We start from the raw sequence: 57,391 nt of genomic DNA, 5'->3' as shown, positions 1-57,391 counted from the left end.
TGCTGATCGCTGAGTTCATAGTAGAAGAACGTGTGATAGAAGTTTTTCAGTTCCTGCGCAATGTCAAAATCTTCAAACAACTCCGGATACAGCAGCTTTGCACACCACTGGGGCTGCAGTGCAGACTCCACGCCATAACGATCCCATGCGAAAACTCCCTTGGGATTGGAATACACCCGTCCGTTCTTCACCGCTTTAAGATTTGCCCATGCAGGATCGGACATAACCTGCTCCACCTGTTTCTTGGGTTTTCCGGTAATCAGAACATCGGGATCCCACTGCAGCACCTGCTCCATAGAAATGGTTTGCAGATTACCTGTCATCCCTTCGGCAGCTGCGTTGATACCGCCGGCATATTTGATCCACTCATCGATGATGGTGTTGGCGCCGTCGAAATTCAGCTCATAGATAGAATTGCCGTGCGCTACCGTTGTGCGGTTTTCTTCGGGGATATCTCCTACGCGTTTTGCAACCCAGTCCAGCCGCTCTTTAAGATAAGCCGTATAACGGTTAGCAATATCAACAGCTTCTCCTCCGAAAACTTCGGCGGTAAGCTGTACGGATCGTATCATCTCGTTATATGTTTTGAACGAACAGTTGATAAAGGGAATGCCGACCGCGGTGAACATCTCACGGTATTTTTCGTTGGAACCGAACACTACATCGGGCTTGGCAGCTATAATCTCTTCCAGATTCATATCTGCGGAGAAGTTAGTCGAAACAGCCTTGTAGAAATTCGGACATACGATATACATCCACGGCTGCGAATTCTTGTTGACACAGGTAACCAGCATACCCTCAGCCTTATTCAGCATCAGATCAACAGCGTTGTGGGCGAACCAGCTCTCTACATACGTGTTGACCTGAGCGGGGATCGTAACCTCAGTTCCGGACATATCCACAACAGTACGAGTGGCAGGAGTCTCTTTTTTAGCGGTACACGCCGTAAACAGCATCAATGCCATCATCACGGATAACAGCAATGCGAGCATCTTTTTCATCATTTTCCTCCTCAATAATTCCCTGATACAGGTAAACTGAATCTACAGAAAACCTCTAACAACAGTCAAGGTTTTCTTCTATATAAATCAGACTGAAAAACAGTCCGGTTCATAACAGCGGAACGCAGCTTCGAATCTTTTCTCCGGCCTCCGTAACTGTTGTGGTGATCCGAACCTCTACGCCATAAGCTTTGCGCAGGTTTTCTTCAGTAACGATTTCGTCAACGGTTCCTTCCAGCACCTGCTTGTCTTTTGTCAGCAAAATAACCCTATGGCAGCACAAAAAGGCATGATCAGGATTGTGAGTTGTCATCAAAACTCCTAAGCCGGAGGCGGTGAGCTTTTTAATACTCTGCAATACATGAATCTGATTGCCGAAGTCCAGATTGGCAGTAGGCTCATCCATAACCAATAGACTGGAGTTTTGCGCCAATGCACGGGCAATGAGAACCATCTGCCGCTCGCCGCCGGAAATCTGGGTATACGTTTTTTCCCGCAGGTAGGAAATCTCCAGCATGTTCAGAACCTGATCGGCGATGCGGTATTCTTCAAATCCCGGAGCCTCGAAGGGACGCAGGTGCGCGGCACGCCCCATAACCACAACATCCGGCACGGAGTAGGGAAAGGGAGGCTCATGGCTTTGCGGAACATACCCCACGCATTTGGCAAAGTCTCTTGCGCGTATTCGGTCTCTGGGAACCCCATCCAGCAACACTTCTCCATCCAGCAATTTTAAAAATCCCAATACCGAACGAAAAACCGTAGTCTTTCCAATTCCGTTCGGGCCGAGAATGCACACAATTTCTCCTTGCCGAAGGGTCAGCGATACATCTTTCAGAATCGGCGTTGTCCCGTAACCGCAGGTAACATGTTTGAGCGTCAATTCCATTATGCAGCTCCTCTTCTTTTATAGAGAATAAAGATAAAGAACGGCGCCCCTAAAAGCGACGTCAGCACACCGAGCGGAATCTCATAGGCCATAAGCGACCTGCAAAAATTATCGATAATCAGCATGAAAAGTCCGCCGGTCAGCAATGACAGGGGAATCAATGTTTTATTGTTCGGCCCCACCAAAAAACGTACCAGATGAGGAATCATCAGCCCCACCCAGCCGATTGTACCTGCAACGGAAACAACCGCCGCCGTGAGTAAGGTCGCGCAGATAATGCAAACCACGCGCACGGCGCCTACATTAACGCCCATCGCTTTTGCTTCATCCTCTCCAAAGGATAAAACATTCAGCTTCCATCTCAGTGTAACGATCGGTACAATCCCGACGGCAAACGGAATAATAAAAAACAGTAAATCGCGATAGCTCACTTTAGCGATGCTGCCCATAAGCCAGTAGGTCATCTCCGGCAGTTGAGATTCCGTATCGGCAAGGTATTTGATGATGGATACCACTGCTTGAAACAGGGTGTTGACGGTCATACCGCACAGCACCAAAAGCAGGATCATATTACTGCCTCGGCCTATAGCCTTGCTGAGAAAATAGGACAGCGTAACCGCTATAATGCCCGTTGCGAAAGCTCCCGCTTGAATCATAGCAGAACTTTGATTCATCAGCATCATAAAACACGCGCCGACACTCGCGCCGGCCGAGGCTCCCAGAATATCCGGAGAAACCATCGGGTTACGAAACAGACCTTGATACGTCGCGCCGGCCGCCGCCAGAGCAGCCCCCACCAGAATAGCCGCACAGATACGCGGCATCCGCACCAGCCAAACAACCGTATCCTCCGCCGTTCCCCATTTTGAAAATTCACCGGCGCCGTTTTTGATCCCGTCCCCGATACTTTGTAACACTCGTGCAGGACTAATCGAGTACCGTCCGATACAAAACGAAGCAATGAACACCAAAGTCAACAGCGCAATCACCGCAATAAAGGCAATCAGCCCTTTTCGCTTGGATTGTTTGTATTCGCGGAGGAAACGTTCGTCTTCCGTATGGCTCACGCTCCCGGCTTTTTCGGGAATACGCGAGCCGATATCAAGATGTACAGTCTCCGTCCGGTTTTGGCTGTCCATATTCTCTCCTTTCGTTTGCCTCACGACAAAAGTTTTCAAGCAGCATTATTTAAGCCGTATTGGGTATCTTTATCCTAATGATGCGAAACAAGAGTAATACCTATTTACGCGCCCTGCGTCTTCCGCATATCCTGAATAACCATTTGAGGTACCGTATTGCCGTTAAAGGTATTCCGGCTTAGTGTGAATACGGCATCGATATTGTCGCCGATCTTAAATTCAACATTCAATTTATCCGCTGCCTGCCAATACACCGCTGTCCATTTATATGTTCCGCAATCGAACGTAAGACGCAAATGCTGCGGTTGGGTTTTCCCCATAATTGAGGCGGCGGTTAGTTTGATTCCTTTAGCGGCAAATTGCAGCGCCGGAAACCCTTCGCCGTAGGGTTCAAAGGTGTCGAGCACGGTTAAAAGATCAGGCGTTAAATAATCATGAGGGAGTTCCGCATCGATGGAAAGCGGAGGATTTTCGGAGTTTTCGTCAAATTCGATAGCCGCGGTAAATTCCTGAACTTTCTTTAAAAACGGCGCAAGTTTTTCCTGCATTAAGCTGAATCCTGCCGCAAATGAATGTCCGCCATAGTCGAGGAAAAAAATCGGGATATGCTTCCGGCAAAGAAAGCACCCGATAGCCGCGGGCGGAACGAAGCGAACCGACTGCGGTTCCGTCTTCCATAAGACAGATAACCATACTCGGCACGTTAAACTTATCCGCAAGCCTATTTGAAAGAATACCGGTAATGCCGCGGTGGATTTTATCGCTTACGACAACGGTAAGCTTTTCGCGGTATTTTGCAAGACTTTCCCGCGCAATCGGTTCGGCAATTGCCCAGCCGGTCTTTCCGAGTTCTTTCCGCTCCTCGTTCATTGCAATAACTGCATCTGCAAGTTCATTGCGTACCGCTGCGTTTTGCTCAAGGAAGAGCCGGATCGCCGTTTCCGGTTTACCCATCCGTCCGGTTGCATTGATAACGGGCGTAATATTCCACGCAATATCGTTGGTTCCGATGTGCTTACCGATAAGCCCCTGTTTTATCATCAATTCGGAAAGACCGGCACGCGGCGCGGCATTGATAGCTGCTAAGCCTTGCTTTACCAATATCCGGTTTTCTCCGGTCAGCTGCATCAAGTCTGCAAGCAGCGAAAGCGCAACGAGCTGTAATTCACGCTTTTCTTTTTCACCGTACATATTATGCGCTTGTTGAACAAGCGTAATAAAGATATTGAAAAAGCCGTCGAGTTCGGACATCGGCGTGTCGTTGTACTTGCCAATCCGCGATAAATTCTTTAACCGCAAAAGGCTTAACTCGGCAAGCTGAGGCGCAATCTTTGCGCATTCAAGTCTAAAATCACTCACATAAAACTCAACCGACTTACCGAACACTTTTTCCAGCTGCTTGAGCTGCAACTCTTTATCCCAGACAAAAATCTGCTGCCCCTGCAAAAATCTGCCGAGCCGAGTATCTGAAAACGGAACCATACCGGGGATAATCGTTTCGGTGATTCGAGCCGTTTCAACTAAATTGACCGTATGGATAGCTTCCACTGCGAATGCATCGTTGACGGGGCGGACATTTAACAGGCAAATCTGCTGTTTATAAATGTCGAGAAGTCCGAAGCGCAGGGCAGTAACAACCTTCCACGCCGTAGCGCATCCGGAAAGATGTTCGTTGGGATACCCTGAGTCCGGCACCTTACAGTTAATGATTACTGCGGCATCGGGAAGCGTATCCTGCGGGGTGTGATGATCGATGACGATAACATCAATTCCTTTCTCCGCAGCGTAGGCGACTTCTTGAATATTGGAAATACCGCAGTCTACGGTAATGATGAGGGTACCGCCGTCGGTTTCATGCGCATCCACTGCGTCGCAGGAAAGTCCGTACGGTTCGTCGCCGGTGGGAATACGCCATGTCGTCGGGATGCCTAAATCGGTAAGCGCTTCGTAGAGCACGGTAACGGCGGTGATCCCGTCCACATCGCGGTCTCCAAAAATAAGTACCCGCTCACCTTCTTCCTTTGCATCGAGGATCCGGTCAACGGCATCCTCCATATTTACAAAAAGAAAGGGATTATGCACATAGCGCAGATCGTTTTCAAGGTGAAAAAACGCCTCGCTCCCTTCGGCAATGCCGCGCCGCAGCAAAATCGATGCAACAAGCGGAGTGCAGCCGTATTGCTGCGCCATGGAGCGGACAACACTCGGGTCTATATCTTTTTTTTCCCAATTCACTGTATGGTACCGGCTGCGCGGCTATAAGTCGGCCGCAGAAATTTCTTTAAATACCAGCGGACGCATTTGCGGCTTCTCCGCTGCATACCGTATCGCTGTTTTGATCATATCGGAAGCAGCCGGAAGGCACTCCGCATCCTTACCGTACACGTCCATGATGAGGTCGCCTTTTTTTACGGCATCGCCTGCGTGCTTATGCAGAATCATACCGGCATCAGGACACACCGCATCGGTGGTTTTATTACGGCCGACCCCAAGATTGACTCCGGCAATACCGATTTTGAACGCATCGATATCCACGATAAAGCCGTCTTGCTCCGCCCTAATGCGGCAAGCGTGCGGGCTGCGACGCTTGCCGCATTCGGCAACAAACTGCTGCGCATTGCCGCCTTGCAACGTAATGTTTTCTAAAAACAGCTCAAGCGCTTTGCCGCTGCGAAGCGCCTCTTGCGCTTTTTGAATTCCTTCTTCCTTGGTTCCGGCTTTACCGCCAAGTATGAGCATCCAACTTGCAAGTTGTAAGGTTAAGTCGGTTACATCCTGCGGTCCTGTGCCTTTCAGAACATTGTAGGTTTCTTCCATTTCCAAGAAGTTACCGACTGCATTTCCTAAGGGTTCATACATATTGGTTATCATCGCGATAACTTTTTTACCCATCGCGGTGCCGGTACCGACAAGGCTCTTTGCGAGCGCTTCAGCTTCGGGCAGCGTTTTCATAAAGGCGCCGCTTCCGCATTTGACATCGAATACCAGCGCTTCGGCGCCTTCGGCAACCTTCTTGGAGAGAATACTCGCCGTAATGAGCGGCACCGATTCGACGGTTGCGGTAACATCGCGTAAGGCATAAATCAGCCGGTCGGCAGGGACAATCTCTTTTGTCTGCCCCGTCATTGCAAAACCGGTTTTTTTAATATAATTTCGGAATTGTTCAACGGAAAGGCCGGTCTTATATCCGGTAATCGATTCAAGTTTATCGAGCGTACCACCGGTGTGCCCGAGTGCGCGACCGCTCATCATCGGAACCTTCACCCCGCAGGCAGCTACGATAGGTGCAAGCGGCAGAGAAAGCTTATCTCCGACACCGCCGGTGGAGTGTTTATCGACAAAGGGGCCTTCAATCCCCGACAAGTCCATGACTGCCCCGGAATGCAGCATTACATCGGTAAGAACGGCGGTTTCATCAAATGTCATACCGTTAAAGTAAACCGCCATCAGCCATGCGGCCATTTGATAGTCGGGAATCTCTCCGGCCACATATCCATTCACTAAAAAGGCAATTTCTTCCCGAGAGAGCGTTCCTGCGCCGGTTTCTCTAAACCCGCGCTTTTTCATAATGATATCAACTGCACGCATGTTTTTCTTCCTTACATAAAAAGGTACCGGAATCGATAAACACCGGAATATTCGCTATACAGCACAGGGCTTTTCCAAAAGGAGGTTACTTTCGGAATCGCTCCGTGTATCTTTAGGGCATCTCTAAAAACTCGGTTAGATTTGCTTCGCATCCTTTGAAATAGAGATGCCCGACGATTTTTAATTGAATGCTTTTCGCCACGCGGCGGGATTGCCCGGGCCAACCCATTTATTGAGGGCAAAACCGTTCCGTAAACTTAACGTAATAAATTTCTTTGCGCGAAGAGCGGCTTCATAGGGTTCAAGCCCGAAGCCTAAACCCGCAGTAATTGCAGCGGCAACGGTACAACCGCACCCGTGAGTCCATTCGGTTTTAATCAGCTCAGCTTCGAGATATTGGAAATCCTTACCATCGTAGAAAACATCGATGGAGGTCTCCGCATCTTTCAATTTTGAGCCGCCTTTGATGAACACATACGGTGCTCCCATATCATAAATCCGTTTTGCGGCATCTTTAATTTCTTCTAACGTTGAAGGCGTATCAACATGGGCAATCTGACCGGCCTCAAACACATTCGGCGTAATAATCTTTGCAAGCGGCAACAGTTTTTTAATCAACAACTCATTGATTTCGGGATTAAGCGGCAAATTTCCGCCTTTACAGATCATCACCGGATCAAGAACGTAGTTTTCTACCTTATATTTACCGAGATACTCGGCAGCCAGTTCGATTGCATAAGGGGTTGCCAACATTCCCGTTTTTGCCGCATCAACGCCGACGCCGGTAAAAATGGTTTCGAGCTGTGCACGCAACGAATCTTCGCCGATCGGGAACACTTCATGGCTCCAATCTTTGTGGGGATTCATGGTAGCAACCAAAGTAATCGCTGCCATACCATATCCACCGTACTCCTGAAATGTTTTTAAATCTGCCTCAAGCCCTGCTCCTCCTGATGCGTCGGAACCGGCAATCGTCGCTAATTTTACCATTTTATACTCCTCAATTATGAAAATATCTACGAGTGAGAACTATATCACATTTACCCGTTAAGTCAAGATCGTTGCGAGGCTGGGATTCTGGGCTCAGAGCACAGAGTTGCTTTTTACTGCCTGTTAGCCTATAATAATAAATACCACATTATGCCGATCCGATGTACCGCACTCCCACCGCACCAACCGCATTATCCCAAAGCGCAACTCCCAGCTTTTAAAAATAGCCTTTTGCAAAGAGGCGGTGTAGATGCTAGGAGTGTCCAGAAAGGTTTTACGATATGTCGTTGCTGCGAAAAAATTAATCCTCAACGTATCAAAACTGCCAAGGATGGCAGTGGTTTTATACAGGAGCGAGATTTGTGTTATGCACAAATCTCGTCGTTAAGCAGTTGTACACGGATGTACAACCGCTTAACAGTCTATTTCAAAAGGCTTACGGAAAGGTTTTACAGTATATGCCGCTTCTGCAAATACTCAACGTATCGGAACGAACAAGGATGTTTTTCGCTGCCCCGTTGAACTTACAATGAGGATTGCTCTGTTGACAAGTTAGTCGGTGTTGGGTTGCTTTTTCAAAACATCACTGTTTTTCTTTTTTCGATTCATTAATAAAAATGAGATTATTACCGGCAATATCGGCGCCGATAGAGCATATAGTAATTCAGCCGAAGCTAAAATTGTTTTTCCGTAGATCAAAATCGATAAGGCGGATACCGCATATAAAACGAAATGTTTTAAAATAATTTTACCGGTTCCTGTCATTGCACAAATAAAGGTTGCCACCAACGGCGCAATAAATTGTCCTAATACCTTGATATTTACTTCGGTTTGATCGATGTCCGCTTTTGCTGCAAAGGCAAATAGTATCGAAATAATAGTATAGCCGAAAAAAGAGATACATGTTGCTGCAAAGGAGTCAATAACGGCAGTTAGATATTTGGGTACTCGATAGTTTTCCGGACATAATTTTCTATGTACCAGCAGACTGAATACCAATGTTTGAAGAACAATTTCCGGCATACCAATTAAATGAAACCATAGCGGAAGTTTTGTATAGATTATTCCTTCGATTGATGCAGGTGAAGCAGCGGGAGTATTAATAATTCCAAACACCAGAAAAACCGACCAAAGCAAGAGCCAACCGTTTTTATCGGCTTTTAGAAATTGACGAAAAGGTAATAATACCAGACCGAATAGCAATCCACGAATAATTTGTATTAAAGGCCCTAAATAAACCGTTTGTGATTCAGTCGGTTTAAAATAATCGGCTATTATCGGCAGAGCGAATAATTGTTTATAATTAAAAACGCTCGATGCAATAATTCCGGCAATAAAATAAGTGATAACATGAAATGCCGTTACGGAAAGAATAAAAGGTATGATTTTTTCAGAATCGGATTTTTTCATCAGCCCCCCCCCCCCCAACACACATTTAAATTCATTCATTATATTTTAGTTAATCAACCTAACACCACACTTTGTCTGCCTTGCGAAGCAATGTCAGGTTGAAGTGGTGGTTGGATGATCTTTTTATTAGCACGTTGCGAGATTTGTGTTATGCACGAATCTCGTCGTTAAGCAGTTGTACACGGATGTACAACTGCTTAACAGTCTATTTCAAAAGGCTTACGGAAAGTTTTTTCAAAACCGTAGGGTAAACACATCAGATAGAATCGGTAAGAACGCAGAATAAATAAGCTGTGAGACCATTTGAGCCGCATAGCGGCGAAATTCTGGTTGAACAGCTTATTTATTCTGCGGGGTATTCAAAAAGTGTCTGATGTGTTTACCCTACCAATAGTCGCTATTTTGCGATGCGCGATGCGGCGCTGATAGTGCGGTGATGTTCTTCCCATGGAGAGGCAACACGGTTTACATCGGAAACGACGAGGAAGCACTGGGTTGCCTTGCCGAACCAGTCTTTATTGGTTGCATCTTTGCGGAGTACATACTGGCATTTTTTCCCATCGGTAGAGAACGAGCGGCATCCGTTTACCGGCTTGCCTGTTGCATCGATCATTGAACCTGAATCGCGATAGTATTCTTCTCCCGGTACGTCAAAATAGAAGTATGCGTTTTTAACCCGAGAATCGTTAACCGAAAAGATAATCTCTATTGTATCGGCGTCACGAGAGACGGAGCGAATAACCGGCATTGCCAGCGCTTGCTGTTCATTCTCCGCTTTTGCAGAGGGGACAATAAACGAAGTCTTTTTTGATTTCTCCTTTACTGTTTTACCCGCCGCACCTGTTACTGCTTGTCCGCCGATACCGGTTACATTTAATTCTTTTTCAAACGGCTTTTGTCCTGCAAGGGTAACCGATGCAAACCACTTTCCAAGAGCAGCTGCTCCTTCGCCTTCACCTGCAGCAAGATGCTTCAGCGTCAATAATTTATCTTTTTTATTGATCTCCAACAGCCCTTTCGCATTTTTCTCGTCAAGGCTCCACATATCAGCAGGGGACGCAAAAAACGCTTCATGGAAATCTTGAGCGGTAAGGTCTCCTTTATATTTTGCGAACATAGTAACAAACATTTTTCCGGCGCCTTTGTGCTGTTTAGAAACAAAAGAGGCATCAGCCTGTTCAATCATCCATAAAATATCCGTAATTTGAGCAGCGGCAATATGGGCAGCCGATCCTTTTGTTTCGGCTTTTTTGTTTTCCGACTGTTTTGCAGGAGCCGCTTTAGCGGCAGTGTTTTGTTTGTCAGATGCCGTTTTAGCGGTTTCTTTTTTGGCTACCTCTGCAGTCGTGCCTTTTTTCTGTGTTTTTTCCCCAACAGCTTTGGATTTTGATGTTTTTTGTTCTGTTTGTCCCTGTTTGGAAGACTTCGGTTGAGTGTTTTTTGCAGCCGATGCACCGGGTACATTTGACTTTGCTGGTTTCTGCTGCGCCGAACCCTGTTTAGCAGGCTTTGTCTGAGTATTTTTCACTTGAGAAGCTGTTTTGCTTTTAGCAGCGCTTCCCGATTGAGCTGTCGTCTTTCGAGGTGTTACCTTCTGAGCGGGCACTTGCGTTGACGTAGGCGTTTTTGCTTCAGCTTTTTGAGACTCGTTTTTTTTAGGTTCGACCTTTTCTGAATTGGAAAGCATAGCCGTAGTAGCCGAGTTTTGCATTGTTTCGGATTTGTTTTCAGTCTGTGCTGCCTGTGTATCCGAGGCAGAGGCTTTTGCAGTTTCTACGGGTGTCGGTTCGGGTTTTTTATCCTCCGGAGCAGTTTTACAACCCGCAGCAATTATTACTAAGCCGAATAAGATAAACGGTATCAATGATTTTTTCATTCGAAATCCTCCTCAGCGGTAAGGCGTATAAAAAACAAATAGTCTTATGAGATATATCGGTAATTATACCAAAAAGTCTAAGAAAATGCCAGAAGGAATCCCAGCCTCGCTCTGCGCCCATTTCTACTTGAAATATATGGGTTATCTGCTGCGTTGCTGCCAAAAACAGCCGGATACGTTTGCCATGCTTATCTTGGATACTAATCTTGACATATTCAAAGAAAATTCGATATACTTATGACCTATAACTTTATTTTATGTGCATTAAGAAAAGTGTACTGGAGGAGAATAGTTGGCGGAGAATAAAGGTTTGCGGATTAATGAACAGATCCGTGTCCGCGAGGTTCGTTTAATTGATGATGCAGGGGAGCAAAAGGGCATTGTTTCCACCCTTGAAGCTCTTAGGATGGCTCAAGACGTTAATCTTGACCTCGTTGAAGTGGCTCCGCAAGCGGATCCTCCCGTTTGCAAGATCTTAGACTATGGAAAGTATCGTTTTGAATTGGAAAAAAAGCTCCGTGATTCCAAGAAAAAACAGAAGCTGCAAGTTCTCAAAGAAATTCGTATGCAGCCTAAGATAAATGACCATGATCTATCTTTTAAAGCACGGCATATACAGGATTTTCTTGATGACGGCGATAAAGTAAAAGTAACAATCCGCTTTCGGGGGCGGGAGTTAGCCCATACCGAGCTGGGGCTGGACGTATTAAATAACGTACTGGCAAAACTCGGCGGAGATTTAACGGTAGAAAAACCTCCGGCAATGGAAGGGCGCACCATGTCAATGACATTAGCGCCTAAATCAAAGAAATAATTTACGAGGTGTACTATGCCTAAGATGAAGAGTAAGAGTGCCGCAGCAAAACGTTTTAAGCTTACCGGCAGCGGTAAAGTGAAGTACAAGCAAATGAATTTGCGTCATATTTTGACCAAGAAATCCCCGCAACGCAAACGCGATTTGCGCAAAGCCGGAATTTTAGCCGAAGCTGACAGCAAAAAAGTAAGAAAGCAGCTGCTTCCTTACGGCACCAATTAATTTTTGATTATTTAGGAGAATACAATGCCGAGATCGTTATGTTCAAATAAACGCATCCACAGACGCAAGAAGATTTTAAAGTTAGCAAAGGGATTCCGCGGACGCAGAGGTACGAACTATAAAGCTGCAAAAGACGCTGTTGTAAAAGCGCTTACTCATAGCTTTGAAGCACGCCGCGACCGCAAAGGCGATATGCGCCGCTTGTGGATCAGCAGAATAAATGCCGCTGTTCGTGCGGAAGGAATGAGCTATTCACGTTTTATCAATGGAATGGCAAAAGCGGGTATCACTTTAAACCGCAAAGCCTTATCCAATATGGCTATCGAAGATCCGGTCGCTTTTAAAAGCGTTGTCGAACAGTCAAAAAAAGCATTAGGAGCCTAACGTATGTTAAACCTCGATCAAATTAAACAGCTTGAAGCAAGAGTCTCAAAAGCGATTGAGCTGATGCAGACACTCAAAGATGAGAACGATTTATTAAAACTTGAACTGCACGATCGCCAAAAACGAATCGAAGAGTTGGAGAATATAGTACTTGTCTTTAAAAACGACCAAGCTAAGATCGAGGAAGGCATCATCAATGCGCTCAATCACTTGAGCGCATTTGAAGATACCGTGTATCAAGCGGCGAATTCCACCGCGACATCTGCCATATATGGAACGGCCCCGGCAGCAAACGAATCTTCGATAAGTGACGCTGCGGAAACACAGACAGAACCATCAGCGCCTGTTGTTACGGAACAACCGGACCCCATAGCGGATGAACCAACGGAGACTCAGGCTCCCGTTTCCACACCTGAAACAACAGTACAGTCGGCTCCGCAAGAATCTGTAAATCATTCCAATCAACTGGATATTTTTTAACGATGGCCGAACGCAAAGGGCGGTTGCAAATCGATCTGTTAGGTACGTCATTTGCGCTTGCGGCAGACCAACCCGCTGAATATTTACAGGCCATCTATAATCATTATAAAAAAGTCGTGTCGGAAGTTCAGCAAACATCCGGCGTGAACGATTCTTTGCGTGTTGCGATTATCGCCGGTATTCTGCTTTCGGATGAATTGAGCAAAGAACGGCTTAATCCGCAAGGAACACTTCCGCAAGACGAAACAGAGGTTTTAATTGAGCAGTCGGCACGAAAAATGATCGAAGATATCGATTCGATTATCTACTCGCTTGCTCCGTCAAACGATGCTCAAGCATGACCATCTTTGTCGATGCGGACTCCTGTCCGGTGCGTATCCGCGAAATTATTTGTAAAACGGCAAAGCGACTGCAAGTTAAAGCTGTCTTTGCCGCTAACCGTCTTATTCCTATTCCGAAAAATTCTTATTGTACCTCGATTATAACCGAAGCCGAAGATCAAGCAGCGGATATGTACATCCTTGCCCATGCTGTGCAAGGGGATATGGTTGTTACCCGTGATATTCCGCTTGCAAAACAACTTGTCGATGTGCATATCAGGGTTATTAACGACCGCGGTATTGTATACACGCCTGAAAATATCGGAGAACGTTTATCTATTCGGAATTTTATGTATGAATTATCGGTAAACGGACTTGCTCCCCAACGGACAAAAGCGTTCGGCAAGAAAGAAATTATGGAATTTGCTCAAGCGCTTGACCGTGAGACGCAGCGGCTTCTGAAAAATGTTCCTTGATGGCTTTAATTCTCGGTATAATTTCCAAAAAAGCATCGGTAATTTCGGGGTCGAATTTTACACCGCGCAGCCGCCGTATCTCTTCCAAAACTTTATCATCAGTCCATTCTTCTTTATAAATCCGTTTGCAGGAAAGCGCATCGTAGACATCTGCAAGTGAGGTAATACGGGCGCCAAGCGGAATTTCTTCACCAATAAGCCCCTGTGCAGCAGTGTGCGTACGGTTGTATTTTACTATTGCGCCGGTCTCTTCAGCGATATGCCCGGGATAACCGGTTCCATCCCAGTTTTCATGGTGCCGCAAGGCAATATCCCGCGACATAGTATCAACCGCCGAATTTCCCGACAAAAATAATTTTGCTCCGCGCCATGTATGGCTCTGCATAATTTGATATTCTTCCGGTGTGAGTTTACTGGGCTTTTTAAGTATCAAATCCGAAATTCCGATCTTTCCGACGTCATGCAGCATAGCAGCGATTTTAAGTGCATCTCGGAATTTTTCTCGTTCATGCCGGTTGATATTATGGTTAAACGCCCAGCGGTCATAAATTTCTACTGCATAGTTAGCAACCCGATGTACATGTAACCCCGTCTCCCGCGGATCATGCAGCTCAGCCATTTGCACCATACGAAGAATCATCTCGCGAGTTAACGATGCGTGCATAAGCGTTGCGGCAGCATTTGCTGCAAAATGAGAGAGAAACATTTCGTCGTCGGAAGTAAAGGCGCAGATATGGCCATGTACGTCTAGCGCATTGATCATTTGCAGGACGCCCAATACATTGCCGGAAATCGCAATTAACGGCATCGTCAACGTCGATACTGTTTTATAGCCTGTCGCAACATCGCTGACCGTACCGAATTTATACTGTTTATCGGGAGAAATAGCATAGACATTCGGTTCATTGATCAACTGTCTGGTCATCGCAGCCGAACCTGCAATAGTCGTGTTATTGATTGGAAACGAAAAAACATGAAACGGAAGCTTTTCTCCCGGCTTTAATCGCTTTTGTAGCGTTTCGTTTTGGGCATAATGAATAACCAGATGATTCCCATCTACCAGATAAATGGAACCTGCGTCAGCATTTAAAGCCTGCCGTGCCTCAGTTAATATCCTTTCCAATAAAATATCTTTATCGCGAATACTGTATAACCGGGATGTCGTTTGCATAATGTCAAACAGAATTTCTTCCCGTGTCCTCACTGCCGACATCGTATCCATAACATTTCCTTTCCATTTATAAATTAATAATATAGAGATTCTGATAATATCATCTAAAATACGATGTGACAATACGGACGGACACCCTGTAACATTCGTAAAATTATGATACACTGAAAGGAACTCTAAGCGATGTTTCGATGGTTTAGAGAAATCCACTATTTCCGCTCAGGAGGAACAATTATGACTATAGAAAACATTCAACCCAAAGAAGTATTCCATTGGTTTGCCGAAATATCGGCTGTACCGCGCGGTTCACACAACGAAAAAGCCATCAGCGATTTTTTGGTGCATTTTGCAAAAGAACGTTCACTTGAAGTGTATCAGGATGAGGCGCTCAACGTCATTATCAAAAAGCCCGGGACGGCAGGATATGAAAAATCCCCGACGGTGATATTGCAGGGTCACATGGATATGGTCTGCGAGAAAACGGCGGATTCTAATCACGATTTTTTGAAAGACCCGATCAAGTTGATTGTAGACGGCGACAATCTCCACGCCGACCGCACAACGCTCGGCGGAGACGACGGCATCGCGGTCGCGTATGCGTTGGCAATTCTTGATTCCAAGTCGCTTGCACATCCGCCGCTTGAGGTCTTAGTTACCACAACCGAAGAAGTCGGCATGGACGGTGCGCGAGCGTTAAAAGCCGACCATTTGCAGGGGAGGATTCTGTTCAATGTCGATTCCGAAGAGGAAGGCGTCTTTTTAGTCAGCTGTGCAGGCGGCGCCAATACCCATATCGATTTTAAGATTGAAACGGAACCGTTGAAGGGACAGGCGCTCTCCGTCAAAGTCGACGGGCTACTCGGCGGGCATTCCGGTATGGAGATTATCAAGCAGCGTGCAAACGCCATCAAACTGCTGGGGCGGATTTTGTCCGCAGTAAAGGCGGAGCAGACTGTGCATATCGTGTCCATTTCAGGCGGCTCGAAGCATAATGCCATTGCAAAAGAAGCGCAGGCAATTATCACCGTCGAGGATGCCGCCCGCGCACAAGCAGCCATCGCAAAACTTGCCGAAGCAATCAAAGCGGAATACCGCGTTGCCGACAAAGATATCCGCATCACAGCCGAAGCGGCGACGGCTCTGCCTAAGATGATGTATAACGGCACGGTCAGCGGCGGCATCATAGACTTTATGACAATGGTTCCCGACGGGGTGCAATACATGAGTATGGATATCCCCGGATTGGTACAAACCAGCTTGAATAACGGTATCCTCGCCGTCGACGGAGAAACCTTGACATTTACGATTTCGGTGCGCAGCTCGGTGAAGAGCGAACTGGATGAAATTGTGCAGGTGCTGCAGCTCTGCGCGGAGCGTACCGGCGGCGTCTTTAACAAGGTGTCGGAGTACCCCGCGTGGGAGTATTCACCGCAGTCTCGCGCCCGGGATGTTGCCGTAAAAACATACAAAGACCTTACCGGAAAAGAGCCGATTGTGTCCGCCGTTCACGCAGGGCTGGAGTGCGGTCTTATCAAAAAGACCATCCCCGACATTGACGCCGTCAGCTTCGGTCCGAATTTATACGATGTCCATACCCCAAATGAGCATTTGAGTATTTCCTCAGCCGAGCGGATGTGGAAATTTATCGTTAAACTGCTGGAAAATATGCGGTAAGAAATATAATCCAATGGAATCAACAACCCCGATGCGGATCGTCGGGGTTAAATTTTCCGCACGAATAAATTATTAATTGGGACATTCTAAAAACCTACCGATCGACAACTCTTTATAACGCTCTCTTACTTATTATTCATTTTTTAAGTTTATTAAAAATATTTATAAATAGATAAAAAAATAATTATATACTTGCGAGCACCGACAATATATGATACGATATTCAAAGATTATTAATTGGAGGTTCTATTTGTATGGAAGCGTTTTTACAAAATCTTACTAATTTAGTTGGCAGCATAAACAGCTTTGTATGGGGTCCGTATTTCCTCATTCCCCTGCTCTGCGGAACAGGGTTGTTTTTCACCCTTCGACTCAAAGGCGTACAATTTTCAAAGTTCGGCGCCGGATGGCGCAGACTTTTCAGTAATTTTTCATTAAAAGGAGAAAAAGCGGGAAAGCATGGGATGAGTTCTTTTCAAGCTGTCGCAACCGCTATTGCCGCACAGGTAGGAACCGGTAACCTAGTCGGTGCAATGACTGCGCTGATTATGGGTGGCCCGGGAGCAATCTTTTGGATGTGGCTTGCCGCATTGGCAGGTATGGCAACAAACTTTGCCGAGGCTTGTATCGCACAAGTTTACAAAACAAAAGATAATTCAGGACAGACAGTCGGCGGCCCTGCATATTACATTTCCCGCGGATTAGGAAATACGGGCTTTGCAAAATTCCTTGCGGCGTTCTTTTCCATCGCAATTATCCTCGCGCTCGGATTTATGGGTAATATGGTTCAAGCGAACTCAATTTCCGATGCGTTTTTAAATGCATTCTCCGTCCCCACATGGATAACAGGAGTTATCCTTGCCGTTATTGCCGGTATCATTTTTATGGGAGGTGTAAAGCGTATCGCTTCCGTTACCGAAAAGGTTGTTCCGTTGATGGCGATTGTTTATATTATTGTCGGAATCATCGTTATTTTGATGAATGCGTCCAATATTCCGGCAATGTTCGCGATGATCTTTAAAGGGGCATTTAACCCGAGATCTGTTTGGGGCGGAGCTTTAGGTTTCGGTATGGGACGTGCAGCCCGTTACGGTATTGCACGCGGTCTTTTCTCCAATGAAGCAGGTATGGGTTCAACGCCGCATGCGCATGCAGTTGCAACCGTAGACAGCCCCGTTGAACAGGGTGTATTGGGAATTGTCGCCGTCTTTATCGACACCTTCGTTGTTTTGAATATTACCGTTTTTACCGTACTCAGCGCAGGAATTATCAAGTTTGAAAACGGGCAGCCGGTAATGAAAGGTATTCAGCTGGTTCAAGAGGCGTTTTCACAGCATCTTTTCGGGCACACTTTCGGTTACCTTTTTATTGCAATCTGTTTATTCTTTTTTGCATTCTCCACGATTATCGGTTGGTATTATTTTGGCGAAACCAATATCCGGTATCTGTTCGGCTCAAAAGGCTTAGTACCATATCAACTGTTGGTCGTAGTATTTATCTTTTTAGGCAGCTTGCTGAAAATCGATTTAGTATGGGAATTGGTAGACTTCTTTAACGGTATTATGGTTATCCCGAACCTTATCAGCTTATTGTTGTTGAGCGGTACCGTTGCGGCTGTCTTGCATGATTATAATGCGGGTAAACCGTATGACGTCAATAATTATATCAGAAAGTAACTGAATTTTAAAACGCACCAATCCGCCGATTAGTCTTTGCTCGGATTAGTCGGCGCGATTCATCCGTATCTACCAAAAACAGCTCTCTTAAAATAACCTGTCAAAAAACACCTTGCAAAAACCACCGATAAACAATATCATTATAAACCAATGTTCAATGTATGAACCGCATAGGAGTAATGGTATGGCACACAAAGTTCGGATTTCCGATCTGGTATTACGGGATGCGCATCAGTCTTTACATGCAACGCGCATGACAACCGCAGATATGCTGCCTATTTGCAGCAAGCTGGATAGCGTCGGATATTGGAGTTTGGAAGCATGGGGCGGAGCGACGTTCGATTCATGTATCCGTTTTTTAAATGAAGATCCGTGGGAGCGGCTGCGCTCTTTGCATAAGGCGCTGCCGAATACTCCCATTATGATGTTGCTGCGCGGACAAAACTTATTGGGTTACCGACACTATGCCGATGATGTCGTCGATGCGTTTGTAAAAGCTGCTGCCGATAACGGTGTCGGGGTGTTCCGTATCTTTGATGCGCTCAATGACCCGCGCAACCTTAAACGTGCAGCGGATGCAGCAAAGAAAACCGGTAAGCATGTTCAAATGGCGATCTCCTTTGCAACAACTCCGTATCATACTATCGAAAACTATGCGGAACTGGCAAAAACGTATACGGAATTCGGTGCCGATTCCATCTGTATTAAAGATATGGCAGGGCTTTTAAAGCCGATGGAAGCATTCGATTTAGTAACGGCGATTAAAAAGAAGACGAGTATTCCGATCAATATTCATACCCATGCAACAACAGGGCTTTCCGTAGCGACACTGCTTAAAGCAGCGGAAGCGGGAGCGGATATCTTGGACACGGCTATTTCGTCGATGTCGATGGGAACCTCGCACAGCCCAACCGAAACTATGGTAGAAATTTTCCGCGGTACTGAATGGGATACCGGTTTGGATATCAACCTACTCCTCGAAATTGCGGCCTATTTCCGTGAAGTACGCAAACATTACGCTCAGTTTGAATCGAGCTTCCTCGGTGCAGATACCCGTATTCTCGTGTCGCAGGTTCCGGGCGGTATGCTTTCCAACCTTGAAAATCAGCTGCGCGACCTTAAAGCCTCCGACAAAATAGATGCAGTCTTAAAAGAAATCCCGATTGTTCAAAAGGACTGCGGCTATATTCCGCTTGTTACCCCGACCAGCCAGATTGTCGGTACTCAGTCGGTGTTTAATGTGCTGTTCGGACGGTATAAAAAACTGACTGCAGAAACCCGCGACCTGCTTATCGGCCGGTATGGTAAAACGCCCGCTCCGTGCAATGAAGAGCTGGTAAAAGTCGCTTTGGCGGAAGCAAAGATAGAAGCCCCTGTAACGGCACGTCCTGCCGACCTCATCCCTAATGAGCTGGATAAAATAAAAGCCGAAGCAAAGGAAAACGGAGCGGGCAATTCTATCGAAGATGTTCTGACGTATGCGATGTTCCCCAAAGTTGCGCCCAAGTTCTTTAAAGAGCGCAGTAAAGGCCCCGTTGTGTTTACGGGAGCGGAGAAAAAAGCTAAGGGTACCGCGAACGGCAGCGGTTCGTATACGGTAACGGTGAACGGAACCGATTATGCGGTTTCTTCATCTAACGGAACATTCACCGTAAACGGCACCGCATACACAGTCAGCGTAAAAGAAAATACCGGTTCCGCACCAGCTCAAAAAGCGTCAGCGCCTGTATCGGCAAAACCGGCGACAGCTTCATCCGCTGCTTCGGTGGCATCTGTCGCGGCACAACCGGCTGCAGCATCCAAACCTACAGCACAGCAGCCCGCCCCGCAGGGGAAAGCCTCAGTCGGAGTCGGCGGCGAAAAACTTGCTGCGCCCGTTGCCGGTACGTTATTACGCTACACTGTTGCGGAAGGCGCACAGGTTAGCGAGGGACAAACGGTTATCATGCTTGAATCGATGAAGATGGAATTGGAAATCAATGCGCATAAGGCGGGCATTATTCACTTTGTGGCTGCAGCCGGTGTGCAGGTAGCAGAAGGCGACTCACTCGCAGAAATCCGTTAACAGCCGCTCTGCCGGTAATGGACAAAGATATTCGCTTCTCCGGTACCGCTTTTTTATGTTATCGCTAAAAAAAATACGCTGCAGCTGTTGTATGACGGCTGCAGCCGTTTTCGTTTTTACCCTTTCCGCTTTATTTGCGCAGTCTCGCAATCTCACCGTATCAACAGCCGCCTCAGAATATATGGCCTCATCTCAAAATGAGGCGTCCCTCCGTGCCGTTGTTTCTCAGCTTTCGCTTGAAGAAAAAGCGGCGCAAGTACTGATGGTCAATATTGCGGGGAGCAAAACGGCGGATGCAAAAAGCATCGCATCGTTCAAGGGAACCGTTCCGGGCGCCGTGCTTTTATTTGGCTATAATATCGCAGACACGCCCCAAGCGGTTGCAGACTTTTTAGAATCGGCCGCACAAGGATTTCAAAGCACGGCGCAGCGTTCAGGCCGTACTTTTGTCCCGCCGCTTTTTGCACTTGATAACGAGGGCGGCACTGTCTACCGAACCCGCCGCATCACCGCGCCGCTTCCCGCCGCAGAGGAAATCGGCAAGCGTTTTTCCGTCGAGGAAACTGAGGAACTCTACCGGTTATTGGGACAGCAGATGCGGGAGCTTGGTCTCCATCTTAATCTGGCTCCGGTTGCGGAAGCAGGAACGGAAGACGTTGCAACGGCGCTTGGTACGCGGACATTCAGCTCGGAACCGGAACAAGCAGGGCAATACGCCGCCGCTGCAGTACGGGGTATGCAGAACACCGGTATTCTTGCAGCGGTCAAACACTTTCCCGGCAACAGCGCCGCGGATTTACACAAAAGTGCTGCCGAATTAACCGTTGACTATGAAGCCTTCCTCAGCCGCTATTGCTCAGTATTCCAGCCTTCAATTACGGACGATGCGGCAGCGGTTCTCATTTCTCATATTACGGTACCGGCAGTCGAAGCCGCGCCGTTCTGTTTTTCTACAAAAGGAATTGCCCTACTCCGTAATGTATTGGGCTTTTCCGGCCTTATCATCACGGACGATATTGCAATGCAGGCATTAAACCGGAACGGCGCTTCGCCCGAAGAAAACGCCGTGCGTGCAATCGCAGCCGGCTGCGACATGGTTATGTGCTCGCTGTCTAAGATTTATCCGTTGGTTGAAGCCATTGCCGAAAAAGCCCGCACTGATACTGCGTTTGCAAAGCGGCTTGACGAAGCGGTACTGCATGTTTTAACCGCCAAGCAAAAAGTGCAACTCATCGATACAAGCAAGCCTATCTGCCCAGACGGCTTCTTGATACCGCATACACCTGATTGGGAAAAATTTCGACACGCAAAAGAAGCCGCCGTCGTATATGAAAGAAGAAAGGTAGATGCATCAGACGAGTAAATATAAATCACAAAATCGGGAGATTGGGCAAGCATTTGAAGCGCGAAGAAGTTCAACTCTGCTTGAACAGCCTCCCGATTTTGTGGGGAACCTTAAAAAAAATGCCTGATACGTTTACCCTGATATTTTTTCAATAGATTTGACGAAAAGTAAAATTTTTTTTATATTACTTTCAGAAACTAGGAATAAATCCTATAATTGAAAAATTTCTTTAATGTTTTAATATATTGAAGAAAAAGGAGTGTAAACTAAAATCCGTACAAATAGCACGGCTTTTAGTTACTCAAGTTTGCTTAAACGCAAACTTGTATATCATAAGCACGTTCTCACTTCGTTGCGAACGTGCGTAAAAAGTCAATCGAAAGTTGATACTTTCTTCTTGACTTTTTATAGGAGGAACTATGACAGTTACTGTTGATGAAAAAGCAAGAGCTTTTCTTGCAAAACACAATGAAACCAGCGTGTATACCTATTTAGGCGGATGCCGCACGTGAGGCGGCGTCGTACCTCAACCGGCCGTGTTTGCCGGTTCGCCTGATTCGCTCGATGACTACGACACCTATACTGCTGACGGTATTACCGTCTATGTACGCAAGGGCACTCAAACCGAAAACGGCACACTGACCGTTACAGTGGTTAAGATGCTGTGGATGGATTCTTTAGCAGTAGAAGGGATGGCATATTAGCCGTTGAAATTATCCCCGCAGGATGAACGCCTCCGGCAATCGATTTTCAACCTCTTTTGAAAATCGATTGTTGGGGTTACCGAAATGAGATTCCTCTCCTTTTTATCTATTTCAAGATGTTTATCGTCTTTGTAAATACAAATTTAAGACTTTTTCAATCTTGGACATAATTTTAAATGTGTATCCCAATCAAGAGGAAATCCAATATGCTGTAAATCAATATCTTTTGCATAAAGTCGCAGAAGAATTTTCATTTTTTGAAGAATTATATTGTTCCATTTTTCTACATCAGGAAATAAAAATTTTACTGCTTGTAGTTGCCCCCACAAGCGCCGTTCTGCATTTTTCTCCACACTAACAGAAGCCGGAATTGCCGGGAAAATTCTGTAATAGAGGCGTCCATAATGAGCGCAAATATTCCGTAAATCGGTGCAGCACCGTAAATAACTTATGATATTTTTGGGTATATTATTATACAGTTTTTTTGACAGCTCTTTTTGATCTAGACTTAGTAAGTCTGCATAAAAATATGAAAGCATTCCGAATGTAAAGAGTTCCGTTATAACCCACAGAGGGAATTGACCCCCATATTCTTCAATATGATGCTTTACAAACAGGACTTTTTTATTCTTTTCAATCTCGCGCTTAATCATTTCTATAAACTTATTGCTGTCATGTTTCTCAGAAAAAGTATCCGGATTAAGATAGCCCAGAGAGCCATACTTATGTGCATGAAAATACGCAAAATTACACCGTAAGAAAATTTCGATTTCTTCAAGCGCAGATAATAGAATACTCCGTAATTTGCTATCAAATTGATATATCCGATATACTCGCTTAAAAGATGTTTCTCTTTTATATGAGCCATCTTTATTCTTAAACGGAAGGAAATAAGCTGAAAGTCTATAATAATTTATCAACTGCAGCTTTTCTTCGCAGAAGGTGTCATCATCTATAATACATCCGCGCGATTTTAGCAAATATACTTGTTGATCAAAGGTAATAGGATTTTTTACTTGTTTAGTCATAAAAACGTCCTCCCATGGGTCACATCGTTGAGAGGTGCGGGAGGTCCTGTTACAATAATAATAGCATATAATAAATTTGATTGCAATTCTGTATCAAAACATTATTACCAGATACTTTTTGAATATTCTCATTTTCAGCAAAAACTTGTTACTGCTTTACATCATCCACCGTCCATGGCGGAACTTTGTCCGATTTGATGCCTCTCTTCTAAAATCAACACCATCTACCGCATTATACTTAGGTTATAGATTTTCCAAGAAAGGCAAAATAAAATATCGCAGTAAAAAAATAGAGAAATGCACTGACGTAAAAACCGGAAGAAGACGGTGTAAATGCGGAAGCTGCCGCACCGGCGGCAAAATATATGATACCGGACAGATAGTGTACACTGCGTAGCAGCTCTTGCCGTTTTCCACGAATGACTTTTCCCATCGCGAGTCCCGCATCCGTTAAATAGCCGCTAAAATGCGAGGTGCGTATCAATATGCCATTATATGGAATGAACATACCGTTTTGTATGCCGAGTACCATACATGTTATTGAAAGGACAATACGTAATGGCGGCCTTATAACGGCGATCGCGAAAAACACTGTTGAGAAAACCAATAAAAGAATACCGTAGCGTTTTGAGAATGTGCAATCACTCTTATGAAAAAGCATACCGGAGATACATGCTCCGATATAAAAAGAAAGAATAAGCAATAAAAAGGCGGCTGCCTCCGCAACAGCTCCTTTGGAAAGAGTAAGCGCTACACGAGTAATAGTACCAGTGTGATGGCTGACCGCCGTACCGGCTGTAATAAAAAATACACCGTTCAGAAATCCTGCGATAAAAGTTAGCAGATGTATTAATATCGTTAGAATAAGATTGTGTCTTTTGTTCACTCAAATACTATAATCCGATTTTGATAAAAAAGCTACGTGATTTATTCGTACGGAGATTTAATACCTGCTGTTTTTCAGCTACACTCTGCGTCGGGGTTTGTTGATTATCCGAAAAGTGATATAGTACCGGCAGAGGCAACAGTGATTATCCTTGAAGTACAAGACATCTGTAAATATTACGGCACAGGAAAGAAGCGGCAAACCGGCTGCGAACACATCAGTTTTACCGCGGAGGCTGGAGGTATCTACTCCCTGCTCGGATTAAACGGGGCGGGGAAAAGTACGGTATTGAACAGCATCAGCGGGTACCGCTTGCCCTCTTCCGGAGATGTATCGATTTGCGGATATTCCATTTTGAACGAACCGATCGAGGCTAAGCGGAATATCGGGATTTTGTATGAGCAAAACCCGCTCTATGATTTGATGACGGTGCGGGAGTTCTTGCTTTTTACGCTGCAAATGCGCGGTTTCGGTAACGGCGTGCAGCAAGACCTGCTTGACGAGGCGGTTGAGTTTACCGATTTGCAAGAAGTATACGCCAAACGGATTAAAGAGTTATCGAAGGGATACCGGCAGCGGGTAGGGCTTGCGCAAGCGATTATCCATCACCCCCGCCTCGTCCTCTTGGACGAACCCGCGTCCGGCCTTGATCCGTTCCAGCTGAAAGACTTTGAAAAAAAGATACTCGCGCTATCCACGTATGCGGCGGTCATCCTTTGCACCCATCAGCTTGAGCTTGCCGGACGAATATGCTCGCAGCATATCCTGCTCCACAAGGGACGGCAGATTGCCGGAGGAACACGGGCGGAACTTGCTGAGCGTTTATACGAGGACTTCGGCATTGAAGAAGATGCTGCTTCCGATACGCTTTTGTTCAAAACCTTTGAACAGTACGCCGGAGTTACCACCCGCGAGTTCCGTGAATCTGCCGCTTCCGAAGCCGCGGGACGGAAGCGCTCATATTCAGAAACGCCATCATCTGCGGTAGGTGCCGAACAATCGGAAGCCGGTAAGCGGGGGCGGCGATGAATCGTTTTCCGGCGTTTAAGGCGCTTTTTAACAAGGAACTGCATACCCTCATATACAGCCCCGCGCTGTATGCGGCAGCGCTCGTGCTTTACCTCGGGGCGGCGCTTCCGTTTGTGGGTTCAGGATACTGGTTTTCGGCGGGGCTGTCGGACTTCCGCTCTTTTTTCCTCAATCTGCCGTTCCTGTTCTGTATTGTCATTCCCCTGCTTGCGATGAACAGCTGGACTGATGAAAAAAAGCACGGCACCGACCGGCTCCTTGCCGCCTATCCGGTGGATAAACGCCTGCTTGCCGCGGCAAAATATGCAGCCCTGCTCGTCTGTTTTGCAGGAGCCGCCACGCTTACGATGGTAATTCCGCTTTCGGTTATTCCGCTTGTCTATTTTGATTTTTTTCCGTTTTTTCTTTCGTATTGTGCCGTCCTCTTCTTCGGCGCAGCCTTTACCGCATGGTCGCTCGCACTTTCAAATATCTCTGCGCACACCGCTGTCAGCTTTTTGCTCAGCTTTTTTACCGGTATCTTTTTTACCGCAAGCCACGTGCTTGCTCAAGTTTTGCCGCTCCCGTCAGCCATTGTAAAAATACTGCGCTATTGCTCTTTTACGCTTCATTTTGAATCGGCCGCGCGCGGTATTTTCGACACCCGTGATTTCTTCTTCTATATATTGCTCATCGTCGCGGCGCAGGGGCTTTCGGTCTTTTTACTGTACGTTCAGGAGGAAAGCCGATGAAAACAAAACCGATAAACATAAAGATGCGCAGCGTAAAAGAGTACCGTATTCAAGCCCTGCTGCTGGGCGCCATCATAGTAACGGCAGCGCTGCTTTCACAGCGGCTCTATGCCCGGCTTGATATGACAAGGCAGCACACCTATTCGCTTTCAGCCTATACCCGATCGATACTGAACAGCCTCGAAGGAACGGTAACGATTACATGGTTCCGCTCGTATAATATTGACGGGTTTCTGCCGTCGCTGCAATATGTTGAAGACATCCTCGCAGAATATCAGCGTACTGCGGAGGGACGCTGCATCGTGCTATACAAGGATACGGAAGAGCTTTCCCCGCAGCAGCTGAATCAGCTCGGTATTGTCGCTCGACAAATTGAGCGGAACAGCAATAATACGCAGGTGCTGCAAAACCTCTATTCGGGATTGCTCTGCGAATACCGCGGGGAAAGCAGGGTAATTCCGTTCCTCTCCGATATCTACACCCTTGAGGCTGATATTGCGCGTTTCATTTCCGAGATGAATCAGGATGCGCAGGGGAGAAAACTCGACCGCTCCGTTTATGTTGCGTTTCCCGAAGGCGGTGCAGAAAACGGCGCAACGGGTAATTATAGATATGTACTGCCGTGGCTTGAGTATGCGGGTTTTGTATCGATTACGTTGACCAAGCCTTATCCGGAGCTGCACCCCGAAATTCCACTATTGGTCATCGGTTCTTCCTATTTTGATGCCGATATGCTGACGGCTGTTGATACTTTCATTAACAGGCACGGTTCCGCCGTCTTTTTTGTGTCCGCAAACACCGTGGACATCGGCGGCAGCTGGGAGGCAACACCCAAAAAAGATAACGGACTGCTTGAACTGCTCGCCCGCTCCGGCTTTGCGGTGCAGACTAATCTTGTGATGGATCCCGTAAACTTCCGCATGACATTACCGGCCGCCGACGGCACTCGGTACGAGCATATCAACTACCCATTTTGGATTCAGGTGTTCCGGCAGGAGGCGGAAGCCCTTCCTCCGCTGCTATCTGCGGCAAAGCCCGTGCAGTTTTTCTGGCCGTCGGAGGTTGTTTGTACCGCCGCGCGGGGGAAGACGCCGCTTCCGCTGCTTGTTTCAAGCACTCGGTCGGCGCTGCAACAGCCGCCGTATAACACCGACCCGCACGGAACTCAGCTTGCCGCAGCCGCGAATGGAGAACACGCAGCCTATCCGCTTGCAGCCTTCAGCGAGCGGGGCGTCAATGCGGTGAGCGGTATCAGCGGAGCAGACAATGCGCGGCTCTTGGTGGTTGCGGATGAGTATTGCGTGAGTTCCGCCGTAGAATACACAAATTCCGATGCGAATTTGGACTTTATGGTGAATACCGTGTACTGGATTGCGCGGCAGGATGCGCTTTTGCAGCTGAAAAACAAACAGCCGGCGGTTTTGCCTTTCCGCTATTTTGAAAGCGATGCAGCGTTTAACCGTATTATCGCCGCCGCCCGTATCTTTAACCTTGTGCTGGTCACCCTGCTGATTATCGGTGCAGGCGCCGCGCTATACATCCTCCGGCGGAGGAACCGCGCATGAAAAAAGAAACAAAGGTTCTGTTTATCATCCTCTGCGCGCTGCTCTGCTGCTATGCGCTGAGCTTTTTACACCGGTCTTCCCGGGCGGGCGTCTTTTCGAGCAGCTTGATGCATGAACAGGATATCCGCGAGGTTGCGGAAATCCGGTTTTCTATTCCGACAAGGGCTGAACCGGTAGAGATGGGCGAAATGACGCTGATTAAAGAGGGCGCCCGCTTTTATCTCCGCACCGGAAACGGCAGCTATTCGGTCAGGCAGGAAATTATCGGCCGCTTTTTTTCGCTGCTCGGCGCCGGCCGCTCCTTTCTCCCCATATCGGCACGCCCGCAGGATTATCCCGATTACCAAATCGATGACGGACACGCTTCGCGTATTGTCTTTGTGCGGAAGGATAAAACCGTTCTTTCTGAGCTCTTTTTCGGAATGACCGATGCGGCCGGCGCCGGTCGGTATGTGCGGACGGGAACAAGCGTAAAGGTGTTTTTAATCGATAATGCGTTTGAACCTTTTTTAACGGTCGCCGCTCCGTTCTGGCTCGACTTACAGATATATGCGGCGCTTTTCCGTGGCACGGGCATCCAAGGCTTGGAATATGGGAATCACCCTGTAATCCGAACGGAAGCGAACGGCAATGCGTTCCGCGCATTGGAAAACTTTTTAGAAAAATTCTCCTGTATCGACATATACAGTGCGCCGCCATTGCAAAGTCCTCAAACGGTACGGGTGCGTTTAGCGCTCGGCGACGGCACGGAACTGCGATTTTCGTTTACGCCCCTGCAAAGCGGCGACTACGTATTTTTCGACAGCCGCAGTGCGAATGCCTACCTGATCAGCGGGTATACCTGCGAACAGCTGCTCCGGCATATCGATGCGATATGTAATTCGTAATAAGAATAGAAACTAAGGATTGGGTAAAACGCCGTTATGGTGGAGTTCCTCTAAAGGGAAATGCTCATGTATACGACGGTGCGGGTATACACGGCAGGTTTTCTACACCGCTGTTCCAGCTGCTGAATGATTTTTTCGAGCGTTCCTTTTTCCGAACCAAAAGCCTTGCGGATTGCCGTGCCGTATTCGGATTCAGCTGAGAACCAACGGTCGAGTTCCGCCTGTGTTACCAGCCGCTTTTCCTGATAGTCTACTTTTTTCAGCAGCTGTATGCGATAGCCTGCTTTTTCGGCGATATCCGCAACGGTATTCTCCGTCCATGCGGTACGCTTATTTCGGCTGTCGGAAAAAAAATGCGGCCTCGGCATCGGCAAACCGATTTACGGCTTCGTCAGACGGAAGCAGTGCCGACAGCCTCAGCCCCTGTTGTGGAAGCGGGAATGCAAATAAGATACGTGCGCCGCCGGTGTGCTCTTGCGTGATACGGGAAAAGAACGCTGCAAAACCGTCCGCAGTCGCAGCGGGATTATACGAAAGGACGGCATCAAACGCCAGTTCGGGAAAAAGAACCTTACCATCTGGCGAAGCCGCAGCTTTTTCATCGAGCTGAGTAGCGGCAGGTGTTTTTTCACTAGGGTGGGTACAGGCTGGAATAATGGTCATAATCGGACGGTTTAAAAATTCAAAGGTTTCTGCATACCGCTGTGCGGATTGCAAGGCTTCTTGGTGTTCAAATATTCCTGCGGTACATCCGTTAAGGGTGATACGGGTACTCGGCCACAGTAAAAGCCCCCCGTCAGCCCTGTACACCAACACGCGGTCATCGGCGGACAGGTTTGCCAGCCCGATAAGGGTGTCCCGTATCTGCTCCAGTATTTCGGCGCTGCTGCCTTCCGTCCGTGCCTGCCAATCCTCAACCGTAAAGGCATCCTTCTTTCCCTCGGCAGCCTCATATATGGCAGCCAGCTGAGTTTCCCGCTTTGCCAGTACCTCGTTCCGTATCTTTTCTTCATAGCCGGTGTATCCGGGTGTGTAAAATACCCTACCGACCAGTTCATCGGGTAAGTACTGCTGCGCAATCCAGTGGTCACGGTAGGCATGAGGATACAGGTACCCTTCTCCGTGTCCGAGCGATTCTCCATCACGGTTTGCGTCTTTCAGGTGATTCGGCACTTCGGTCTGTTCCTTTTCTACCGCCTTGAGAGCGTCAAAAAAACCGAGCGAGCTGTTCGATTTGGGACATGTCGCAAGATACAGCGCCGCATGGGTCAGATGATACCTTCCCTCCGGCAAACCGATACGGTCAAAGGCTGCCGCCGCGCTTGTAACAACGGTCAGCGCGTGAGGATCGGCAAGTCCGATATCCTCGCAAGCGGATATAAGCATACGCCGAAAGATAAAGTGAGGGGACTCCCCTGCCCGCACCATTCGGGCAAGCCAGTAGAGCGCAGCATCGGGATCGCTCCCTCGGATGGATTTTATAAAGGCACTGATGATATCGTAGTGGTAATCGCCGTCCTTATCGTAGAGTACCGCTTTTTGCTGGATACTTTCCTCAGCGGCCTGCATATCGATGATGATTTCCGTACCGGCAGGCGGCGGCCAGTTATCAACAGAGGTTTCAACGGCTAACTCAAGCGCATTTAAGAGACTGCGAGCATCTCCTGCGGCGGTTTCGACGAGGTGTTCCAATGCGCCTTCGGTAAAAGAAACCTTCCACTTTCCGTAGCCCCGTTCCGTATCCTGCAAGCATCGTTCCACCGTCCGGTACAGATCGGCATCGGTGAGCGCCTTGAGCTGAAATACCCGACTGCGACTCACTAAGGCTTTATTCACTTCAAAAAAAGGATTTTCGGTTGTCGCACCGATAAAGATAACGGTTCCGTTTTCTACCCACGGCAGCAAAGCATCCTGTTGGGCGCGGTTCCATCGGTGTACTTCATCGACAAAGAGGATGGTCGGTTTTCCGTAGAGTTTTTTATATTGTTCCGCCGATGCAATCGCATCGCGTATCTGCTGTACACCTGCAAGGACGGCGTTTAAACTTAAAAAATTACTTTTGGTATGATTGGCAATAACTTGAGCAAGGGTTGTTTTTCCCGTCCCCGGCGGCCCGAAAAAGATAACGGACGAAAGCCTGTCCGCTTGGATCGCTCTTCTTAAAAGCCTCCCTTTTCCGACAATGTGTTCCTGACCGATATACTCGTCAAGACTGCGGGGGCGCATTCGTGCAGCAAGCGGAAGCCGTTCCGCCGCCGCTGCTGTCTCGAATAAATCTTTACTCACGGTTCCATTCTATTCGCTCCGGCTTATAGAGTCCCCACAAGCCGGTATATTTCGCGTTGGGATCGTTTACACCGACATAGACGATATAACCGGTATCGGTATCAAACGCCTTGATGAGATTGATCGTATATTTTCCGACGCTGTTATTATATTGATGAATATTCGCAGGCGGGACAGAAGAATCTGTAGAACCCGCTTGAATCGATTGCGCACCGGTAAGATCAGCGCCTGCGAGTTTAATTTCTCCAAAGCCCTTTATACCGCTGATCAGCACTAACTGCTTGCTCGGCAAATAGGTAATACTTTGCGGGGCACTTACCTTATGTTTGGTGTCTGTCCAAGCACTGCCGTCGTAACAGTACAGCTTGCTATTGTCAAAAACGAAGACAGAACTTGAGGGGCCTTCACAAATACCTTTTAATCCCGATGAAGGACAACCGGCTACCTTTGCACCCGTTTTATCGTAAAGACCGTCTTCCAACAAGCAGTATTCACGTGCTGCGCCTACCGGAAATTTTCCGTTTGACCATGTGCTTGATACCGCACCATTCTCAATGGTACTTATCGTATAGGTTGTTGTCTTTCCGCTCTCTTCTGATTTAATTGCAAACACAATATTCGTTCCAATAACAGACTGCGCTGTCACTCCGGACACCTTACTCCAAGATGAAGCGGTCGTGTCATACTTATGAATCGTAAAGGTATCGCCTTGCCCGAATGCGGCATAGAGAAGCTTATTGGTGTCGTCGGCGGCAAGCCCCGTACAAAGACCCGAGGGGCACCCGCTCATCTCCGACCATTTTCCTCTGTTTCCCTTTGCCTTGTAATATATTTTTCCGTTTGAAGCATATAACGTATTGCTAATCTCAACTATTCCGCGGATTAATCCTTTAACGGAAGCAGGATTGAGTTTTACCTCCTGCTCTATCGCAGCGAATATCGGAGAGTTTTTACATGTTGATAAACCAATTATGACAGAAATTACAAAAGCGACTGCAAAAAATTCTTTTCTTCATAGATGTCATCCTTTTTTAGAAGTGATACCGGGCGGCAAAACCGATATTTAAGAAGTTCCCAGTACGATTAAAGCTTTTGTCTTTATACCATTGCGGAACAATATCCCATGATAATTCGCCGCCGAACGACCATTCAGGAGAATACTGATAGAAAACGCCCGCCTGCGGTCTAAAGAACAGGCTGAAATACCGTGTACCGTTATAAGACTGAAAATCACCGCCGATCCCGAAAGTGAGCGGAATACGGAATTTGTCGATTGCAAAGGTATATCCTGAATTGATTGTAAAAGGAATAGCAAAATAGAGATTGCTGCCGCGTGTTAAGTGAAAGGTAAAAGCAATATCACCCCCGATCGAGACCCCTTTCGTCAGATAATGAGTATAACCGAGGAAGATGCTGCCGCCCGGATAGATATTAGTTTTAATTGCAAACTTATTCGGCGAGGTATTAAAAAGCGGTATACCCAGCTGTAAACCCATGCGGATAAACTGGTCGCCCTTCCGAATCGGTTCATAGACATAAGCGGTGATAGGGGCTTGCGCAGACGGCGTTTCCGGTTCTTGAGTTTCGGCAGCTTCTTGCGCAAAGATATTCCATATCAAAACAGAAAAAAAGAAAAATAACCAACAACGTTTCATAAAGGAATTCAACTCCATCTCATTTTAAGGGATTGGGTCGCTCTAAAAACTTAGATATGGATTTTTAGAGGTTCCCGATAAAACAATATCAAACTTGTCTTGTAAGGCGCTGTTAAACAATCACTCTATACTATAAGTTACAGAAGCGCCGGCGTTAACCAAGCGATGTCCCATGCATAGAGCGCTAATGCAATCAGCCCCATACTAATCAGTAATAGCGGTGCATTTTTCCATTGAGCGCTCACATTGCTTTCCTCAACTCTCCGTTTGACGGCACAGAGAATAAACGACCAGACAAGCATACTTGCCAAAGCGCTAAGCACAATGGCAATCAATTCGATATAGGTGAAAGCTTGATAGAGGGCAAAGATAACAGTACCGCCGGAAAACAAACGCTCCCGTATCAGTCGGCTTTCCGTACGTTTTAAAAGTATTCGATATAAGACCAAATCGCACAGATACACAATTATCAATGCAACAACCGGTGTTATACTGACGATATCGAGCGGTAATAAAAGAGAGAATTCAAGCAGCCGGCTGAGCGACGCAGCAATAAGCATTATCGCGCCGTCCCGTAGAATAAACGAAATAATCACACGGGTTGAACGCGCATTCATCGAAAGGCGCTCCAAGCCGATACCATGCAAAAAAATTAATGAAGCAGGGAAAGTATAAAAAAAGATTAAGGATGCAATAAACATACGGCGTCTCCCTATAGCCGACTTCGATATGATTCATCGGTTTGAAACGGTAAAAGTTCACCCTTATGAAAACTGCGGAAAAGCCAGAGTGCGATGCCGAACATCATAAGAACACCGGCGCTGCTCCCCAAAAATGTAAGCGGCAAAGAAAACGGGATAAGTGTAATGCTGAATAAGCCGGAGCGGATAGGTAAAGAAACCGTACCGAACACAACAAGTTCCCTCAATATCGAAACAGCTGCTAAGAGAATTGAATAGAGTATCGGCATTTCAAACGGATATTGGCTTGAATCATACATACCGATACTGATAATCAGTATATACGAAAATCCAACCATATAGATGTATCTTTCAAGGCTAATTGCCATAACAGGAAAAATCACCCCTACGATTTGTGCATATAATGCTGCCGCAAGAATAATATCAAGGTAGAGTACAATATGAGAAAACTTATCAATTTTAAAATAATCGATAAACATCTTGCTTACGATTCCGACTGCCAAAAGGAACCAAAATTCCGCAATAAAGATCAGGCCTTCAGCAAAATGGGCTGCGAGGGGGATGATCGGACATAAACCTAAAAAAAAGACGACCGATTTATTGACCATAACTATCCCTCCTGCTTCTTCATCAATATGTCAATTCTATTTCGGTACATTGCAATGGTTGACGGCGTTATCCCGTAACGCTCTGCCTGCACCGGAAGAGCATCAATCCCTGCAAGTCCGCAGAAGACGCAACCGATTGAGCGTTCATAAAAAAAGACTGCAGGATAAACACCGTACTTACCGGTTAGAGGAAGCATAAATACAAACGCTTCGCGTCCGGAGTATGAGGCGGATAATACGGCTTTGAACGGCAAACCGGATAAACCTGTATTATCAAGCCAGCTAACAGTTATTTGCCGCCCTTTAAAACCCGGATATGCACGGCAAAGCTTTTCTGCAGCGGCGGTCAGATAGCGGGTATCCGCCTTTTTCCGTAGATACGACAGCCCTAAAAATGAGGCTAAGAATACAAGCAAAATTCCGGCAAGCGCGGCATATTTTTTTAAAAGGTGTTTTGCAGCATCGGTCATAATGCACCTCGTCGTCTTTTATAAAAATATGCTTCCAGCCACTCGATGAGGGGTGTGAGGCAATCGGCAAATAAGACGGCAAAAGGAATACCAGCCGGTATAGCGCCGGGACCGGCAATACAAAACGCGAAAATACCGGTCAGTATGCCGGTGATAAACCTCCCTTCCCATGAGCGGGGAATGGAGCCGCTGTCGTTCATGACAAAAAAGGCCGAAAAAAGAGCACCGCTCGTCAATATCGCAGATAATATATCCCCCTGTCCGTATGCACTTGCCTGCGCTGCGGACGGAAATAGATATACCAGCAGCCCATAAATGAGCAAAAATGTAAAAGGCAGCGTTTTATGAATCGTTTTTACTGACAGCAGTACGATTGAAGAACATAATGTTAAGAGATTATACCGGAACGCCGGTACCGTTGATGGATAATGAAGAAACAGTCCGATATACCCTTCCGGCAGCGTTACATCAACTCCATGCAGAAATGTCGAATTAAACATCGAAGTTATATATTGATCTGCCGGTGTCTGCAACAGACCGGAGCCTTCCAGCGCTGCAAAAACGCTACCGCCGGAGATTATCCGATCAAGAGCGACCGGTTGTACAAAGCAATCGGGCTTGCACACTGCAGCAATGCAGGCAGCAAGCATAACCGGATTAATCCATGAGGAACCTTTTCCACCGAAAACACCCCAGCTGAAAAAATAACTCATAAACGCGATTAAAAAGCTAAAAACAAAACCGCCATTAACCGGCAGAAAAAAACCTATCAATAAGCCGGTTACGAACGCATGGATATCAAAGCGGATTCTACCTTGCAGATACCCGATAAGAAAAGACACAAGCGTTGCAGCCGCTCCGGCAGTTATGATCAGAAAGATGCTTGCAAAATCGTGCATAATCCCCATAGCAATAAGCTGAAGCGATAAAAGACTTAATACCAGAATTGCCGTATTCCGCGCATTCATACCGGTATAGACGTAGGGGGCAGGAGAAAGCATGGTACGGTTATACGGCATAACTATCTCCTCTCTCTGCTGCCGATTTGATAATCGCGCTTAACGGAATACGCACCGGACATACTGCCGAACAACAGGCACAGCCGCTGCATAACGCAATAGAGCGCAGCGTTTCGGCAGTGTACCGATTTCTTTGAATCCGGCGTACCGTATTTATCGGGTCGATATATGCGGGGCAGCTCCGCAGGCATTGTCCGCAATGGGTGCATTCGTCCAGTTGTTGTTGAATATCAATATCGGTACCGACCGCGTGGATCGATTTAATCCCCTTACCGGCGGGTAAGTCTAAACTGTCAACCAATGTTCCACGCAATAAGCCATTCAGAATGATATGCGTATTTTTGCTTTTAAAGCCGCCGCATTCTTCTATGAGGTGGCCGATCGGTGTACCGATGCGTACTTTAATAACCGTGGCGTGTTCCAATGTCTTGCCGGTAAGGAGTAAGTACGTTGTCAGCATCGGTTGATTATGCTGCACCGATTCATAAACCGACAAAGCAGTCAAAGCGTCGATCACGACAGCATCTTTTTCGGCTGAACGGGTATGGGCATTTCCTGCAGGATAGGTTTGCGGAACGGTGAGATGCGCAAGATCGCGGTCGGAAATAACGGTTCCGATCGTATCAAAAAGGGCACGGTCTTTTTTTTCCATACCTGTTTCAACGATAATTTTCGCAGCCCCTGCCGCATGAGCAATAATATCAATTCCTTCTGCGACTTCGCGGATAAACCGGCGGGCTAAAAAAGAATCCAGCATACAGGTAGGGTCTTTATCGTAAAGCATAACGGTAAGCGTTTTTATACCTTGCTTTACAGCCATCCTGATCTCTTCTGCAAGAGAAACCGTTTCTCCTGAAGTATTAACTAAACCGGCAAGGTCGATGAAGTGAAGAAGCCCTGTTTGATCGCTTTGTTTCCACAGATACGGAGTGCGTCGTTTACCCAGTATGCTGAAGCCACCCCCTGTTTTGATATGAAGTCCGCGGAATGAATGACCATTTGGAAGCTGCGCGTCAACAATTCCCGACACAATGCCGGGAACCGAGGCATGGACGTGCGCCGATAAGCTGTTACCTGCGCGAGCGACCATCTGTCCCTCATTCACAAAATCTCCGACGGAGACTAAGGGAAGGCTACTCGTTTGTGTTTTTGATGCAAGCGGTACCAGCGTATATTGCGGCAGAAAAGCATTTCCTTCGAATTGGGGATCCAAGCGGATATATTTTGCTTGCTGTTGTCCCCGTTTAAATCGTATAAATTCCATCATCGTATTTTGCTCATTATAATCAGAACACAGGGAAATAACAACGTGCCGAGGATAATAAAAAATGCAATAACAGGACTCAGTGTGGATACATATAAAAGACGATAGGCTGCAGCGGAAAAACCGGCTTGAGCTATCAGCATCTTCTCTAACGGGAGCAGCGCCAGTCGCTCGTTTCTTAATGCACGGAGAATAAACACCGTATCGAAGGAATATATAACCCTTTCGTCACGATGCAGCTTTCCATCTGAATCCTCATGATAGGAATCAAAGTATATCCGCATATTCGGGGTAAGCGGCGGTAACGGTTCATGAACATTGAGATAAGGTAAAGCCGCCGTATACCAATAATCTTCTATATAGTTACTTAAATCGGGGAGATAATCCTGCGGCCGCGATGCCTGCACGGTAAAAAAACCTGAATCGGTAAACGGAATCGGCGACCGTGAAACCGGCTGCGGCACGTTCAGTTTAGCGGCAGCAGGGCTTAAACGGTTTGTTGATAATACAAGCGGGATAACTGCGGAAACAAATAGCAAGGCGCCGGTCAGTATGGTTGCATTGATGGCATATCGAGTATTCCAAAACTGTGCCCATGATTGCGGATGCATCGCAAACAGCTTTAACGAAGGATGTTGGCGGTATCGCTCCAGATACGTTTCTCTTATCTGCAAAAAGCTGTGCACTGAAAAGAGCATACCTGCCGATAACAGCAACGCCAACAAGAAAAAGCAAAGGGGAACGATGCCATCGATGACCGCAGTCAACAGCGGAGCCGCAGGAAGAACGAGCATAAACCTGTTATGCTTAATCCGTTCTTTAAGCTGCTTCCATGGGATTGCCAGTTCATTTTCCAGCGCCTCAAGCCAGTATGCAGCGGTTAATATGCTTAAAAGAGCAGTCGCGGATGATAAACTGCTTTTAACGCAGAATGCATAGCAGACAAAGCTGAACGCAGCGGCAAAAAACAGCAGTTTTTTACGGGAATTGGCAATGCAGTAGGCAAACAGAATAAGCGCAAGAAGTCCTTGTATCGGACTATATGGAATAGCGGCTTCAAGAAAAAAATGCGCTCGTTTACCGTAGAGTGAAAAATAGAACGAAAGGTATTTAAAAATCGAAGTATACGGAAGATAAAGATATTGGTATCCGCCGTCATCATCGCGGAACCATCGAGTATAGCGTTCGGTATCGGTAAACGGAAAGCGTTCATGCCGACCGGTTCCTAGTAATGAAAAGCGGCTCGAAACGGAAAACTCCGATGCGGTACCCGAGATGCCGACTTCCTCTGCAGCAGAGATATAGGGTTCAATATCATCCGAGCAGGGAACCGCTGCTATCCGATATCCGTCCCATGTAGGAGCATAAAAACGGAGAGGAAAGATGATAAAAAGCAAGAGGATTCCGGTTGCGATGAACGCCGACAAGAAATATAAAAAACCGTTCAGCCGCTTCATGGGTTATACTGTATAATAGAGTGAAAAATAACTTCCGATTACAACACCGAGAATCATACCGGCAAAAACTTCAACAGGGGTATGGCCTTGAACTTCTTTGACAGGCTTAAAAGATGTATTCATTATTTCGGCCATTTTTGCGCCTACTTCGTTTAACATTTTTGCTTGAAGTCCACTTGAGCGGCGAACTCCCATTGCGTCCCTAATAACAATCATCGCAGAAAAAATAGAAAAAATAAATAAATCCGAAGAAACGCCCTGTTTAAAACCGATTGTAGTCGAGAGAGCCGTCACAAGAGCAGAGTGGCTTGAGGGCATACCACCCGTGCGCCATACCAATAAGTCGAAAAAGACCGGCAGAGAATGTACTGATGATCCGCAAAATCCGATGAATGTTTTGATAAATTGACTCAAAAGCCAGCTTGTAATGGCTGCTAAAAAAATCGGGTTTTGGGCTACAATCTTAACTTGTGTAAAAAAAACCTGCATCTTGTGGACAGTTTTGTACAATTAACAGCTTTTGTCAAGCACTGTCTTTTAAAGAAGCCGTCCAGTATTGCATGAGGATGCCGAATGCGACTGCGACATTGAGCGAGGCTTTGATGCCCTTCATTGGAATGCTGACAATACCGGCGGAAACGCTTTTGAGAGCTTCCGCGCTGAGTCCCAGTTCTTCGGAGCCGAGCAGTACAACACCTTGCTTGGGGAAAGAAAAAGAGGTAATCGGAGTGCCGCCTGTTTCAAGCGCAAAGACGGGAAGGTCGGCAGGCAGAGCTTCAAGCGGACAATACTCCCACGGCAAAAAGCGGATGCACCCCATCGCCGAGCGCTGCGCACGAGGTTGTTCCGGCGAAACGCAGTCCTCCGACAGCAGTAATTTCTCTGCGCCGAAAGCCTCCGCGGTACGAAATATGGAGCCGAGGTTAAAGGGTGCACGGATATCTTCGGCATACACATAGACCCCCGGATAAAACGGGCGCGGTACAGGAAGTGCCGGAGGGGGCGCGTCAGTCTGTGTTTCAGTGTATGGCAGTGACACATTCAGCGCAGCAATATCGTGCTTTGGTATGGCGGTACCGTAGCGCAGCCCCGGAGCGATTAAATCCCATTCGGAAGGCTGTACGTCGCTTTGCCGGTACAGCGCATGACGCAGCGTATTAAACAGTACACGGTAATCTCCGGCGGTCAGCGTTTCCGCGTGTAAGGCGGACGTATACGTTTTAACGGCAGTGGTAATAACAGGATCGGAAGGATAGATTGACGCAAGGTGCGCGCAAAGCCCTTCAACGTAAAATGAATCGCAAGAAAGCAGAACAGCTGAATACGGTAAATCCGGCGAAACGACAACGCATTCAACTTCAAGTATCTCAAGAATTTTGATAATCTTACGTATCTTTTGGGTATTAGGAAGCCGGATAAGCTTAAAAAGCTCAATCATGCGTTAATACGCTTGTTTAAGCAGCTCAAACACATCATCGCTCCGCATCGGCTTGGGGATATAGTTCATAAAACTCAGCGAAACGGTATCTTCGGAAATAGCAACCAGCTGCTCAATAGATAAACCGATATCCTTCAAACGAGTGGGCAGATTAGCTTGAGCCAAACGGCGGCGGATTTCTTCGATAGCATCCTTTGCGACGTACAGCGGATCGACACCGCGCGTATCAACATTCAGCATCCGTCCGATTTTTAGGAGTTTGTCGAGATTCGATGTTTGCGCATTCGTAAGGATATACGGTAAAAGGATTGTTCCGACTACCGAGCTGGAAATATTATAGCGGCTTGCACAGGCGAGTGCGATGGCGCTCCCTAATCCCGGGCTGGAAAAAGAAATACCGATAGCAGTTAAACAGGCCGCTTCTGCAATAACCGTTTCGCGGGAAGCGCCGGTAGAACGTCCGTGCTGCGGATCAAGCGACAACAAAAAGCGGTCGATTGCTTTCCCTAAAATCGTTTCCGACAAAAAGTTTGTTTTTGAAGAGGTATAGCCTTCAAACGCAATGCCGACGCCTTGAAGAATAGTTGCCGTCGTTGCATTTGGTGCAAGATTTGAATAGCAAGCGGTATCGAATACGCAGAGCTTACAGAGATCCTTCCGCACTTTTAATAAATGAATTTTTCGTGAACGAGCGTCAACAATCGGACTGAACGGTGTAAAAGTGAACGGTTCGCGGCAAGTAGCGGGAACTTCAATGAACGGAAGCGGTTCCGCCGCACAAGGCTTCCCTTCGATAAAATCATAGATGGAACCGCTTTCATTGTATAACGAGGCAACGGCACGACCAACTGCGACCGGTCCCATACCGCCTGAGGCAATAACGGCATCGACAAAGACTCCGCGGGCAAGACTTAATGCGTTTTCAATGATATCCGAGTCGGCGGAACGTTTTACGCCGTCAAATACAAGAACGGATATATCCCTTTCTTCCAATGCGTCAATAATTTTTTTTGCAATACCGGTTTCGTGCAGCAACGGATCAACAATAAATAAGAATTTTTTTCCAAATTGAACGGCTTCCGCACCTATTTTTGCTATGGAGTAACTTCCGAGGATAATATTTGATGTAAGCTTAAAGGTAAAATTAGACATACTCGTATTCCGCCTTTATTTCAGATTTTTTAGAAGAAAATATATGAGCGATTAAAACTGCGTTGAAACGACACAATACCATTTGATTGTGCCGCTGCACGCTTTTAGAGACCGTAATCGTCTAATATCTTGTCAGCAACGAGTTCCAAGAGAGCATTATTTATATATGAAGGATCCGCGAACTTTTTCTTTACCTCGGCAACCTTATCTTCACGAATATCAGGTGCATTTCTCACCGCTTCCAATGCGATATTTGCATCTGATAATACCCGCGCTTCATTTGAAACGGAAACGGCATCCGTTTTACCGAATACTTCAGTCCTTTGCGTCCGTTGAATAGGTTGTACAGGTTTTACAGGCTCAATTCCGTTTAGTCTATCAATTGTCATGTTTTTTCCGCCTTCCATAGCTTTTATCGGCATTTTTATCGAAAAAATTAAGCCTTTCCGGATACAAAAACCGAAAACTCGCCTTTTATCGATTGCCGCTCCTGTAATGTATGTAAAATATCCGATACCTCACCGGATAAAATTTCTTCATGCAGTTTGGTCAACTCACGGCCGACAACAACCAGCCTCTTGCTATCAATATCGGCAATATCTTGTAACAGCTTGATAATTCTGAACGGAGATTCGTAGAGTACGAAGCCCGTGTGCATATCAAAAAGTTCCTGCAGCCGCCGTTTTCTCCGCCCTTGTTTAGGGGATAAAAAACCTTCAAAAAGCACCGACGAGTCGCACGTTCCTGCAATGCTGACCATAACCGCAAATGCGGAAGCGCCCGGGATGGGTACAATAGGATACCCTGCCTCACGCACCAGCTTAACGAGAATGGCTCCGGGGTCGCTCAAGGCCGGAGTTCCTGCATCGCTCGCATACGCGACATTCTTGCCGTCAGCCAATAGGCCGATAATTTTCTGGGCGGCATCCGCTTCATTCTGCGAACGGCACGAAATAAGCGGCTTCCGTATCTCAAAATGAGTTAAAAGCCCCAACGTATGCCGTGTATCTTCGCAGGCAATATAGTCAGCCGTTTTGAAAATTTCCAATGCCCGTACTGTAATATCGCCTAAATTTCCAATTGGTGTTCCGACTACATATAACGATGCCACTATAAAAGTATACTGTGTTTTATAGGTTGCCGCAAGTCCATGAATCGTGTATCTTATTGGTATGGGTACGTTTCTTTCGCCGCTTTCATGGTTCATATTGGTATTTATCGGTATATTATTAATGGGTGTCGCTTATTTTTTATTTACTTTCAAAAGTAGAAAAACAGGAGATGCAGAATATTTACCGAAAGGAAAACCGGGCGCGCCCGGCGTCTGCCCTATTTGCTGTACCGTATTAAAGAAAGGGGAACAGCTAAAAACAAAGGTTTATCCATCGGAAGGAACCGACCGATTATGTTCAATCTATGGATGTCCTCACTGTTATCCGATGATAGAACCCGACGCAGATCGTTTTTGTCCCGTGTGTAAAGCCCCCGTTCCAACCGATTCATACCTCATTGCACGGCTATTTGACCGTAGTAAAACGGATAAGCACGTCCGTATCCTCGGATGTAAAGTATGTCGGCACGCATAAACCGACGATGCCGTATCCGCAATTTTAATCGCAAAAGTATATGCCCCCTTACGAAAAAACTCCATATCTGCCGCGGCGATGTCGTATCTTTTATCGGGAGCGGCGGAAAAACCACATCCATAATTACCACTGCAAATGAACTCGCAGCGCGGGGATTACACGTCGCGGTAACGACTACGACAAAGATGGGGATACGCGAAAAGGAGCGGCTTGATTCCGCCGTGTCCTTTTTCGGTATGGAGACGGGAGAAAAGCTGAGCGCACCGCCGTTAGAAGTAATCGATAGTCTCTGTGATAATTACGATGTAGTTCTAATTGAAGCGGACGGCAGTAAACGGCGGGCGGTCAAGGGGTGGAACGATACCGAACCCGTCATCCACCCCCGTACCACAAAGACGGTTGGGCTTATTTCGACGCGGACGCTCGGCAAGCCGGTGAATGAAACGTGGGTACACCGAACGGAACGATTTTTGAACATTACTTCCGCAAAGATGAATAGACCGCTGCGACTTACCCATATTATGCAAGCGGTTTTTCACCCAAACGGTCTTTTTTTGAAGGCGCGCGGTACTTGTTTTGTACTCTGTATTGCGCCGAGGAGCGAACATGAAGCAATCCGCACCGCTTATTATCGTGCGCGGGGCAGGAGATTTGGCCAGCGGGGTACTGGCAGCAATCCATACCTCAGGTTTTCGTGTCCTTGCACTGGAAACCGAAAACCCTTCCGCCATCCGCCGTACCGTTGCGTTTAGTGAGGCTGTTAGGCTTGGGCATTGCACAATAGAAGGAATCGAAGCGCGCCTGATTGCAAAAGAGCATGCCGCAGGGATTCTGTCTGCAAAGGACAGTGAAGCAGGTACTCGATCCGGTACGGAATCGATTGCGGTCGGAACCGGCGCTGCTGTCGGCTCCAAAGCAAACCGGTCAAGCTTTATCCCCATTGCGGTTGACCCTACGGGAGAGTTGATCAGTGTATTGCAGCCTGCCGCCGTTGTGGATGCCATCATCGCAAAGAAAAATTACGGAACGCGCCTCGATATGGCGCCGTTGGTCATTGCGCTGGGACCGGGCTTTACCGCCGAAAGGGACGCACACATCGTTATCGAAACTATGCGCGGGCATAATTTAGGACGGCTCATTTATCAAGGAACGGCGCTCCCCAATACCGGCGTTCCGGGGCTGGTCGGCGGAGAAAGCGCCTTGAGGGTTATCCATGCACCGGCGGCAGGCACGCTGCGTGTTATACATGATATCGGCGACTCGGTTACCCGCGGCGAAACTATTGCCCGCATCATACGCGCGGACGGCAGCGTTACTGATGTTGCCGCTTCGCTTAATGGGATAATCCGAGGCATGCTGCCCGACAGGTTTACCGTCCGCAGCGGACTCAAAATGGCGGATATAGACCCGCGCCTTACCGAATTGAACAACTGCTTTACCATTTCCGACAAGGCGCGCGCACTCGGCGGGGCAGTATTGACGGCGCTGCTTTCCCGCGGTATTGTGCCATAAGACGAATGTCTATACGACAATGACGGAGCTGTGGATTTGCCGGCATAAGGGATTATCCTCTGAACAAGAGCGCACACTGGCAAAGGGATTGCTGAAAACCATACTTGCTGAGCGGATTCCGCATTGTCCTGTGCAGCTTTTGTTTGAATACGGAAAATACGGAAAGCCGTACCTAAAAGATGGAGCGCTGTATTTCAGTTTATCATATACGCATGGAGTGTGCCTCATTGCGCTATCCGATAGTGAAATCGGCGCTGATATTGAGCGGTTGCGCGCTGCAAAACCGAATGTTGCAAGCCGCTGTTTTACCGATGCCGAAAACAGCTATCTTTACCAAAATATGGAGCTGTTTGATCAACGATTTTACGAGTTGTGGACACAAAAGGAAGCATATCTCAAATATACGGGGGAAGGCTTTTACCGCTCACCCAAAAGTGTAGATGTTTTATCTTGTCCTATTCGCCGCAGTCTCTATACGTTGACGGTGAACGATGTAGTCATCTCCTTGTGCGGAAAAAAATATACAACCGGTTTCGGTTTATAAGGTCCCTTTACAAGGAAATTAAGAAGGTACTCTATGAAAGAAAATACTGTGATGCTTTGCGCTATCGGTGCGCTCTTGCTTATCATGTTGACGGCATGGATTATCAATCTTGTACGGGCGGCAAAAAACAAGCTGCCGATGCGCTGGTTGGAACGTGTTGTATATATATCCGGCATTATTTGTGTCGGATTAAATGCAATCCGCAGTTGGCGCCTCTACGAAAACAGCATCGGTATCTTTATCGTCGCTCATGCGATTGCGCTTTTCAGTATTCTGTCGGCATTTATCCGCTCGGAACGGCAGCGTAATGGAAAAGATAAATCCTAAAATTGCCGAACGTGTAAAAAAAAGACTACAAATAGTTTTGCAGTCTTTTTTTGAGCTATGATGGATTCGAACCATCGACCCACGCCTTAAAAGGGCGTTGCTCTACCTACTGAGCTAATAGCCCATATCTTGAAATAACAGGGCGAGTATATAGGATATTGATTGCTATGTCAATAGCCTTTTTTTTTAAAATGCCGAGAGCTATAAATACTAGACCTATTCGATAACTGTGTTTCGAATAGGTCGATGAACTCTTGCATCGCACAATTTAGAACATCGCATTTCAAGGTAACCTGTTCAGAAACGGAAGTTTCCGAACAGATTTACTTTTATTTCGGTATTCCTGTTACCGATTTTTATGTTAAAGACGGGGTGCCGAGAACTTGCCCCCCTGCCTTTTTCCCGCTATTTTACAACATGGCGTCCTGATGGGGATGCCGGACAACTTATTCCTGCTGAGGTAACAATTCTATCACCGAGAATGCTTATTTGACGTCCGCAATGAATACAGTGAACACCGTCATATACGGCAATATGCTTTTTTGTCGGGTTCTTGGTACAAACAATATCACCGGTCGCTGATACTAAGTTATGACCGACCGGTTTTATATCTTGCTCACAAAATCTACATTTCATAAAAATCTCCTGTAAAAAGCAATGCTTATTCTTTCTATCATTTTTTAGGAGAGAAATCAACATACCCCGACGCGCGAATCAACAACCCCGACTTAATTGTATCGGATAACCGATTGCAGCGGTATCCAGCCGGTAACCCCGACGGCGGTTTTAATGTAGTACCATTGCGGCGCCTTGCGCATGATGATAACACTTTCACCTGCCGAAAGCCGGTGCACGATACTACCGGTATGTTCCGGTATACGCCGCACCGCTATTTCGCCGGTGTCCTCAATACACACGCCCTGCGGCCGCACTATGAGCCGGAACAGTACGGCGGTGAGGCTTCCGCTGCACAATGCAAGGATGATACAGAGCAGCATAAACCGCTTTTTATTGCGGAAACCGCACACTGCCGCACCGATCAGCAGTAAGCCGGAGATTGCCGCCGTTAGAATACCGAGCAGGCGCGGATACAGCGGCAGCGGATGCGCAATCTCCAACGCAGCTTCCAACTTTCTGCGTTCACGGCGGATTGCGGGAGAAAAAAGTGCCGCAGCTTCCTGCTTACGGTAGTCGGCTATTTGCTTTGCCGCGGTGCTTTTTTCTTGCTCGGTCATAGTGCTGCCGCTGTACTGCGTTTCAGGCGGGAGCGCCTGAAACGCAGCGGCGGTGAAGCCGCCCGCGCCGCTTTTATCGGTAGCCTCCGTAATTGCCTGCCGGTCGATGCGGTAGGCAGCAGGAGTGCTGAATGCTTTTCCGCCCGCCGTAAAAAATATCTGCGCTTGAGGAAGGCTTTGAACGCCTATCCGCAAGGGTATCAAACTAAAGGCGGCAAGAACATAGCGCTCGTCATCGGTCTCGGAGCTGCCGGTATTAGACAGGGCAGTATTTGACAAAGCCGCCGAGTTTATTAAAACAGCCGCATCGAACGGCAGTTCTGTGAGTGTAAGCGGTTTCAGCGCGGCGCTTTCGGAAGGAGCGCATTCGATACGGACTATTTCAGCCGGTAACGGCAGCTCACTGTGCATATCCCGAAGCGCGGCGCCCCTTCGGCCATCTTGTGGTTGGGCTGATTCGGAGCCGATTCCTGCAGAACCGAAAACTCCTGATCGACCGGCTTCGGAACGGGGCGCTTCGAGGTGGGAGTATTCTGCTTGCTCAGAGGCGGTTTGTAAAGCATGCCGGTAACGCTCGGTATATCCTGCCGAATAAAAGGCTGCGGTTAAACACAGGATGTATTCGGTGCCTTGTTCAAGGGCTGCGCCGTCCGCAATCGGCAGACCGCTTGAAGAATACAGCGTCCACACAAACGGCGTATGCTCCGAAAGCCGCGGCCGGTGTACGGTTATATCCAGCGGTGTCAGCTCGACCGTTTGCCGTTTCCATTGCAGTTCCGGCTCGAATCGGAACCTGCCTGTTTTGTTAAAACGATACCGATAGCGTAGGTGTAGACCGTCCCGTTCGGGGATCGCGCTGCTCTGTATCAGCTCTGCCGTATCGTTCTCCCGCTCGAGGATAAATCGCGGCGTATTGCCATTATTCTTCTGCAAATACGGAGCTTCTCGTTTGATGATAACTTCAATTTCAAATTCACGATCAATTGATAATTCGGTACCGTCTATTTTGAGTTCAATAAAATGCTTAGCATAATCGCTTTGCTGCCCATAGAGGATTGCGGCTGCACAAAAGAAAAAAAAGAGTGTTGCCGTCTTCGCGACTAGCCTGCATACTAAAAGTCCTAATAATCGTTTATCGCCGGTTCCGATTCGCGCTGTGTTTTTTTCCATTCGGTTTGCTCTCTTTTGCGAATAATATCTAAGATAATCGAATCCGTCAGATCGGCCTCGGGATCTTCGGTAGCATTTTGCGGAGCTTGATGCTGCATCTCCCGCTGTGTGTCGCTCAACTTTTTGCTCAACTCGTAATTAATCTTAGCCGCCGTATCGCGGCCGGACAGTTCCAATGATTTTCGGAACAATGTCACCGCTTCCGCATAATCCTTTGCATGAAACGCAATAATGCCTTGTTGATAAAACCGATGCGCCCGTAAAATATCCGGAGCGGTTTCGAAACCATTTTGTAATTTTCCGGACGCAGCCTCATCTTCTCCCTGCATCAGATATGAAGAGGCAAGCGCAAAATCCGTGTACGGTTTTATGGTCTCATCGGATAATTCCGCCGCTAAACTTTCAGCCTCATAAAAATACAACACGGCATCGTTCCAATCGCTCCGCATCCATGCGAGTGTTCCTTTTACGTGTGCAATTTTGGTTTGCTGTTCTGCGCTGCATCCCAATAGGGCAAACATCGTCATCAATAAAAAAATAAAACTCACCGACAAAAATGATGATCTACATAACGATGATAATAATGTTGAACGTGATGATATGGGTGATATGACGGCAGCCGGACGTCTACATTTTTTTAGCACGGATACCTCCCGCACAAAGACCGAGACAAAAAAAGAGGAGCGCCATCGCCGTACACTCGAATGTCCGCCGTACCGGTTTTTGCACATATCGTATTTTCTCGCTTTCGGTATCGCCTTCCGTCAGCGATTGCAACACCTTCTGAGCCGAACCGAGGTCGCCAGCGGAAATATAAAAACTTCCGTTTAAGGCTTGCTCCGCATAGCGTTTAAGAATAGCTTCCTCCAACGCACTTTTTTGCACGACCGATTCGTGTTTTTCATTCAGGATGGAGAGTGTGCCGCCTGTTTCCGTTCCAAAGCCGATGATAATCAGTTGAACATTTTCCTGTCGATACCGCGGAAGAATACGCGGCACCGAACCGATTGTTTCACCGCCGTCGGTACATAGCACAACCGTTTTTCCGGTTAATCGATTTTCGGGGAATGCCTCCAATGCGACACGCAGCCCGTGTTCAAGATTACTGCCTGCCGAGGTTGCATTGAACGGCGACAGCGTTTCCGCTGCGGTCAGTACACTCTGATGATTAAAACTCAACGGTACGGCAAGCGTACCCAGTCCCTTTATCGTAACGAGTCCGCAGGCAGTTTCCGGCAAGCGTTCTATCAAAAAGGAAACATACCGCTTTGCAAATTCGAGCCGGTTCGGTGTGATGTCGGCGACGGTCATACTGCGCGAAATATCGACGGCAAAGATGACCGCATTTCCGTGTTTGACTACGGTGGTTTGTTTTGTGCCCCAGAGCGGTACTGCTGCAGCAATACTGAGAAACAGCCAGCCGATGCTCCAAAGCGCCATTCGGATTCGCAGTGTCCGTATAATGGCGTGAATCTCTCCCGCCGCAGCGTAGCTTTCTTTTAATTTTTTTATGCGATACAGCGTAACGGCGCAGGCAGGCAGAATAGCAATGATGAACAACAGGAAAAACGGTTTTTCAAATTCAATCATTATGACACCGCCTGCATTCCGATTCTGCGGAGCAGCCATGCTCCTACCGCGCAGCTCATTGCAATCAATAAAAACAGCCCGTCAAGGTACGCGTATTTACGCATTGTCATTGAAGGAGGCGTCGCCGGTATTTTTTGAATAAATCGATTAAAAATATCCGTTAATAATTCGGGTGACTGTGCCGAAAAATAGCGGCCGTTACCGTAACCGGCGATTTTTTGTAACTCCGCTTCATTAAACACGGTGTTGAGCGTACCGGAAATTTCTTTTTTTTGAATCGGATCAATATACTTAACCGGCGCATATCCCGACTTTCCCAACCCGATAATGTAGAATCCGATTTTTTTATGCTTGATGATATCCGCAGCAGCGCGGGGATGCACCTCTCCGGTGTTGTTATCTCCGTCGGTAAAGAGAATGATATGTGAGGGGATCGTGGAATACTGTGTCAGATGCAGCACGGCAGAGGCAAGCCCCATACCGATTGCCGTTCCGTCACCGAATTCACCGACTTGCAGTTGATCCAACCGAGTCAGAAACGTGTGCCGATCGATTGTCGGTGGAATGAGTACGGCGGCGGAACTTCCCAGCGCGGTAAGACCCAACGAATCACCTTCGTACTTTTCCGCAAAAGACTTGATAATCTGCTTCGCCGCCTCAAGCCGTGTCTGTGTTCCCATGTCCTGTGCCGCCATCGAGGGGCTGGTGTCGATGACAAACATCAGCGCCTGTCCCGAACCGGCATACATCGCTTCGGAAGTTTGCCGTACCGGTTCCGCAAGCGCTGCAACGGCGAACACAAAGGCTGCCGCAAGGGTGTACTGGGAGATACGGTGCACAAGATACACCCGCAGATTTTTTTCTGGAACAAATCCGTTCCAATTTCCGAGCGGCAGCGATATCGATACCGCTTGCAATCTCCCCGTCCGCCGGAGCAGTACAAAAGTCGGCAGTAACAGCAGGAGGAAAAAAGAAAGCGGTCGTTGAAAATTCAGCACACGGATGTCCTTATCACGGGGGTAATTTTACGGGTCTGTGTGCGTTTATGCAAGGGTACGCATTGCATCCATGACAAAGCTTCATAGATATGCAGATTATTCAAATCGCTGAAAATACTGATCTTGCTAAACTTGGTAACCTACGAGAATCCCCCCCATATCCGCCAAGAGCGCGAAAAGAGAATTGTTAAATAAAGCGAATTTATGAGCAATACTTACACTTTGAATTTCCCGATTTCATCAACCAATCGATTGATGCTTTCTTTATTTCGTTCCGTAAATGACTTTACTCCGTAGATGGCATCGTTAATCTGCATAAAATTTGAAGCCATTTCTTCCATACGGCTTTGAAGGGTTTGCGTAACTTTATCTAAGTTTCGTACCTCATCCATAACCTTTTCACTCCCGCCGGAGATTTCGGCAGAGCCTTGCTGAACCGATTGCGTTACCGCATTTATATCCTGCATGGAAGTCAGCACTTCTTTACCGGCTTTTGACTGCTCCGTCATCGAAAATGCAACCATAGAGGCCGATTCCTGTACTGCATCAGTATGCCCCGAAATAACGGTAAATTTTTCTACCGCCAGTGAGGCTGCCTTTACCAGTTGATCTATCTCGGCGGTTATCATCTTTAGAGTTCCGCTGATGGTTTTTCCTTGTGCGCTCGATTCTTCTGCCAGTTTCCGTATCTCATCGGCGACAACAGCAAACCCCTTTCCTGTCTCTCCGGCGTGAGCAGCCTCAATCGCAGCATTCATTGCCAACAGATTTGTTTGCGAGGCGATATTTTCAATGACATTTGAAGCTTCAAGCAAACTGCCCGATTGTTCTGCAATCTTTTGCGAAATGGCATTTGTCTCCACAAGGGTATTTTTACCGTCGACTGTTGCCGACGAAAGTGACTGAAGCGCCGTATTTGCCTTTTGCACGCTCGCAGTAACTGCTTGGATATTTGCAACCATTTGCTCTACCGCAGAGGAAACATCGCTGACATCGGAAGATTGTCCCTCAATCGACGTATTTAATTCACGTATAGCTTCAATAATTTGTGCGATAGCACTGGATGTTTCCGAAACACTATGTGCTTGATTATCAGCTGTAGCATGGAGACTGTCTATTTCACTTGCAATCTGAGTAATAGCACCGTCCGCCTTTTGCATCTCCAGAAAAAGATTTTCACCGATGCTCGTCATATTATGCGCTTCATCTTTGACTTGTTTAAATAACTTCCGCATCGTACCCGTTGTATGATTCAAATAATTACCGATTTGACCTATTTCATCCTTATGGGTATCCGCTTGTACGGTCAGATTTCCTTGCGCAAGTGACCCTAACACGCCCCCAATATCGATAATCCGTTTTGAGGTACTCCGCGCATTCAGTGCAATCAGCAGCGACACCAAAAGCAGCATTATGATTATTGCAACCGTAGAATCCAGCACAATACTGAAAACAGACGGTAAAAAGTCTTTAATCGGCGCCGTCAACACAATCGTATAAGGGAAATCTCTAGAGGCCGCTCTTTTTGCATAAATCATTTTTCCGGTTTGATTTTCATGCCACGAACCAAGATGAGGAAATCCCTGCACCGATTGCGCTTCGGCAGGGATATAATCCTGTAAATGCTTACCGAACACGTCATCATTTGATGAAATTACAATATTTTCATTAGAGTCGACCAAATAAAGCGTTGAATGATCGCTCGGTACCGCCTGCTTTAAACTCTTTATAGAAGTGTCCAAGCTCAGTCCGACGCCAGCAACACCGATAATTTGTTTTTGCGCATCGAAAACCTGCGCATTAATCCATAAGCCGGTTAGTCCGGTCTCTTTATTTTTATTGATAAAAAACGTGATGGGATCTTTAAGCTGTAAAGTAGTATAAAACCAAGCATCCGAAGTATTTCCGGAATCCAATTTTCCTACTTGTATTACTCTATTTGCATCCGACATATAATTGGTTTGTGTCTGTGCACCGGCAATAAAGACCGAAATAATATTTTCTTTTGCAGCAAGTTTCTGAAAATCCCGCATCACATCGCTTTTCAGATTTCCTTCCGGCTGTCCCTGTTCAACCCAGCTGATCAGATTATAATTTTCCGACCAATTCTGCGCAGCAGCAAAGCCTCTGGTAAAAGCGACTTCTAAATTGATTGCCGCCGAATCCAGCATTGCTTTGCTGTCTTCATAAAAACGCTGCTCGAATTTTCTGCGAACCGATAATACCATAAAGGTAAGGCTGAGCGAAGCAGTAACGAGTACGGCAATCATCATAAAAAGCGTAAGTTTAGAGCGTATGGACATAGTATCTCTCCTAATATTCTCCGGTTTCCCTGCCCGAATGGTATTCTCTCTGTGAAACTTTTTTTCTGCCGATTTGTACTATGACTATTTGCAATAAACTCAAGCGGACATATCTAAAAGACAGGTGTCTTTAGAAGAGCCTTGTTTTTGAAATGTACAGCTCCATAAAATTTATCCATTATTTATTGAGCCGCTACCGATAGGATCGGTATACTTTAAGTGTATATTGATCTACTGTAGAAGTCAAGCACGAATTTTTGAATTTTTGAAAATACTCACGGTATCAAAACCGTCCTCCGTCAAAACCGCCTGCTTGACAGAAGAATATAAAATCGTTATCGTACAACAAGATACTAAGGATATAATCCATTGGAGGTGATTCTGTAAGTGGCAAGTATCGTTATCGATGATTCCGAAAACCTTGAAAAAGCGATTAAGCGCTTTAAGCGCCAAGTTGAAAAAGAAGGGATTATCCGCGAGTGGAAAAAGCGTGAATATTATGAAAAGCCCTCTACTATTTTAAATAGAAAGAAGAAAGCTCTTCAGCGCAAGTTAATGAAAAAAAACCGCAAATCGTATGATTCAAAATCATATTAATTTTTAACAATCAACAGCAAAGCCGATTTATCGATTCTGAATTTTGTTTATAATGGATTGACAATCGGCTTTGTAAGTTTTCTGCAAAAAAGCCGCCCATATACTTTCAAAAACAGTCTGATGTGTTTGCCCGTTATGATTGTTTTAATCCATAAAATCGCCTATACTATTCTCAACTCTCCTCAAAGCTTGTAAAAGGACTTTATCATGGAATATTCAATAGAAAAGTTTGAAACCGGCTACCTTATGGTTAATACATGGGTATTCCCGTTGAGCAAAGAAAGTGTCGCCATAATCGATCCGGGCGGATTTGACCCCGAATTATCCCAATATCTATATGAACTTAATCCTACTCACCTCGAAATTATGCTGACGCACGGACACTTTGATCATGTCGGCGGCTTGCCGGCCTTAGTGCGAAAGTATCCCGACTACCGCTTGTGGATTCACGAAAATGATGCCGCATACCTCGGAACAGCCGGTACGGCAACCCATTTTAAAAGTTTTGGACCGCTTCATGCCGAAAAATTAATTGAGCCGCTGGAAAAAAATCCGCTTCCGGAACCGACGGATTTTTATAAAGAAGGGGACAGCGTAAGCGGCTTTACCGTGCTGCATACTCCGGGCCATACGCAAGGGTCGGTTTGCCTATGGAACAAAGAAGCAGGTATCCTTTTTAGCGGGGATACCCTTTTCTACGGCTCCCGCGGCAGAACCGATTTGCTTGGCGGCAATGAAATGCAGATATGCCAGTCGCTCAAGCGGCTTTTTAATGAACTACCGGAAAATACGCAAGTGTATCCGGGACACGGTTCCATCACAACGATCGAATTTGAAAAAAAATATCAAGGAGCATACGTGTAACCGCGCTCCCGTTTCTATAACCGGCCGTCAACAACTTTAAGAATCTGTGCAGCAGTTTTAGTTTTGAGAAATTTACGCAAACGCGCAGATTTCTTAGCATACTGTTTAACGATTTTCATAATTGCCGCAAGATCATTGATATAGCCTTGATTATCAAAAGCGGAAATTTGTTGCAGCATTTCATATTTTTTTTCGGCAAGTTCGATGAGCATACTATCCAGCTGCGTTTGCGTCGGCCGGCGGAATGCCTCGTAAATAAGCGCGGTTATCGCCCCATACCGCTTTGCCAAATAGTAATCGCCCTCGAATCGGCTGTTGCGCGTGTTGTGCGCCGGAACGGTATTTTTTGCATTGGTTAATAAAATAATGATAAGATGTTCGGCGGGGTCGATAACGGTAAGTGTTCCCGTCCAGCCGGTATGCCCGAAGGTTCCGGCAGAGGCAAAGGGAGAAAATGCCCAAGTATATTCTTGCATACCCTGTCTCCGCCAGCCAAGCCCGATACTTGAAACAAGGGATTGCTGTGCCGTAAAATACCCGGCGACTGCAGGATCGAAAAGCCGCTTAACACCATACCCGCCGTTATTCAGCATTACTTGAGCAAGCACTGCAATACTTTCCGCATTTGCGAATAAACCGGCATGTCCGCTAATCTCTTCCATTGCCGTATACGCTTCCGAATCGTGAACAGTCCCGTGTATCAATTCCGTTGGTTGTACACCATCAGCAGCGGCTTGACTACGCGGCTTGGCTTTGATTTCCGTGGCGGCAATCTCATCGAGTGTGAAACCCTGCCGGAGCGGTGTAAAACAAATTCTATCCAACCCAAGCGGGCGGTAAAAATTATCGGCAACATATTCCGCAAGTCCCATCCCCGTTATCTTTTCGATAATATAGGTGAGCAGCATATAATTGATATCGGAATAGATCATTGAAGTCCGCGGCAGATACACGAGCGGAGTTTCCATAATCAAGTCAAAGGTATGCTCACGGTAGCTTTTTTTTGAAACATTTTTAAGCTTCTCAATTTTTTGCGAATACGGTCTTCCGGCGGGAAATCCCGATTGGTGGGTAAGAAGATCAAAGACCGTAATATCGGCCTTGCCTTTTATTTTACTTTTCTTAGCATCAACAAATTGCGGAAAAAAGTGCCGGACAGTATCGGTTAGCGCAAGCTGCCGCTCGGAAATCAGCTTTTGAATGGCAAAATTGGCTGCATACATCTTGGTATTGCTGGCAAGATCGAATAAGGTTTTTTCCGTTACCGGAACGCCCTCATGAAGCAAATTGCCGACACTGTCAACCCTGCTTATAACGCCATAAGCGCTGTTTTTAATCATAGTACCGTCTTTAATAATGACAAGCTGAGCGCCGGGAAACCCCGCTTCCGTTTCTGCAGTCAGCAGTTGATCAACTATTTCGAGCGTTGCTTCCAAATACGGCAGACCTTTCCGTTGTTTCTTTAATCCTTTTTGTGAATTTGAAAGCGGCAAAATAACAGGATAGGGGATTTTTACCTGTAATGAAGGTTGTACCTGCTTTTTTGCCGTTCCGCTTTTAGCAGGAATAAGCGCCGCAATATAAAGCATATTTCTGCCGTTTTTGATATACGGCGATGCATCAAAGCACATCGGTTTATCCGTACAAAGAGATTTTGTCGGAATCTTTCGGTTATTAATGTACAAATCAAAAGAAGCAAGCCCCTGTGCCCAAAAATAAATACGAGCCTGTCCTTTATACGCAGTAAAGGCAAGATAGTTATTCGGTAAAATAGAAGCATCGTATTCCTTCATCGGAATCGGAAACGTCTGTTCCGCTTGCATTTGTGCATCGGCAGAAAATACTGCGTCAATCATTCCGGCAGTATCGGTAGGCAATAAGCTGTCGTGTTTATGGGCAGAGGTAGAAGCGCATCCCAAAAGGCTCAACGAAAAAATACGAAACAAAGGCCGAAATAACAAACGGCCAAAGGAAAAATCTAGGGAAAAATCGGGAAAGCTTCATATCCGGCATCTTTTAAGCGAAGCCCCATATCTCCGGCAGCGTTCTCTTTAACAAGTACGGCAAAATAAACAGTACCGCTGGGACGTGTTTCTTCTTTTATAATGGGAGTAAAATGTTTTTTTTGCAAATCAGCGGCAAGCGCTTCCGCATATTTCTTTGTTTTATAAAACCCGAGTTGATAGTAGGCGGGTTTAGCTTGTGCTTCGTGTCCGGTACCGATCTTTGCAGGTTGTATTGCTGTCGATTGCGGTGAAGCACTGTTTGATTTAGACGATTGTACGGAAACCGCTGCTGCTTTAGAGGATGTGCTTGTTTTAGCGGCTGAACCGCCGGTTGCCGTCTGTTGGGCAAGTCCGCTCCTCGGCATTAAGTACCAAAAAGTTGACGGCTGCACGGTAACGGTTCCATTCACCGCCGCCGCTTCCATACCGGAAGGGTACTCTTTGAGCAGACGCTGTTTTGCGTCCTCATCATCGTTGACCCACCAGAGTGTAAACAGCAATGCAGGATGATATTCCGAAAAAGACTTTTTCTTGGTATAGGCGGTAATGAGGGGGATAGCCCGGTCAGCCCGGTCTTCGGCGAGCAGTCTCCACGTGTCATACACGGCAGCTCTCCGGTAATAAGGATCTTCATCGCTCACCGGTAGCGCGGCAGCAATTTCACTTAACAGGCTGCGGGCAGAATCCATGCTTCCGCCGCAGAGCAACGCACGAATCGCATCCAATAAAAGCGCAGTCTTTTTATCGGTAGTATCGAATTCCGCTGCCTGCCGGTAACAGTCCGCCGCATTGGAATAATTCCCGTTATGCTGTTCATAGTCTGCCAACAGCGTCAACGCTTGAACTTTTGCTTGTGCATTAGGGAGCGTTGTCAAATTCTTTTCGAAAAACTGCCTAACCGCCGCGTCTGTCTTTTGTGCAAAAGCTTTTTGGGCCAAAGTCTGTACGGCAGGCTGTAGAGCCGGCTCTGCAAAGACACTGCCTCCGGCATTTATTATTATCGCACCGGCGATAATAATAAAAGAAAAATATATATTTCTAAATCCGGAACAGCAGCTACACATCCTGCTTTACCGTTCCGTTTTCTTCGGAATGCTTCTTTTTCCCGAACCAATGGTGTTTTTCAGGCTTTAATTCAACTTTTTCCACATCGTGGTATAACGCTGCTTGCTTTTCAGCCTTCTTCATTTTATGACGACTGCTGATAAGAAAGGGCAAGACCGCGATATTCCCGAATAAAAATGCAAACAGCATACTTAAAAAAATCGGTACATCTTTGAATACATAAAAAATGACGGAAATATCGCAACGGTTTGACAGATTAAACCCCATAAACAGAGCAATCATCAGCATCACAATAATAAAATACAATAACTTTCCCGGCATTATATCCTCCCATGAAATTCCTTACACGACAGGGACAGCTCTAAACGTTTTCCCTTTTACGGATTGTAATTGAACTTTCATAAAATGTCCAATATGTTCCGGATCGCACTTTTCCGCAAGGACAGCCATCTCCCCCTGTTCGGTATGTCCGAACAATTCGTCAGGATTGTTTCTTGACTGTGATTCAATCAGCATCATAACGGTTGAACCAACCCGTTGCTGCATTTTAAGATCGGTAATACGTTGCTGTAAATCGATAACTTGCTGCAGCCGGTTAATCCGCTCGACATCGGGAATCCTATCGGGGAGATTATACGCTCTCGTCCCTTCACGCGGGTTATAATGATACATAAAAGCCGAATCAAACCGTACCGTCCGCATCAGCTCAAGCGTTTTTTCAAACTCTGCCTGCGTTTCTCCCGGAAAGCCGATTAAAATATCCGTTGTCAGCACGATATCCGGTATCCGCTTACGAAGCTTTTCAACGATGGTGAGATATTGCTCAACGGTATAGCAGCGGTTCATCCGCGCAAGAATTTCGTTGGAGCCGTTTTGTACCGGCAAATGCAGCGATTTGCATATCCGCGGATCGTCCGCCATTACCTCAATCAGTTCATCCGATAAATCTTTCGGATGACTTGAAATAAAGCGTATCCATTTAATAACGTCCTGTTCGGCACAGGTCGCTGAAACCGCACGAAGCAAGGACGGAAAACTCACAGCTGCTCCCGTGGCAGGATCAACTCCGTGATACGAATTAACATTCTGACCCAACAGCGTAATTTCCCGTACATTTTTTCCGCTTAAAAATCTTAGCTCATCCAAAATATTTTCAACCGGACGGGAAATTTCCCTACCGCGGATATAGGGCAC

The 57,391-nt window shown here is 46.8% G+C and carries 57 protein-coding genes, 1 tRNA gene and 1 pseudogene (2 of these 59 running past the window's edge); 22 read left to right on the top strand and 37 right to left on the bottom strand.

Annotated elements, in window-relative coordinates:
* The 8 genes and pseudogenes from GWP40_RS01920 to GWP40_RS12545 all read right to left on the bottom strand — a co-directional run.
* On the bottom strand, nucleotides 1-1,004 hold the 5' portion of the coding sequence (locus GWP40_RS01920) for an ABC transporter substrate-binding protein (protein WP_212565826.1). Its footprint begins 43 nt before the window's first position; only the first 1,004 of its 1,047 coding nucleotides appear in the window; the start codon lies at nucleotides 1,002-1,004; the stop codon falls past the left edge of the window.
* 106 nt (nucleotides 1,005-1,110) lie between these two features.
* The gene (locus tag GWP40_RS01915; protein ID WP_212565825.1) at nucleotides 1,111-1,890 is read right to left on the bottom strand and encodes an ABC transporter ATP-binding protein; all 780 of its coding nucleotides are present in this window, start codon (nucleotides 1,888-1,890) and stop codon (nucleotides 1,111-1,113) included.
* On the bottom strand, nucleotides 1,890-3,029 hold the full coding sequence (locus GWP40_RS01910) for a FecCD family ABC transporter permease (RefSeq protein ID WP_212565824.1): 1,140 nt from the start codon (nucleotides 3,027-3,029) through the stop codon (nucleotides 1,890-1,892). Before GWP40_RS01910 ends, GWP40_RS01915 begins: the two co-directional genes overlap by 1 nt.
* Nucleotides 3,030-3,133: 104 nt before the next feature.
* A pseudogene (gene recJ / locus GWP40_RS01905) lies at nucleotides 3,134-5,264 on the bottom strand (single-stranded-DNA-specific exonuclease RecJ).
* A gap of 21 nt (nucleotides 5,265-5,285) precedes the next feature.
* Complete coding sequence (locus GWP40_RS01900) at nucleotides 5,286-6,617, bottom strand: thymidine phosphorylase (protein ID WP_212565823.1); 1,332 nt, start codon at nucleotides 6,615-6,617, stop codon at nucleotides 5,286-5,288.
* Between the two features lie 180 nt (nucleotides 6,618-6,797).
* Nucleotides 6,798-7,607 (bottom strand): bifunctional hydroxymethylpyrimidine kinase/phosphomethylpyrimidine kinase, encoded by an 810-nt coding sequence (thiD, locus tag GWP40_RS01895; protein ID WP_016522524.1) that lies wholly within the window; start codon nucleotides 7,605-7,607, stop codon nucleotides 6,798-6,800.
* Between the two features lie 552 nt (nucleotides 7,608-8,159).
* Nucleotides 8,160-9,017, bottom strand: a complete 858-nt coding sequence (locus tag GWP40_RS01890) for a hypothetical protein (RefSeq protein WP_212565822.1) — start codon at nucleotides 9,015-9,017, stop codon at nucleotides 8,160-8,162.
* Nucleotides 9,018-9,414: 397 nt separating this feature from the next.
* Nucleotides 9,415-10,893 carry a hypothetical protein gene (locus GWP40_RS12545; RefSeq protein ID WP_230974537.1) on the bottom strand — a complete coding sequence of 493 codons (1,479 nt, stop codon included), beginning with the start codon at nucleotides 10,891-10,893 and terminating at the stop codon, nucleotides 9,415-9,417.
* A 292-nt stretch (nucleotides 10,894-11,185) separates the two neighbouring features.
* Here GWP40_RS12545 and infC point away from each other — a divergent pair, with 292 nt between their 5' ends.
* The 6 genes from infC to GWP40_RS01855 are packed head-to-tail and all read left to right on the top strand — an operon-like array spanning nucleotide 11,186 to nucleotide 13,589.
* Nucleotides 11,186-11,707 (top strand): translation initiation factor IF-3, encoded by a 522-nt coding sequence (gene infC / locus GWP40_RS01880; protein WP_016522923.1) that lies wholly within the window; start codon nucleotides 11,186-11,188, stop codon nucleotides 11,705-11,707.
* Nucleotides 11,708-11,722: 15 nt separating this feature from the next.
* Nucleotides 11,723-11,929 carry a 50S ribosomal protein L35 gene (rpmI, locus tag GWP40_RS01875; protein WP_212565821.1) on the top strand — a complete coding sequence of 69 codons (207 nt, stop codon included), beginning with the start codon at nucleotides 11,723-11,725 and terminating at the stop codon, nucleotides 11,927-11,929.
* A 24-nt stretch (nucleotides 11,930-11,953) separates the two neighbouring features.
* On the top strand, nucleotides 11,954-12,313 hold the full coding sequence (gene rplT, locus GWP40_RS01870) for a 50S ribosomal protein L20 (RefSeq protein ID WP_016522921.1): 360 nt from the start codon (nucleotides 11,954-11,956) through the stop codon (nucleotides 12,311-12,313).
* Between the two features lie 3 nt (nucleotides 12,314-12,316).
* Nucleotides 12,317-12,793, top strand: a complete 477-nt coding sequence (locus GWP40_RS13540) for a cell division protein ZapB (protein ID WP_212565820.1) — start codon at nucleotides 12,317-12,319, stop codon at nucleotides 12,791-12,793.
* 2 nt (nucleotides 12,794-12,795) lie between these two features.
* Nucleotides 12,796-13,134 carry a cell division protein ZapA gene (locus tag GWP40_RS01860; protein WP_212565819.1) on the top strand — a complete coding sequence of 113 codons (339 nt, stop codon included), beginning with the start codon at nucleotides 12,796-12,798 and terminating at the stop codon, nucleotides 13,132-13,134.
* Complete coding sequence (locus GWP40_RS01855; RefSeq protein ID WP_212565818.1) at nucleotides 13,131-13,589, top strand: YaiI/YqxD family protein; 459 nt, start codon at nucleotides 13,131-13,133, stop codon at nucleotides 13,587-13,589. Before GWP40_RS01860 ends, GWP40_RS01855 begins: the two co-directional genes overlap by 4 nt.
* Here GWP40_RS01855 and GWP40_RS01850 read toward each other — a convergent pair.
* Complete coding sequence (locus tag GWP40_RS01850) at nucleotides 13,528-14,811, bottom strand: GAF and HD-GYP domain-containing protein (RefSeq protein ID WP_212565817.1); 1,284 nt, start codon at nucleotides 14,809-14,811, stop codon at nucleotides 13,528-13,530. The two genes, GWP40_RS01855 and GWP40_RS01850, sit on opposite strands and share 62 nt — an antisense overlap.
* A 180-nt stretch (nucleotides 14,812-14,991) precedes the next feature.
* Between GWP40_RS01850 and GWP40_RS01845 the strand changes: the two genes are divergently transcribed.
* The 5 genes from GWP40_RS01845 to GWP40_RS13215 all read left to right on the top strand — a co-directional run bounded on the left by GWP40_RS01845 (nucleotide 14,992) and on the right by GWP40_RS13215 (nucleotide 22,224).
* Nucleotides 14,992-16,434 (top strand): aminoacyl-histidine dipeptidase, encoded by a 1,443-nt coding sequence (locus GWP40_RS01845; RefSeq protein WP_212566507.1) that lies wholly within the window; start codon nucleotides 14,992-14,994, stop codon nucleotides 16,432-16,434.
* A gap of 254 nt (nucleotides 16,435-16,688) precedes the next feature.
* The gene (locus GWP40_RS01840; protein WP_212565816.1) at nucleotides 16,689-18,110 is read left to right on the top strand and encodes an alanine/glycine:cation symporter family protein; all 1,422 of its coding nucleotides are present in this window, start codon (nucleotides 16,689-16,691) and stop codon (nucleotides 18,108-18,110) included.
* 184 nt (nucleotides 18,111-18,294) lie between these two features.
* Complete coding sequence (gene oadA, locus GWP40_RS01835) at nucleotides 18,295-20,175, top strand: sodium-extruding oxaloacetate decarboxylase subunit alpha (RefSeq protein WP_212565815.1); 1,881 nt, start codon at nucleotides 18,295-18,297, stop codon at nucleotides 20,173-20,175.
* 91 nt (nucleotides 20,176-20,266) lie between these two features.
* Nucleotides 20,267-21,538, top strand: a complete 1,272-nt coding sequence (locus tag GWP40_RS01830; RefSeq protein WP_230974536.1) for a glycoside hydrolase family 3 N-terminal domain-containing protein — start codon at nucleotides 20,267-20,269, stop codon at nucleotides 21,536-21,538.
* Nucleotides 21,539-21,939: 401 nt separating this feature from the next.
* Complete coding sequence (locus GWP40_RS13215; protein ID WP_269140248.1) at nucleotides 21,940-22,224, top strand: CC/Se motif family (seleno)protein; 285 nt, start codon at nucleotides 21,940-21,942, stop codon at nucleotides 22,222-22,224.
* 143 nt (nucleotides 22,225-22,367) lie between these two features.
* On the opposite strand, the gene GWP40_RS01820 is transcribed toward GWP40_RS13215, so the two are convergent.
* Both GWP40_RS01820 and GWP40_RS01815 read right to left on the bottom strand, forming a co-directional pair.
* Complete coding sequence (locus tag GWP40_RS01820; protein WP_212565812.1) at nucleotides 22,368-23,252, bottom strand: Abi family protein; 885 nt, start codon at nucleotides 23,250-23,252, stop codon at nucleotides 22,368-22,370.
* Between the two features lie 238 nt (nucleotides 23,253-23,490).
* Nucleotides 23,491-24,138 (bottom strand): YoaK family protein, encoded by a 648-nt coding sequence (locus GWP40_RS01815; RefSeq protein WP_212565811.1) that lies wholly within the window; start codon nucleotides 24,136-24,138, stop codon nucleotides 23,491-23,493.
* Between the two features lie 141 nt (nucleotides 24,139-24,279).
* Here GWP40_RS01815 and GWP40_RS01810 point away from each other — a divergent pair, with 141 nt between their 5' ends.
* From GWP40_RS01810 to GWP40_RS01795, 4 genes are read left to right on the top strand one after another with little or no spacing between them, the layout of a single operon-like run.
* Nucleotides 24,280-25,167 carry an ABC transporter ATP-binding protein gene (locus GWP40_RS01810; RefSeq protein WP_212565810.1) on the top strand — a complete coding sequence of 296 codons (888 nt, stop codon included), beginning with the start codon at nucleotides 24,280-24,282 and terminating at the stop codon, nucleotides 25,165-25,167.
* Complete coding sequence (locus GWP40_RS01805) at nucleotides 25,164-25,898, top strand: ABC transporter permease (protein ID WP_212565809.1); 735 nt, start codon at nucleotides 25,164-25,166, stop codon at nucleotides 25,896-25,898. Before GWP40_RS01810 ends, GWP40_RS01805 begins: the two co-directional genes overlap by 4 nt.
* Nucleotides 25,895-27,463 carry a Gldg family protein gene (locus GWP40_RS01800; protein ID WP_212565808.1) on the top strand — a complete coding sequence of 523 codons (1,569 nt, stop codon included), beginning with the start codon at nucleotides 25,895-25,897 and terminating at the stop codon, nucleotides 27,461-27,463. Before GWP40_RS01805 ends, GWP40_RS01800 begins: the two co-directional genes overlap by 4 nt.
* Nucleotides 27,460-28,350: a DUF4340 domain-containing protein gene (locus tag GWP40_RS01795; protein WP_212565807.1), complete on the top strand. Its 891-nt coding sequence runs from the start codon at nucleotides 27,460-27,462 to the stop codon at nucleotides 28,348-28,350. Before GWP40_RS01800 ends, GWP40_RS01795 begins: the two co-directional genes overlap by 4 nt.
* Before the next feature lie 50 nt (nucleotides 28,351-28,400).
* Here GWP40_RS01795 and GWP40_RS13535 read toward each other — a convergent pair whose 3' ends face one another.
* The 15 genes from GWP40_RS13535 to rsmI form a co-directional block, all read right to left on the bottom strand.
* Complete coding sequence (locus GWP40_RS13535) at nucleotides 28,401-28,718, bottom strand: hypothetical protein (RefSeq protein ID WP_230974535.1); 318 nt, start codon at nucleotides 28,716-28,718, stop codon at nucleotides 28,401-28,403.
* Nucleotides 28,681-30,636, bottom strand: a complete 1,956-nt coding sequence (locus GWP40_RS01790) for an AAA family ATPase (protein ID WP_414162753.1) — start codon at nucleotides 30,634-30,636, stop codon at nucleotides 28,681-28,683. Before GWP40_RS01790 ends, GWP40_RS13535 begins: the two co-directional genes overlap by 38 nt.
* A complete protein-coding gene (locus GWP40_RS01785) occupies nucleotides 30,629-31,426 on the bottom strand; it encodes a hypothetical protein (protein ID WP_230974534.1) in 798 nt (265 codons plus the stop codon). The genes GWP40_RS01790 and GWP40_RS01785 overlap by 8 nt, the downstream gene beginning before the upstream one ends.
* A 241-nt stretch (nucleotides 31,427-31,667) precedes the next feature.
* Complete coding sequence (locus GWP40_RS01780; protein WP_212565806.1) at nucleotides 31,668-32,291, bottom strand: TP0733 family outer membrane beta-barrel protein; 624 nt, start codon at nucleotides 32,289-32,291, stop codon at nucleotides 31,668-31,670.
* Nucleotides 32,292-32,428: 137 nt separating this feature from the next.
* Nucleotides 32,429-32,992, bottom strand: coding sequence for a hypothetical protein (locus GWP40_RS01775; protein ID WP_212565805.1), 564 nt, complete (start codon nucleotides 32,990-32,992; stop codon nucleotides 32,429-32,431).
* 11 nt (nucleotides 32,993-33,003) lie between these two features.
* Nucleotides 33,004-33,600, bottom strand: a complete 597-nt coding sequence (locus GWP40_RS01770) for a hypothetical protein (RefSeq protein WP_212565804.1) — start codon at nucleotides 33,598-33,600, stop codon at nucleotides 33,004-33,006.
* Nucleotides 33,601-33,602: 2 nt separating this feature from the next.
* Nucleotides 33,603-34,070: a hypothetical protein gene (locus tag GWP40_RS01765; protein WP_212565803.1), complete on the bottom strand. Its 468-nt coding sequence runs from the start codon at nucleotides 34,068-34,070 to the stop codon at nucleotides 33,603-33,605.
* Nucleotides 34,067-35,089 (bottom strand): RnfABCDGE type electron transport complex subunit D, encoded by a 1,023-nt coding sequence (locus tag GWP40_RS01760; protein ID WP_212565802.1) that lies wholly within the window; start codon nucleotides 35,087-35,089, stop codon nucleotides 34,067-34,069. The genes GWP40_RS01765 and GWP40_RS01760 overlap by 4 nt, the downstream gene beginning before the upstream one ends.
* On the bottom strand, nucleotides 35,079-36,356 hold the full coding sequence (locus tag GWP40_RS01755) for a 4Fe-4S dicluster domain-containing protein (RefSeq protein ID WP_212565801.1): 1,278 nt from the start codon (nucleotides 36,354-36,356) through the stop codon (nucleotides 35,079-35,081). Before GWP40_RS01755 ends, GWP40_RS01760 begins: the two co-directional genes overlap by 11 nt.
* Nucleotides 36,353-37,810 (bottom strand): hypothetical protein, encoded by a 1,458-nt coding sequence (locus GWP40_RS01750; protein WP_212565800.1) that lies wholly within the window; start codon nucleotides 37,808-37,810, stop codon nucleotides 36,353-36,355. The genes GWP40_RS01755 and GWP40_RS01750 overlap by 4 nt, the downstream gene beginning before the upstream one ends.
* A gap of 3 nt (nucleotides 37,811-37,813) precedes the next feature.
* Complete coding sequence (locus GWP40_RS01745) at nucleotides 37,814-38,299, bottom strand: divergent PAP2 family protein (RefSeq protein WP_212565799.1); 486 nt, start codon at nucleotides 38,297-38,299, stop codon at nucleotides 37,814-37,816.
* Nucleotides 38,300-38,333: 34 nt separating this feature from the next.
* On the bottom strand, nucleotides 38,334-39,248 hold the full coding sequence (locus GWP40_RS01740; RefSeq protein WP_212565798.1) for a TrmH family RNA methyltransferase: 915 nt from the start codon (nucleotides 39,246-39,248) through the stop codon (nucleotides 38,334-38,336).
* Nucleotides 39,249-39,251: 3 nt separating this feature from the next.
* Nucleotides 39,252-40,400, bottom strand: a complete 1,149-nt coding sequence (locus GWP40_RS01735) for an iron-containing alcohol dehydrogenase (protein ID WP_212565797.1) — start codon at nucleotides 40,398-40,400, stop codon at nucleotides 39,252-39,254.
* Nucleotides 40,401-40,504: 104 nt separating this feature from the next.
* Complete coding sequence (locus GWP40_RS01730; protein WP_212565796.1) at nucleotides 40,505-40,789, bottom strand: flagellar biosynthesis anti-sigma factor FlgM; 285 nt, start codon at nucleotides 40,787-40,789, stop codon at nucleotides 40,505-40,507.
* A gap of 47 nt (nucleotides 40,790-40,836) precedes the next feature.
* Complete coding sequence (gene rsmI / locus GWP40_RS01725) at nucleotides 40,837-41,511, bottom strand: 16S rRNA (cytidine(1402)-2'-O)-methyltransferase (protein WP_212565795.1); 675 nt, start codon at nucleotides 41,509-41,511, stop codon at nucleotides 40,837-40,839.
* 61 nt (nucleotides 41,512-41,572) lie between these two features.
* Between rsmI and GWP40_RS01720 the strand changes: the two genes are divergently transcribed.
* From GWP40_RS01720 to GWP40_RS01705, 5 genes are read left to right on the top strand one after another with little or no spacing between them, the layout of a single operon-like run.
* Nucleotides 41,573-41,986, top strand: a complete 414-nt coding sequence (locus GWP40_RS01720) for a hypothetical protein (protein ID WP_212565794.1) — start codon at nucleotides 41,573-41,575, stop codon at nucleotides 41,984-41,986.
* Nucleotides 41,971-42,738 (top strand): selenium cofactor biosynthesis protein YqeC, encoded by a 768-nt coding sequence (yqeC, locus tag GWP40_RS12530; RefSeq protein WP_230974533.1) that lies wholly within the window; start codon nucleotides 41,971-41,973, stop codon nucleotides 42,736-42,738. Before GWP40_RS01720 ends, yqeC begins: the two co-directional genes overlap by 16 nt.
* Entirely contained in the window at nucleotides 42,620-43,498 is an 879-nt protein-coding gene (gene yqeB, locus GWP40_RS01715) for a selenium-dependent molybdenum cofactor biosynthesis protein YqeB (protein WP_230974651.1), read from the top strand. The genes yqeC and yqeB overlap by 119 nt, the downstream gene beginning before the upstream one ends.
* A 19-nt stretch (nucleotides 43,499-43,517) precedes the next feature.
* Complete coding sequence (locus GWP40_RS01710; protein WP_230974532.1) at nucleotides 43,518-44,042, top strand: 4'-phosphopantetheinyl transferase family protein; 525 nt, start codon at nucleotides 43,518-43,520, stop codon at nucleotides 44,040-44,042.
* A 33-nt stretch (nucleotides 44,043-44,075) separates the two neighbouring features.
* Complete coding sequence (locus GWP40_RS01705) at nucleotides 44,076-44,369, top strand: hypothetical protein (RefSeq protein WP_212565792.1); 294 nt, start codon at nucleotides 44,076-44,078, stop codon at nucleotides 44,367-44,369.
* Between the two features lie 51 nt (nucleotides 44,370-44,420).
* On the opposite strand, the gene GWP40_RS01700 is transcribed toward GWP40_RS01705, so the two are convergent.
* The 7 genes from GWP40_RS01700 to GWP40_RS01670 all read right to left on the bottom strand — a co-directional run bounded on the left by GWP40_RS01700 (nucleotide 44,421) and on the right by GWP40_RS01670 (nucleotide 51,665).
* Nucleotides 44,421-44,493, bottom strand: a tRNA-Lys gene (locus tag GWP40_RS01700).
* A 281-nt stretch (nucleotides 44,494-44,774) separates the two neighbouring features.
* Nucleotides 44,775-45,005, bottom strand: a complete 231-nt coding sequence (locus GWP40_RS01695; protein ID WP_212565791.1) for a hypothetical protein — start codon at nucleotides 45,003-45,005, stop codon at nucleotides 44,775-44,777.
* 92 nt (nucleotides 45,006-45,097) lie between these two features.
* Nucleotides 45,098-46,774, bottom strand: coding sequence for an SH3 domain-containing protein (locus GWP40_RS01690; RefSeq protein ID WP_212565790.1), 1,677 nt, complete (start codon nucleotides 46,772-46,774; stop codon nucleotides 45,098-45,100).
* Nucleotides 46,726-47,322, bottom strand: coding sequence for a tetratricopeptide repeat protein (locus GWP40_RS01685; protein ID WP_230974531.1), 597 nt, complete (start codon nucleotides 47,320-47,322; stop codon nucleotides 46,726-46,728). Before GWP40_RS01685 ends, GWP40_RS01690 begins: the two co-directional genes overlap by 49 nt.
* Nucleotides 47,323-47,401: 79 nt before the next feature.
* A complete protein-coding gene (locus GWP40_RS01680) occupies nucleotides 47,402-48,364 on the bottom strand; it encodes a vWA domain-containing protein (protein WP_212565789.1) in 963 nt (320 codons plus the stop codon).
* Complete coding sequence (locus GWP40_RS01675) at nucleotides 48,364-49,362, bottom strand: VWA domain-containing protein (protein ID WP_212565788.1); 999 nt, start codon at nucleotides 49,360-49,362, stop codon at nucleotides 48,364-48,366. The genes GWP40_RS01680 and GWP40_RS01675 overlap by 1 nt, the downstream gene beginning before the upstream one ends.
* Before the next feature lie 215 nt (nucleotides 49,363-49,577).
* On the bottom strand, nucleotides 49,578-51,665 hold the full coding sequence (locus GWP40_RS01670) for a methyl-accepting chemotaxis protein (RefSeq protein WP_212565787.1): 2,088 nt from the start codon (nucleotides 51,663-51,665) through the stop codon (nucleotides 49,578-49,580).
* Nucleotides 51,666-52,052: 387 nt separating this feature from the next.
* Here GWP40_RS01670 and rpsU point away from each other — a divergent pair, with 387 nt between their 5' ends.
* Together rpsU and GWP40_RS01660 are read left to right on the top strand one after the other, a co-directional pair.
* Nucleotides 52,053-52,262, top strand: coding sequence for a 30S ribosomal protein S21 (gene rpsU, locus GWP40_RS01665; protein ID WP_006188264.1), 210 nt, complete (start codon nucleotides 52,053-52,055; stop codon nucleotides 52,260-52,262).
* Between the two features lie 207 nt (nucleotides 52,263-52,469).
* Nucleotides 52,470-53,126, top strand: coding sequence for an MBL fold metallo-hydrolase (locus tag GWP40_RS01660; RefSeq protein ID WP_212565786.1), 657 nt, complete (start codon nucleotides 52,470-52,472; stop codon nucleotides 53,124-53,126).
* A gap of 14 nt (nucleotides 53,127-53,140) precedes the next feature.
* Here GWP40_RS01660 and pbp4b read toward each other — a convergent pair whose 3' ends face one another.
* The 4 genes in view from pbp4b to miaB are tightly spaced (at most 32 nt apart) and all read right to left on the bottom strand, a layout consistent with a single transcriptional unit that may run on beyond the window.
* Complete coding sequence (pbp4b, locus tag GWP40_RS01655; RefSeq protein WP_230974530.1) at nucleotides 53,141-55,072, bottom strand: penicillin binding protein PBP4B; 1,932 nt, start codon at nucleotides 55,070-55,072, stop codon at nucleotides 53,141-53,143.
* Between the two features lie 32 nt (nucleotides 55,073-55,104).
* Nucleotides 55,105-56,196: an SPOR domain-containing protein gene (locus GWP40_RS01650; protein WP_212565785.1), complete on the bottom strand. Its 1,092-nt coding sequence runs from the start codon at nucleotides 56,194-56,196 to the stop codon at nucleotides 55,105-55,107.
* Nucleotides 56,189-56,518: a hypothetical protein gene (locus GWP40_RS01645; RefSeq protein ID WP_212565784.1), complete on the bottom strand. Its 330-nt coding sequence runs from the start codon at nucleotides 56,516-56,518 to the stop codon at nucleotides 56,189-56,191. The genes GWP40_RS01650 and GWP40_RS01645 overlap by 8 nt, the downstream gene beginning before the upstream one ends.
* A gap of 21 nt (nucleotides 56,519-56,539) precedes the next feature.
* Nucleotides 56,540-57,391: the 3' portion of a tRNA (N6-isopentenyl adenosine(37)-C2)-methylthiotransferase MiaB gene (miaB, locus tag GWP40_RS01640; RefSeq protein WP_212565783.1), read on the bottom strand. 519 nt of this gene lie beyond the right edge of the window; 852 of the gene's 1,371 nt are visible here — the last part of the coding sequence; its start codon lies off the right edge, out of view; it ends in the stop codon at nucleotides 56,540-56,542.

The organism is Treponema vincentii (assembly GCF_018336815.1).
Lineage (GTDB): Bacteria > Spirochaetota > Spirochaetia > Treponematales > Treponemataceae > Treponema.
This window is presented reverse-complemented; position numbering and strand designations above follow the sequence as displayed.

Excerpts from the sequence above, each read along its gene's own strand:
- yqeC (WP_230974533.1), top strand. The coding sequence starts at position 41,971 with ATGTCGGCACGCATAAACCGACGATGCCGTATCCGCAATTTTAATCGC.
- oadA (WP_212565815.1), top strand. The coding sequence starts at position 18,295 with ATGGCACACAAAGTTCGGATTTCCGATCTGGTATTACGGGATGCGCAT.
- GWP40_RS01750 (WP_212565800.1), bottom strand. The coding sequence starts at position 37,810 with ATGAAGCGGCTGAACGGTTTTTTATATTTCTTGTCGGCGTTCATCGCA.
- GWP40_RS01650 (WP_212565785.1), bottom strand. The coding sequence starts at position 56,196 with ATGTGTAGCTGCTGTTCCGGATTTAGAAATATATATTTTTCTTTTATT.
- GWP40_RS01770 (WP_212565804.1), bottom strand. The coding sequence starts at position 33,600 with ATGGTCAATAAATCGGTCGTCTTTTTTTTAGGTTTATGTCCGATCATC.
- rpmI (WP_212565821.1), top strand. The coding sequence starts at position 11,723 with ATGCCTAAGATGAAGAGTAAGAGTGCCGCAGCAAAACGTTTTAAGCTT.
- GWP40_RS01735 (WP_212565797.1), bottom strand. The coding sequence starts at position 40,400 with ATGTCTAATTTTACCTTTAAGCTTACATCAAATATTATCCTCGGAAGT.
- GWP40_RS01855 (WP_212565818.1), top strand. The coding sequence starts at position 13,131 with ATGACCATCTTTGTCGATGCGGACTCCTGTCCGGTGCGTATCCGCGAA.
- GWP40_RS01820 (WP_212565812.1), bottom strand. The coding sequence starts at position 23,252 with ATGACTAAACAAGTAAAAAATCCTATTACCTTTGATCAACAAGTATAT.
- GWP40_RS01840 (WP_212565816.1), top strand. The coding sequence starts at position 16,689 with ATGGAAGCGTTTTTACAAAATCTTACTAATTTAGTTGGCAGCATAAAC.
- GWP40_RS01695 (WP_212565791.1), bottom strand. The coding sequence starts at position 45,005 with ATGAAATGTAGATTTTGTGAGCAAGATATAAAACCGGTCGGTCATAAC.
- GWP40_RS01745 (WP_212565799.1), bottom strand. The coding sequence starts at position 38,299 with ATGCAGGTTTTTTTTACACAAGTTAAGATTGTAGCCCAAAACCCGATT.
- GWP40_RS01760 (WP_212565802.1), bottom strand. The coding sequence starts at position 35,089 with ATGCCGTATAACCGTACCATGCTTTCTCCTGCCCCCTACGTCTATACC.
- GWP40_RS01795 (WP_212565807.1), top strand. The coding sequence starts at position 27,460 with ATGAAAAAAGAAACAAAGGTTCTGTTTATCATCCTCTGCGCGCTGCTC.
- GWP40_RS01645 (WP_212565784.1), bottom strand. The coding sequence starts at position 56,518 with ATGCCGGGAAAGTTATTGTATTTTATTATTGTGATGCTGATGATTGCT.
- GWP40_RS01720 (WP_212565794.1), top strand. The coding sequence starts at position 41,573 with ATGGGTACGTTTCTTTCGCCGCTTTCATGGTTCATATTGGTATTTATC.
- GWP40_RS01915 (WP_212565825.1), bottom strand. The coding sequence starts at position 1,890 with ATGGAATTGACGCTCAAACATGTTACCTGCGGTTACGGGACAACGCCG.
- GWP40_RS01740 (WP_212565798.1), bottom strand. The coding sequence starts at position 39,248 with ATGATTGAGCTTTTTAAGCTTATCCGGCTTCCTAATACCCAAAAGATA.
- GWP40_RS01830 (WP_230974536.1), top strand. The coding sequence starts at position 20,267 with ATGACGGCTGCAGCCGTTTTCGTTTTTACCCTTTCCGCTTTATTTGCG.
- GWP40_RS01730 (WP_212565796.1), bottom strand. The coding sequence starts at position 40,789 with ATGACAATTGATAGACTAAACGGAATTGAGCCTGTAAAACCTGTACAA.
- GWP40_RS12545 (WP_230974537.1), bottom strand. The coding sequence starts at position 10,893 with ATGAAAAAATCATTGATACCGTTTATCTTATTCGGCTTAGTAATAATT.
- GWP40_RS01780 (WP_212565806.1), bottom strand. The coding sequence starts at position 32,291 with ATGAAACGTTGTTGGTTATTTTTCTTTTTTTCTGTTTTGATATGGAAT.
- GWP40_RS01805 (WP_212565809.1), top strand. The coding sequence starts at position 25,164 with ATGAATCGTTTTCCGGCGTTTAAGGCGCTTTTTAACAAGGAACTGCAT.
- GWP40_RS01785 (WP_230974534.1), bottom strand. The coding sequence starts at position 31,426 with ATGAGCGGGTGCCCCTCGGGTCTTTGTACGGGGCTTGCCGCCGACGAC.
- GWP40_RS01910 (WP_212565824.1), bottom strand. The coding sequence starts at position 3,029 with ATGGACAGCCAAAACCGGACGGAGACTGTACATCTTGATATCGGCTCG.
- GWP40_RS01800 (WP_212565808.1), top strand. The coding sequence starts at position 25,895 with ATGAAAACAAAACCGATAAACATAAAGATGCGCAGCGTAAAAGAGTAC.
- GWP40_RS01775 (WP_212565805.1), bottom strand. The coding sequence starts at position 32,992 with ATGTTTATTGCATCCTTAATCTTTTTTTATACTTTCCCTGCTTCATTA.
- GWP40_RS01710 (WP_230974532.1), top strand. The coding sequence starts at position 43,518 with ATGACGGAGCTGTGGATTTGCCGGCATAAGGGATTATCCTCTGAACAA.
- GWP40_RS01755 (WP_212565801.1), bottom strand. The coding sequence starts at position 36,356 with ATGATGGAATTTATACGATTTAAACGGGGACAACAGCAAGCAAAATAT.
- rplT (WP_016522921.1), top strand. The coding sequence starts at position 11,954 with ATGCCGAGATCGTTATGTTCAAATAAACGCATCCACAGACGCAAGAAG.
- thiD (WP_016522524.1), bottom strand. The coding sequence starts at position 7,607 with ATGGTAAAATTAGCGACGATTGCCGGTTCCGACGCATCAGGAGGAGCA.
- GWP40_RS01900 (WP_212565823.1), bottom strand. The coding sequence starts at position 6,617 with ATGCGTGCAGTTGATATCATTATGAAAAAGCGCGGGTTTAGAGAAACC.
- GWP40_RS13535 (WP_230974535.1), bottom strand. The coding sequence starts at position 28,718 with ATGCCGAGGCCGCATTTTTTTTCCGACAGCCGAAATAAGCGTACCGCA.
- GWP40_RS01660 (WP_212565786.1), top strand. The coding sequence starts at position 52,470 with ATGGAATATTCAATAGAAAAGTTTGAAACCGGCTACCTTATGGTTAAT.
- GWP40_RS13540 (WP_212565820.1), top strand. The coding sequence starts at position 12,317 with ATGTTAAACCTCGATCAAATTAAACAGCTTGAAGCAAGAGTCTCAAAA.
- GWP40_RS01670 (WP_212565787.1), bottom strand. The coding sequence starts at position 51,665 with ATGTCCATACGCTCTAAACTTACGCTTTTTATGATGATTGCCGTACTC.
- GWP40_RS01765 (WP_212565803.1), bottom strand. The coding sequence starts at position 34,070 with ATGACCGATGCTGCAAAACACCTTTTAAAAAAATATGCCGCGCTTGCC.
- GWP40_RS01690 (WP_212565790.1), bottom strand. The coding sequence starts at position 46,774 with ATGGAAAAAAACACAGCGCGAATCGGAACCGGCGATAAACGATTATTA.
- GWP40_RS01680 (WP_212565789.1), bottom strand. The coding sequence starts at position 48,364 with ATGATTGAATTTGAAAAACCGTTTTTCCTGTTGTTCATCATTGCTATT.
- GWP40_RS01890 (WP_212565822.1), bottom strand. The coding sequence starts at position 9,017 with ATGAAAAAATCCGATTCTGAAAAAATCATACCTTTTATTCTTTCCGTA.
- GWP40_RS01850 (WP_212565817.1), bottom strand. The coding sequence starts at position 14,811 with ATGGATACGATGTCGGCAGTGAGGACACGGGAAGAAATTCTGTTTGAC.
- GWP40_RS01705 (WP_212565792.1), top strand. The coding sequence starts at position 44,076 with ATGAAAGAAAATACTGTGATGCTTTGCGCTATCGGTGCGCTCTTGCTT.
- GWP40_RS01860 (WP_212565819.1), top strand. The coding sequence starts at position 12,796 with ATGGCCGAACGCAAAGGGCGGTTGCAAATCGATCTGTTAGGTACGTCA.